Origin of the sequence: Pseudomonas edaphica (assembly GCF_965277385.1) — a bacterium.
In the GTDB taxonomy this organism is placed as follows: Bacteria; Pseudomonadota; Gammaproteobacteria; order Pseudomonadales; family Pseudomonadaceae; genus Aquipseudomonas; species Aquipseudomonas edaphica.
Genome location: NZ_OZ255725.1, coordinates 6,303,084 through 6,360,754, shown reverse-complemented (window position 1 = coordinate 6,360,754; position 57,671 = coordinate 6,303,084). Strand labels below are relative to the sequence as shown.

The 57,671-nt window shown below is 59.0% G+C and carries 51 protein-coding genes (2 of these 51 cut by a window edge); 25 read left to right on the top strand and 26 right to left on the bottom strand.

Annotated features, from left to right (window positions below; genetic code table 11):
- Positions 1–361, top strand: the 3' portion of a protein-coding gene (locus tag ACQY47_RS28930; protein ID WP_017135480.1) for a YoaK family protein. 344 nt of this gene lie to the left of the window's left edge; 361 of the gene's 705 nt are visible here — the last part of the coding sequence; the start codon falls outside the window, past its left edge; the stop codon is at positions 359–361.
- 145 nt (positions 362–506) lie between these two features.
- On the opposite strand, the gene ACQY47_RS28925 is transcribed toward ACQY47_RS28930, so the two are convergent.
- From ACQY47_RS28925 to ACQY47_RS28905, 5 genes are all read right to left on the bottom strand, one after another.
- Positions 507–860: a hypothetical protein gene (locus tag ACQY47_RS28925; protein WP_017135479.1), complete on the bottom strand. Its 354-nt coding sequence runs from the start codon at positions 858–860 to the stop codon at positions 507–509.
- Positions 861–1,174: 314 nt separating this feature from the next.
- Positions 1,175–4,696, bottom strand: coding sequence for a molybdopterin cofactor-binding domain-containing protein (locus ACQY47_RS28920; protein WP_428554128.1), 3,522 nt, complete (start codon positions 4,694–4,696; stop codon positions 1,175–1,177).
- Positions 4,693–5,184 carry a (2Fe-2S)-binding protein gene (locus ACQY47_RS28915; protein ID WP_017135477.1) on the bottom strand — a complete coding sequence of 164 codons (492 nt, stop codon included), beginning with the start codon at positions 5,182–5,184 and terminating at the stop codon, positions 4,693–4,695. The genes ACQY47_RS28920 and ACQY47_RS28915 overlap by 4 nt, the downstream gene beginning before the upstream one ends.
- Positions 5,185–5,327: 143 nt before the next feature.
- Positions 5,328–5,762 carry a MarR family winged helix-turn-helix transcriptional regulator gene (locus ACQY47_RS28910; RefSeq protein WP_026013564.1) on the bottom strand — a complete coding sequence of 145 codons (435 nt, stop codon included), beginning with the start codon at positions 5,760–5,762 and terminating at the stop codon, positions 5,328–5,330.
- Between the two features lie 189 nt (positions 5,763–5,951).
- Positions 5,952–7,004 carry a 2,5-dihydroxypyridine 5,6-dioxygenase gene (locus tag ACQY47_RS28905; RefSeq protein ID WP_428554123.1) on the bottom strand — a complete coding sequence of 351 codons (1,053 nt, stop codon included), beginning with the start codon at positions 7,002–7,004 and terminating at the stop codon, positions 5,952–5,954.
- Between the two features lie 307 nt (positions 7,005–7,311).
- Here ACQY47_RS28905 and ACQY47_RS28900 point away from each other — a divergent pair, with 307 nt between their 5' ends.
- From ACQY47_RS28900 to ACQY47_RS28875, 6 genes are all read left to right on the top strand, one after another.
- Positions 7,312–8,445 carry an FAD-dependent monooxygenase gene (locus ACQY47_RS28900; RefSeq protein WP_428554120.1) on the top strand — a complete coding sequence of 378 codons (1,134 nt, stop codon included), beginning with the start codon at positions 7,312–7,314 and terminating at the stop codon, positions 8,443–8,445.
- Positions 8,442–9,242 (top strand): alpha/beta fold hydrolase, encoded by an 801-nt coding sequence (locus tag ACQY47_RS28895; protein ID WP_428554117.1) that lies wholly within the window; start codon positions 8,442–8,444, stop codon positions 9,240–9,242. Before ACQY47_RS28900 ends, ACQY47_RS28895 begins: the two co-directional genes overlap by 4 nt.
- 10 nt (positions 9,243–9,252) lie before the next feature.
- Positions 9,253–10,005: a maleate cis-trans isomerase family protein gene (locus tag ACQY47_RS28890; protein ID WP_428554114.1), complete on the top strand. Its 753-nt coding sequence runs from the start codon at positions 9,253–9,255 to the stop codon at positions 10,003–10,005.
- 154 nt (positions 10,006–10,159) lie between these two features.
- Positions 10,160–10,792, top strand: a complete 633-nt coding sequence (locus ACQY47_RS28885) for an N-carbamoylsarcosine amidohydrolase (protein WP_138454287.1) — start codon at positions 10,160–10,162, stop codon at positions 10,790–10,792.
- Between the two features lie 278 nt (positions 10,793–11,070).
- On the top strand, positions 11,071–12,381 hold the full coding sequence (locus ACQY47_RS28880; RefSeq protein WP_177034646.1) for an MFS transporter: 1,311 nt from the start codon (positions 11,071–11,073) through the stop codon (positions 12,379–12,381).
- A 28-nt stretch (positions 12,382–12,409) separates the two neighbouring features.
- The gene (locus ACQY47_RS28875) at positions 12,410–13,498 is read left to right on the top strand and encodes a nucleoside hydrolase (protein WP_428554109.1); all 1,089 of its coding nucleotides are present in this window, start codon (positions 12,410–12,412) and stop codon (positions 13,496–13,498) included.
- Positions 13,499–13,648: 150 nt separating this feature from the next.
- Here the strand turns inward: ACQY47_RS28875 and ACQY47_RS28870 are convergent, their stop codons facing one another.
- A complete protein-coding gene (locus ACQY47_RS28870) occupies positions 13,649–15,025 on the bottom strand; it encodes a PLP-dependent aminotransferase family protein (protein WP_026013563.1) in 1,377 nt (458 codons plus the stop codon).
- A 133-nt stretch (positions 15,026–15,158) separates the two neighbouring features.
- On the opposite strand from ACQY47_RS28870, the gene ACQY47_RS28865 reads away from it, so the two are divergent.
- From ACQY47_RS28865 to ACQY47_RS28855, 3 genes are read left to right on the top strand one after another with little or no spacing between them, the layout of a single operon-like run.
- Complete coding sequence (locus ACQY47_RS28865) at positions 15,159–15,635, top strand: carboxymuconolactone decarboxylase family protein (RefSeq protein WP_428554106.1); 477 nt, start codon at positions 15,159–15,161, stop codon at positions 15,633–15,635.
- Positions 15,625–16,068, top strand: coding sequence for an N-acetyltransferase family protein (locus ACQY47_RS28860; protein ID WP_428554103.1), 444 nt, complete (start codon positions 15,625–15,627; stop codon positions 16,066–16,068). Before ACQY47_RS28865 ends, ACQY47_RS28860 begins: the two co-directional genes overlap by 11 nt.
- Positions 16,065–16,655 (top strand): FMN-dependent NADH-azoreductase, encoded by a 591-nt coding sequence (locus ACQY47_RS28855; protein ID WP_428554100.1) that lies wholly within the window; start codon positions 16,065–16,067, stop codon positions 16,653–16,655. The genes ACQY47_RS28860 and ACQY47_RS28855 overlap by 4 nt, the downstream gene beginning before the upstream one ends.
- Before the next feature lie 81 nt (positions 16,656–16,736).
- Here ACQY47_RS28855 and ACQY47_RS28850 read toward each other — a convergent pair whose 3' ends face one another.
- Positions 16,737–21,005, bottom strand: a complete 4,269-nt coding sequence (locus ACQY47_RS28850) for a hypothetical protein (protein WP_428554097.1) — start codon at positions 21,003–21,005, stop codon at positions 16,737–16,739.
- Positions 21,006–21,434: 429 nt separating this feature from the next.
- Between ACQY47_RS28850 and ACQY47_RS28845 the strand changes: the two genes are divergently transcribed.
- Together ACQY47_RS28845 and ACQY47_RS28840 are read left to right on the top strand one after the other, a co-directional pair.
- Entirely contained in the window at positions 21,435–22,580 is a 1,146-nt protein-coding gene (locus ACQY47_RS28845; RefSeq protein ID WP_428554094.1) for a MalY/PatB family protein, read from the top strand.
- Between the two features lie 94 nt (positions 22,581–22,674).
- Positions 22,675–23,520 carry a hypothetical protein gene (locus tag ACQY47_RS28840; protein WP_428554091.1) on the top strand — a complete coding sequence of 282 codons (846 nt, stop codon included), beginning with the start codon at positions 22,675–22,677 and terminating at the stop codon, positions 23,518–23,520.
- A 595-nt stretch (positions 23,521–24,115) separates the two neighbouring features.
- Here the strand turns inward: ACQY47_RS28840 and ACQY47_RS28835 are convergent.
- Positions 24,116–24,331, bottom strand: coding sequence for a TOBE domain-containing protein (locus tag ACQY47_RS28835; protein WP_003173733.1), 216 nt, complete (start codon positions 24,329–24,331; stop codon positions 24,116–24,118).
- Positions 24,332–24,647: 316 nt separating this feature from the next.
- Here ACQY47_RS28835 and ACQY47_RS28830 point away from each other — a divergent pair, with 316 nt between their 5' ends.
- Genes ACQY47_RS28830 through ACQY47_RS28820 form a run of 3 tightly spaced genes read left to right on the top strand, consistent with a single transcriptional unit; the run spans position 24,648 to position 27,164 of the window.
- Positions 24,648–25,613, top strand: a complete 966-nt coding sequence (locus ACQY47_RS28830; RefSeq protein WP_428554082.1) for an aliphatic sulfonate ABC transporter substrate-binding protein — start codon at positions 24,648–24,650, stop codon at positions 25,611–25,613.
- 10 nt (positions 25,614–25,623) lie between these two features.
- Entirely contained in the window at positions 25,624–26,451 is an 828-nt protein-coding gene (locus ACQY47_RS28825; protein ID WP_017135461.1) for an ABC transporter permease, read from the top strand.
- Complete coding sequence (locus tag ACQY47_RS28820) at positions 26,448–27,164, top strand: ABC transporter ATP-binding protein (protein WP_428554078.1); 717 nt, start codon at positions 26,448–26,450, stop codon at positions 27,162–27,164. The genes ACQY47_RS28825 and ACQY47_RS28820 overlap by 4 nt, the downstream gene beginning before the upstream one ends.
- A 143-nt stretch (positions 27,165–27,307) precedes the next feature.
- Here ACQY47_RS28820 and ACQY47_RS28815 read toward each other — a convergent pair whose 3' ends face one another.
- Positions 27,308–28,228 carry a FecR domain-containing protein gene (locus ACQY47_RS28815; protein ID WP_428554075.1) on the bottom strand — a complete coding sequence of 307 codons (921 nt, stop codon included), beginning with the start codon at positions 28,226–28,228 and terminating at the stop codon, positions 27,308–27,310.
- Positions 28,225–28,743, bottom strand: coding sequence for a sigma-70 family RNA polymerase sigma factor (locus ACQY47_RS28810; RefSeq protein WP_138453395.1), 519 nt, complete (start codon positions 28,741–28,743; stop codon positions 28,225–28,227). Before ACQY47_RS28810 ends, ACQY47_RS28815 begins: the two co-directional genes overlap by 4 nt.
- Positions 28,744–28,916: 173 nt before the next feature.
- Between ACQY47_RS28810 and ACQY47_RS28805 the strand changes: the two genes are divergently transcribed.
- Both ACQY47_RS28805 and ACQY47_RS28800 read left to right on the top strand, forming a co-directional pair.
- Positions 28,917–29,882: a threo-3-hydroxy-L-aspartate ammonia-lyase gene (locus ACQY47_RS28805; protein WP_428554071.1), complete on the top strand. Its 966-nt coding sequence runs from the start codon at positions 28,917–28,919 to the stop codon at positions 29,880–29,882.
- Positions 29,879–30,259, top strand: a complete 381-nt coding sequence (locus tag ACQY47_RS28800; RefSeq protein ID WP_428554068.1) for a RidA family protein — start codon at positions 29,879–29,881, stop codon at positions 30,257–30,259. The genes ACQY47_RS28805 and ACQY47_RS28800 overlap by 4 nt, the downstream gene beginning before the upstream one ends.
- Here ACQY47_RS28800 and ACQY47_RS28795 read toward each other — a convergent pair.
- Positions 30,247–30,873 (bottom strand): helix-turn-helix transcriptional regulator, encoded by a 627-nt coding sequence (locus tag ACQY47_RS28795; protein WP_017135455.1) that lies wholly within the window; start codon positions 30,871–30,873, stop codon positions 30,247–30,249. The two genes, ACQY47_RS28800 and ACQY47_RS28795, sit on opposite strands and share 13 nt — an antisense overlap.
- Before the next feature lie 70 nt (positions 30,874–30,943).
- Here ACQY47_RS28795 and ACQY47_RS28790 point away from each other — a divergent pair, with 70 nt between their 5' ends.
- On the top strand, positions 30,944–32,047 hold the full coding sequence (locus tag ACQY47_RS28790; RefSeq protein WP_428554064.1) for an alanine racemase: 1,104 nt from the start codon (positions 30,944–30,946) through the stop codon (positions 32,045–32,047).
- Between the two features lie 252 nt (positions 32,048–32,299).
- Here ACQY47_RS28790 and ACQY47_RS28785 read toward each other — a convergent pair whose 3' ends face one another.
- The 12 genes from ACQY47_RS28785 to ACQY47_RS28730 all read right to left on the bottom strand — a co-directional run bounded on the left by ACQY47_RS28785 (position 32,300) and on the right by ACQY47_RS28730 (position 46,750).
- Positions 32,300–33,910, bottom strand: a complete 1,611-nt coding sequence (locus tag ACQY47_RS28785) for a GMC family oxidoreductase (RefSeq protein ID WP_428554061.1) — start codon at positions 33,908–33,910, stop codon at positions 32,300–32,302.
- Between the two features lie 27 nt (positions 33,911–33,937).
- A complete protein-coding gene (locus ACQY47_RS28780; protein ID WP_017135452.1) occupies positions 33,938–35,155 on the bottom strand; it encodes a mandelate racemase/muconate lactonizing enzyme family protein in 1,218 nt (405 codons plus the stop codon).
- A 1-nt stretch (position 35,156) separates the two neighbouring features.
- Positions 35,157–36,464, bottom strand: a complete 1,308-nt coding sequence (locus tag ACQY47_RS28775; RefSeq protein ID WP_056860322.1) for an MFS transporter — start codon at positions 36,462–36,464, stop codon at positions 35,157–35,159.
- Between the two features lie 76 nt (positions 36,465–36,540).
- A complete protein-coding gene (gene aldA, locus ACQY47_RS28770; protein ID WP_428554056.1) occupies positions 36,541–37,965 on the bottom strand; it encodes an aldehyde dehydrogenase in 1,425 nt (474 codons plus the stop codon).
- A gap of 174 nt (positions 37,966–38,139) precedes the next feature.
- Entirely contained in the window at positions 38,140–39,555 is a 1,416-nt protein-coding gene (locus ACQY47_RS28765; protein ID WP_138452807.1) for a TolC family protein, read from the bottom strand.
- Positions 39,552–41,726: a peptidase domain-containing ABC transporter gene (locus ACQY47_RS28760; RefSeq protein ID WP_138452804.1), complete on the bottom strand. Its 2,175-nt coding sequence runs from the start codon at positions 41,724–41,726 to the stop codon at positions 39,552–39,554. The genes ACQY47_RS28765 and ACQY47_RS28760 overlap by 4 nt, the downstream gene beginning before the upstream one ends.
- 11 nt (positions 41,727–41,737) lie before the next feature.
- Complete coding sequence (locus ACQY47_RS28755; protein WP_428557401.1) at positions 41,738–42,994, bottom strand: HlyD family secretion protein; 1,257 nt, start codon at positions 42,992–42,994, stop codon at positions 41,738–41,740.
- 73 nt (positions 42,995–43,067) lie between these two features.
- Positions 43,068–44,054, bottom strand: coding sequence for a tetratricopeptide repeat protein (locus ACQY47_RS28750; protein WP_236460937.1), 987 nt, complete (start codon positions 44,052–44,054; stop codon positions 43,068–43,070).
- Positions 44,011–45,240 carry a retropepsin-like aspartic protease gene (locus ACQY47_RS28745; RefSeq protein ID WP_138453462.1) on the bottom strand — a complete coding sequence of 410 codons (1,230 nt, stop codon included), beginning with the start codon at positions 45,238–45,240 and terminating at the stop codon, positions 44,011–44,013. Before ACQY47_RS28745 ends, ACQY47_RS28750 begins: the two co-directional genes overlap by 44 nt.
- Positions 45,227–45,619 (bottom strand): hypothetical protein, encoded by a 393-nt coding sequence (locus ACQY47_RS28740; RefSeq protein WP_138453463.1) that lies wholly within the window; start codon positions 45,617–45,619, stop codon positions 45,227–45,229. The genes ACQY47_RS28745 and ACQY47_RS28740 overlap by 14 nt, the downstream gene beginning before the upstream one ends.
- A 47-nt stretch (positions 45,620–45,666) precedes the next feature.
- Positions 45,667–45,885 (bottom strand): bacteriocin, encoded by a 219-nt coding sequence (locus tag ACQY47_RS28735; RefSeq protein WP_138453464.1) that lies wholly within the window; start codon positions 45,883–45,885, stop codon positions 45,667–45,669.
- A gap of 94 nt (positions 45,886–45,979) precedes the next feature.
- Positions 45,980–46,750: a Fic family protein gene (locus tag ACQY47_RS28730; RefSeq protein WP_428554049.1), complete on the bottom strand. Its 771-nt coding sequence runs from the start codon at positions 46,748–46,750 to the stop codon at positions 45,980–45,982.
- Positions 46,751–47,045: 295 nt separating this feature from the next.
- Here ACQY47_RS28730 and ACQY47_RS28725 point away from each other — a divergent pair, with 295 nt between their 5' ends.
- A complete protein-coding gene (locus ACQY47_RS28725) occupies positions 47,046–47,558 on the top strand; it encodes a DUF6932 family protein (protein WP_138453466.1) in 513 nt (170 codons plus the stop codon).
- Positions 47,559–47,966: 408 nt separating this feature from the next.
- Here ACQY47_RS28725 and ACQY47_RS28720 read toward each other — a convergent pair whose 3' ends face one another.
- Both ACQY47_RS28720 and ACQY47_RS28715 read right to left on the bottom strand, forming a co-directional pair.
- Positions 47,967–48,317 (bottom strand): hypothetical protein, encoded by a 351-nt coding sequence (locus tag ACQY47_RS28720; protein WP_138453467.1) that lies wholly within the window; start codon positions 48,315–48,317, stop codon positions 47,967–47,969.
- Positions 48,318–48,386: 69 nt separating this feature from the next.
- The gene (locus ACQY47_RS28715) at positions 48,387–49,316 is read right to left on the bottom strand and encodes a LysR substrate-binding domain-containing protein (RefSeq protein ID WP_176992280.1); all 930 of its coding nucleotides are present in this window, start codon (positions 49,314–49,316) and stop codon (positions 48,387–48,389) included.
- 285 nt (positions 49,317–49,601) lie between these two features.
- On the opposite strand from ACQY47_RS28715, the gene ACQY47_RS28710 reads away from it, so the two are divergent.
- Entirely contained in the window at positions 49,602–50,834 is a 1,233-nt protein-coding gene (locus ACQY47_RS28710) for an MFS transporter (RefSeq protein ID WP_236460938.1), read from the top strand.
- On the opposite strand, the gene ACQY47_RS28705 is transcribed toward ACQY47_RS28710, so the two are convergent.
- Positions 50,772–51,686 (bottom strand): LysR family transcriptional regulator, encoded by a 915-nt coding sequence (locus tag ACQY47_RS28705; RefSeq protein WP_428554044.1) that lies wholly within the window; start codon positions 51,684–51,686, stop codon positions 50,772–50,774. The two genes, ACQY47_RS28710 and ACQY47_RS28705, sit on opposite strands and share 63 nt — an antisense overlap.
- 105 nt (positions 51,687–51,791) lie before the next feature.
- Between ACQY47_RS28705 and ACQY47_RS28700 the strand changes: the two genes are divergently transcribed.
- The 5 genes from ACQY47_RS28700 to ACQY47_RS28680 all read left to right on the top strand — a co-directional run.
- Positions 51,792–52,673 (top strand): HalD/BesD family halogenase, encoded by an 882-nt coding sequence (locus ACQY47_RS28700; protein WP_428554041.1) that lies wholly within the window; start codon positions 51,792–51,794, stop codon positions 52,671–52,673.
- Positions 52,674–52,724: 51 nt separating this feature from the next.
- Positions 52,725–53,951: a M24 family metallopeptidase gene (locus tag ACQY47_RS28695; RefSeq protein WP_017135444.1), complete on the top strand. Its 1,227-nt coding sequence runs from the start codon at positions 52,725–52,727 to the stop codon at positions 53,949–53,951.
- 294 nt (positions 53,952–54,245) lie between these two features.
- Positions 54,246–55,880, top strand: a complete 1,635-nt coding sequence (locus tag ACQY47_RS28690) for an ABC transporter substrate-binding protein (protein ID WP_428554037.1) — start codon at positions 54,246–54,248, stop codon at positions 55,878–55,880.
- Positions 55,881–55,943: 63 nt separating this feature from the next.
- Positions 55,944–56,897, top strand: a complete 954-nt coding sequence (locus ACQY47_RS28685; protein WP_017135442.1) for an ABC transporter permease — start codon at positions 55,944–55,946, stop codon at positions 56,895–56,897.
- Positions 56,894–57,671, top strand: partial view of an ABC transporter permease gene (locus tag ACQY47_RS28680; RefSeq protein ID WP_017135441.1) — the 5' portion only. The gene runs 59 nt beyond the window's last position; 778 of the gene's 837 nt are visible here — the first part of the coding sequence; the start codon lies at positions 56,894–56,896; its stop codon lies beyond the right edge, outside the window. Before ACQY47_RS28685 ends, ACQY47_RS28680 begins: the two co-directional genes overlap by 4 nt.

The window sequence follows — 57,671 nt, the reverse complement described above, 5'->3', positions numbered from 1 at the left end:
GGCGCTGTGGCCCTTCGACGATACGTTGCCGGCGCTGCTGGCGGCGATCCTGGCCATGGGCATGCTCAATGCGGCGGTGGAAGAGGTCAACGGTTTGCCGGTGGGCCTGACCTATGTGACCGGCGCGCTCTCACGTTTTGGTCGCGGGTTGGGGCGCTGGATAATGGGGGAGCGGCGTAACGGTTGGCGGGTGCAACTGGTGCCGTGGGTCGGCATGTTCGTGGGCGCCGTGATCGGCGCGGTGCTGGAGCACCAGCTCGGGCTCAAGGCGCTGCTGGTGAGTGGCGCATTGGCCGCCGTGCTGGGGCTGGTGTCACTGAAGATTCCCCGGCGCTGGCACTTGGGCTACATGCCGCGATAGGAAGGAAACGAGGCCCGCTCGACGATCAGGCCTCGACGTCCGTGTACTGGTAAAGAGCCATCGCGTCGAGCGAGCGGGAGGAATAATAAGCCAATGTCCGGCGGCTGTCCCGCCGGGCATTTCCGAAAAATGCTAAGGAGACAGCCTACAGACAGGTGGCCAGTGCGGCCAACCGCCGCTTGGCCGGCATCGTGTCCTGGGCGGCATAGTATTTGACGCTGGAGCCGCCACCGGCTACGCGCACATCGGCAAAGTAGTCACCGCCCGTGGTGTAGACGGTAAAACCGCCTGTTTCGAGCGGCTCTTTGAAGCCACCGGCATCCACGCCGAACACGGCCTCGTCCTGCCAGCCGAACTGGATGCATTGGGCAACCACCAATGTGGCCTTGTCCGACGCAAGGGTCTTGTAGGGCTGGCCGCTGCGCGCGTCCTTCATCTTCGAGCCCGCACAGCCAGACAGTGCGGCCACTGTCAATGCGCCAATTACCAGCTTTCGCATGCCATCGCTTCCTTGAAAAAAATGCGACTCTACCACTCTCCGGTGATTGTCTGATGCCTGCATGAATTTTGTTTCACTGTAAAAGGGGCGCCTGGCACCTATAGTCGGCAGGCTCATTTTTAAGAAGTATCCCTTCTGCCCGCTCTCCCGCGGGCTTTTTTTTGCCTGGTTATTTTTAGTGATTTGTGGGGGCGATTTCAGATCAAGATCAAAAACGCAGATCAAGAGACCGCTGACTTCGCCGGCGAAAAGGATGCAAGGGCCAGAGCAACAGCAACAGCAGAGCCAGCTCCCACAGTTTTAACCGCGTTCTGTCAGTGCGTGCCGGGGTTAGCGCGCAAGTGCGCTACCTTTTGTTCCAGGCCTTTCCACGCCGGCGCATTCGGCGCAAATTGCCCGCGCAGGTAGTCGACCAGATCCGCCACCTGGCCATTCGACAGGCTGTCCTTGAAGCCCGGCATATACCCCAAGTCCTGGGTCGCCGGGCTGCTGATCCCTTGCAAAATCACCTTGATCAAATTATCCGGCTGGTCGCTGAACACATTGGTATTGGTCGCCAATGACGGGCTCACCCCGAACAGCTTCGGCCCCAGGCCATCGGCATGACAGGCTTTGCATGAGCCTTCGAATACACGTCGGCCATTGGGGTTGGGCAGCGACACCGTCGCCACCGTTTGCGCCTCGGCAGTGGCCTCGCCATTAAGTGACGCCAGGTACACCGCCATCGCACGAATATCGGCCTTGGGCAGCTTTGACAACTCACTCACCACCGGCCCCATCGGGCCAGCCGCCACGCCATGGGCATCGGAATAGCCAGTGCTCAGGTAGTTGAACAACTGGTCCTCGGTCCACGGCGTCGGTGCCTTGGACAAGCCCGTCAACGCGGGCGCCTCCCAGCCATCGACCATGCCCCCGGCCAGAAAGGATTTGCCGCCCTTCTGCGCGCCCATCAGGTTGCGCGGCGAGTGGCACGCGGCGCAGTGCCCGAGGCCATTGACCAAGTAATTGCCGCGATTCCATTGCTCGCTGCGCTCAGGCTGCGGGGTGATTTCACCACGCCGCAGGTTCAGTGCATTCCAGCCGGCCATCAATGGTCGGATATTGAACGGAAAGCGCATGGCATTCGGCGTCGGCGCCTGGCTGACCGGCGCCTGGGACATCAGGTAGGCATACAACGCCTGCAGGTCGGCATCATTGATATTGCGAAACGCCGTGTAGGGAAACGCCGGGTACAGGTTGCGTCCATCGCGGCCAATGCCGTCACGCATCGCCCGCTCGAATGCCGGGTAGGACCAGGCGCCGATGCCGGTTTTCACGTCTGGGGTGATATTGCTGCTGTACAGCGTGCCGAACGGCGTTTGCATCGCCAGGCCGCCGGCATTGGTCGCACCACCGGGCGCGGTATGGCACACCGCGCAATCGCCGACAGCCGCCAGCAAGCGCCCGCGTTCCAGGGTGGCCTTGGACCAGGTGCCCGCGCCGGGCGGCGCAATCGGTGCGATTTCAGGGTGAAACGGCCAAGCGGTGGCCAGCACTGCGCCCAAGGTGGCAAACAGCGCACCGAACCACCACTTCCTGCGTTTTTCCGGCGACTTGGCAGGCTCGCCAAGGCTGCCTGCATTCAGCGCCGCCAATACCCGTTCGGGCGTTATCGGCAGCTCGCGAAAACGAATGCCGGTGGCGTCATAGATCGCATTGGCAATCGCCGCCGCACTCGGCACCGAAGCCGACTCGCCGGCGCCCATGGGCGGCTGGTCCTGGCGCGGCATCATCAGCACGTCGATCCTGGGCACTTCGGGGAAGGTCAGGATCGGGTAGCCGCCCCACTCCTTGCTCGCCACCGTCGACTCCTCAAAGGTCACCCGCTCCTTGAGCACACGGCTGGTGGACTGGATCACATTGCCGTGGATCTGATGCTGCACGCCCGCCGGGTTGATCATCATCCCCGAGTCATGGCCGATCACCACCCGCGTCACCGACACATCACCGGTGTGTTTGTCGATCGCCACGTCCGCCACCCACGCCGCCCACGCCGCGCCGAAACCGGGGAATTTGCTGTGGATATAGCGCGCATAGGCAAAACCGCGACCGCGTAACAGGTGGTCTTCGTTGGCGGTTTGCATCGGCGCCGTGCGCGGTGACCAGTTGGCACGTTCGGCGGTGGATTTGACCAGCTCGATGGCGCGCTCGTCCTTGAGGTAACGCAGGCGGTATTCCACCGGGTCGACGCCCGCGGCAAACGCGAGTTCGTCGATATAGGATTCATGCGCAAAGGTGTTGGGCAGCGCCGATACGCCGCGCATCCACGAGGCGCGCACGATGGGTGCCATGTCGTTGATAGTCACGCGCATATCGTCGATGGCATAGGGCGGGATCGAGGTGCGGTCGCCCATCTCGAACATCGCCGCCACCGGCTCCACCCGGCCGGTGAGCAACAGCGCCAGAGTCGGCGCGCCGTTGGACGGGTAGCTGGTTTCAAAGTCATAGGCGGCAATGCTGCCGTCGGCATTGAGCCCGCCGTCAACATCCATCAACTGCGCGGTGCCCTTGGGTTCCCACAGGTGTTCCTGTTCGCGGGTCAGTTGCACGCGCACCGGCTTGCCCACCGCGCGCGACAGCAGCAAGGCATCGGCGCACACATCGTCCGCACAGTTGCGCCCGTAACAGCCGGCGGCTTCCATGCGGATCACGTCGACCAGCGCTTCGTCGCATTCCAGCAACCACGCAAGGTCTGCGCGCAGCAGGTGCGGGTTCTGGCTGCCCGACCACACGCGGCTGCCGGTTGCTTGATAGTCCGCCACGCCGCACGAAGGCCCGATCGAACCATGCATCTGGTACGGCCACAAATAGCTGCGCGGCATGCGCTGGCTGGCGCCCGCCAAGGCTTCGTCGACGTTGCCCTGATCGAGCACCGTGCGGCGTACCCGTGGGTTGTTGCGGATGGCCTGCTCGACATCGCTCATGTCCGGCAAGGCGTTGTTCCACGGTTTCCAGTGCACCTGGAGTTCGTGGGCGGCCTTGATCGCCTGTTCTTCGCGCATCGCCACTACACCGACAAAATCGCGAATCACCACCACCGCGACAATGCCGGGGATATGCGCGATGGACGCCTCATCCACACTCAGCAGGCTGTTGCCGACAAACTCACCGCAGTCGAGCCCCGCATACGGCGGGCGTACCACGCGGCCATGGAGCATGTCCGGCACGCGCATGTCGTGCACATAGGTCAACTCGCCGGTGGCCTTGCCGGGAATATCCACGCGCGCGGCGCCCTTGCCGACCAGGCGGTAGTCCTCAACAGGTTTTAACGGCGCGTCACCGCTGATGCGCAACTGGTCATGCTGGCCGCTGACCAACTCTGCGTAGGTCGTGGTGCGCCCGTCGGCAGCGTGGACAACCCCGGCTTCAACCTTGAGGCTGCCCGTGCTCACGCCCCAGCGTCCCGCTGCGCGCGCGAGCAAAAAGCGCCGGGCTTCGGCGGCCGCGTTACGCAGCGGGATCGCCGAAATCTGCAAGGTCGCGCTGGCGATCGTTGCACCCTGGTTGGGCGCACGCTCGGTATCGCCCAGAACCATCTTGACCTGCTCCATGCTCAGGTCCAGCTCTTCGGCCACAATCTGCGCCAGCGACGTGCGAATGCCGGTGCCCAGGTCCACATGGCCGTTAAAGGCATACACCAGGCCGTCATCGTTTACCGCGATGAACAACCCCAGTTCCTTGGGTTTCACGGTCGGTGTGCCGCCCTTGGCCACCGGGCCTGAAGGTGGCAGTACATCATCGACAATCAATAAGACGCCCGACTTGGCCAGCCATTGGTCACGGGAAATATCAGTCATGGTCGGCCTTCCACGCTCAAGAGGTGCGCAGCACGCAGTACGGCGCGCAGGATTTCGATATGGGTGCCGCAGCGGCACAGGTTGCCCGACAACTCATTGCGCACCTGGGCTTCGCTGGGGTTGGGGTTGCGGTCGAGCAACGCCTTGGCAGTCATGATCATGCCGTTGAGGCAATAACCGCATTGTGCCGCCTGCTCCTCGATAAAGGCTTGCTGCACGGGGTGCGGCGCCTGGCGTGTGCCGAGCCCTTCAAGGGTGACAATCTCGCGCCCGGTTGCACCCGCCAGCGGAAACACGCACGAGCGCGCCGCCACACCATCGATGATCACGGTGCACGCACCGCACTCGCCCAGGCCGCAGCCGTACTTGGGGCCGTTAAGCTGCAAGTCATTGCGCAACACCAGCAGCAGCGGCGTATCCGCCATCGCACTGACTTCGCGGATGTGGCCGTTGACCTTGAGGGCAACAGTGATGGGTGGGCTGATCATTCGCTTCGCCTGTATCAGTTGATGAAGCAATCACTACACGAAACAGCCAAAAAAAAGCGCCGCGGAGTTGGGGCCTCGCGACACACTTGGCACGTGAAGTGACTACTACATGAACTCAGAGCAAAAACGATGCCAGCGCCGGTTTATTCCTGCGGGTCGTCGATCATCTTGCGCAGCAGAAACAGCACCGCCACGCGCTCGGCGGGGTTGAGGTTGCTCATGGTCAGCTCGCTGATCTGCGCGGCGCGCGGCGCGGTTTGCGCGACCAGTTCGGCGCCGGCTGGCGACAGGTCAACCACCACCTTGCGCTTGTCCTGGGGGTCTGGTTCCAGGGTAATCAGCGCCTTGGCCTTGAGCCGCTCGACGATACCGCGAATGGTCGCCTGGTCGACGGCCGTGGCCTTGACCAGTTCAGTGAGGGAACTTGCACCGTGATCGCGCAGCGCACACAGGGTGACGAACTGCACGGCGGTGAGCTGCGAGTCGCCGACATTCTGCTGAAAAATCGCCAGGTGGCGCTGGTAGGCCTTGCGCAGCAGGTGGCCAACTTGTTCAGAGAAAACGTAGGAATCAGGCACGGCGTGGCTCGGTGGGTGATTAGCGATGGTGGGCATGATGGCGGGGATAGTGAACGGACTCAAGCCTCAAACTAAAGGAGCACGCTCAAACTGTGGGAGCTGGCTTGCCTGCGATAGCGCCGGATCAGCTAGCCGTGATGTGCCTGCCAGACCGCTATCGCAGGCAAGCCAGCTCCCACAGTTGAACACTCAACGTGCCAGGGAGGCTGGTGGTGCGACTACATCCCCCGCGATCACCACCGCCTCATCATCCAGGTACACATCACAATTACGCAGCGGAATATCCATATGGCATGGCGTCTTGCGTGTGCCGCCCACTTCGGTATTCGGCCCGGTGGAGAACAGGAAGTTGCCGTAGAACGCCCGCGCATCCATGCACATGCCATCGTTTTTGTCGTGCAAGCCCATGGCCGTCCACTGCGCCTTTGGCTGCAAGCCCCAGCCGATATGGGAGATGCCGTACACCTCCGGATCATTGAAATACTTCATGTAATCGCGCAGGTACTCGGCCTCGAAACCACCGTGGATCTTGGTGATAAAGCCCTTCTCGATCTCCAGGGTGATCTTCTCGCGGGTGTAGGTCTTGAACGGCAGCAGGATGTCACCGATATCCAGCACCAGCACACCTTCGGCGGTTTCTTCGTTGGGCCAGGAGAACAGGAAACCACTCGGCCAGTGGTCCCAGCGCCCAGGCTCATCGGCAAAGCCGTACTCGGTGACCGACGGGTATTGGCCCAGCGCTGCACGGAAATCACTGCCCGCGCGGGACTTGACGTGGATCGAGCGCGCCTTCTTCAGCAACTGCTCGGCCGCCAGCACACGCACCTTGTCGGCTTCGGTGGGCAGCATGCGCGCCAGCACTTCCGGCGGTTCCACCGCCAGCAGGATACGCGTGCCGGTCTTGAGGATCTGCTCCTGCTCAGGCGAGTGCAGCAGCATCATGGTGTCGACGATCAGGTCGGCGGCCTCCAACGCGCGCTGGGCAGCGATATTGCCGGTGAGTGCGGTGTCGCCGCAGTAGGCGGTCATGTCGTTGCCCATGGCTTTGGGATGGTTGAACGACGGCAGTTCCACCGCATACACCTTGGCCCCCAGGCGCTGCGCCGCGTCCATCGCAGCACGCACAGTGCGCGGGTCCGAGTAATGGCTCTTGAGCACGGCGACGCTCTGGGTCGGGTCGACCTTCGACAGTTTCAACACGTGTTCAAACATCTGGGTCAGTTCGCAATCGCTTACCGGCATTTTCCTGTCTCCTGTGGGGCTGCACCAAGTTCAAGCATCGCGCTTCACTCCAGTGCATTTTTATAGCGTATACGCCAATCAATACCGATAAGACCCGAATTGAAGACGAACTGCAAGTAGCGCACCAAAACGTTACCAAACCACACAACCACTACATATAAAGGCCTAAACCCGTTACACAGGATAAATAAGGCCAAAAAATAAAATTGTGAACGTGGGCTTCCCATTTCAAAAAATGAGCGTATACACTTTAAAAACCTTGCGGACAGATGCCGCCAAATATCAAAAAGAGAGAGGTTCACGCCCCATGGGAAGCACACAAAAAATCGCCATCGTCGGTGCCGGCCTGGGCGGCGCGGCGGCGGCCACACTGCTGCAGCAAGCCGGTTTCGATGTCGATATCTATGAACAGGCGCCGGAGTTTTCCCGCTTGGGTGCAGGCATCCACATGGGGCCTAACATCATGAAAATCTTCCGCCGCATGGGCATCGAAAAACAGCTGGACCTGATGGGCTCGCACCCCGAGCACTGGTTCAGCCGTTGCGGCGAAAGCGGTGACTACCTCTCGCGTATTCCACTCACCGGCTACGGCGCTTCCTACATCACCGTGCACCGTGGCGACTTGCATGCATTGCAGATGTCGACTCTCAAACCTGGCACCCTGCACTTCAACAAGCGCCTGGAAAACCTCGAAGAAACCGATACCCAAGTGCGCCTGACCTTTGCCGACAGCGAAGTGACCTACGCCGATATCGTGATCGGCGCCGATGGCATCAACTCCAGGATCCGTGAAGAGCTGCTCGGCGTGGAAAAACCGCTGTACAGCGGCTGGGTCGCGCACCGTGCGCTGATCCGTGGCGACCAGTTGGCCAAGTACGACTTGAAGTTCGAAGACTGCATCAAGTGGTGGACCGAGGACCGCCACATGATGGTCTACTACACCACCGGCAAGCGTGACGAGTACTACTACGTGACCGGCGTGCCCCATGCCGAATGGGACTTCCAGGGCGCGTTTGTCGACAGCAGCCGCGAAGAGATGTTTGACGCCTTCAAAGGCTACCACCCCACCGTGCAGGCGCTGATCGAGTCCACCGAAAGCGTGACCAAATGGCCGCTGCGCAACCGTAACCCGTTGCCGCTGTGGAGCCGTGGCCGCCTGGTGTTGCTGGGTGACGCCTGCCACCCGATGAAACCGCATATGGCCCAGGGTGCCGGCATGGCCATCGAAGACGCGGCCATGCTCACCCGCTGCTTGCAGGAAACCGGTATCAGCGACTACCGCACCGCCTTCCAGCTCTACGAAGCCAACCGCAAGGAACGTGCGTCCCGCGTACAAGCGGTGTCCAACGCCAACACCTGGCTGCGCACCCAGGAAGACCCGGCCTGGGTCTACGGTTATGACCTGTACGCCCAGGAACTGAAATCGGGGGTGGCGGCGTGAGTACCTTCCTGTATGGCGCCAATGTGCAAGCCAATGGTATTCGCCAGCACTACCTGCGCTACGGCGGCAAAGGCCCGGCGCTGATTTTGATCCCGGGCATCACCAGCCCGGCGATTACCTGGGGTTTTGTGGCTGAGCGTCTTGGCACCCAGTTCGACACTTACGTGCTGGATGTGCGCGGGCGCGGCTTGTCGTCCACAGGGCCGCAATTGGACTACAGCGCAGACACCTGCGCCAAGGACATTGGCGCATTTGCCGATGCGCTTGAGCTGGAAAGCTACCACCTGGTCGGCCACTCCATGGGCGCGCGATTTGCCGTGCACAGTGCAGTCACGCATCCACAGGGCGTCAACCGCGTGGTGCTGATCGACCCGCCAGTGTCCGGGCCTGGCCGGCGTGAATACCCGAGCACGTTGCCATGGTACGTCGACTCGATCCGCCAATCGCTGGTCGGCATGGACGCTGACGCGATGCGCGCCTTCTGCGCCACCTGGACCGTCGAGCAACTGCAGCTGCGCGCCGAATGGCTGCACACCTGTTATGAGCCCGCCATGGTGCGTGCTTTCAATGACTTCCACACGGTCGACTTCCACCAGCACCTGCCCAAGCTCAAGGCCCCTGCCCTGTTGATGGTGGCCGGGCGCGGCGGCGTGATCCTGGATGAAGACATCGCCGAAATCCAGGACCTGCAGCCCGCTATCCAGGTCGCCCGTGTACCGAACGCCGGGCACATGATTCCGTGGGATGACCTTGAAGGTTTTTTTGCCGCCCTCGACGGCTTCCTCACACAACAATAAGGGGACCACCATGCTCAAGCCTTACCGTATCGGCCAGATCGTGCCGAGTTCGAACACCACCATGGAAACCGAGATCCCGGCGATGCTTAACGCGCGCCAGGCGATCCGCCCCGAACGCTTTACCTTTCACTCCAGCCGCATGCGCATGAAGCAGGTGCGCAAGGAAGAACTGGCGGCCATGGACGGTGAGTCCGACCGCTGCACCATCGAGCTGTCCGACGCCAAGGTCGACGTGTTGGGCTATGCGTGCCTGGTGGCGATCATGGCCATGGGCCTGGGTTATCACCGCAACTCCGAACAACGTTTGCGTAAAGCCACCGCCGATAACGATGCCAACGCCCCGGTGATCACCAGCGCTGGCGCCTTGATCGAAGGCTTGAAAGTGATGGGCGCCAAGCGCATTGCCATCGTCGCGCCGTACATGAAGCCGCTGACCGAACTGGTGGTGAACTACATCCGCGAAGAAGGCTTTGAGGTGGTGGACTGGCGCGCCCTGGAGATCCCCGACAACCTCGAAGTAGCGCGCCACGACCCGGCCAACCTGCCGGCCATCGTCGCCGGCATGAACCTGGAAGGGGTGGACGTGATCGTGCTCTCTGCCTGCGTGCAGATGCAGTCGCTGCCGGTGGTGGCCAAGGTTGAAGCGCAAACCGGCAAACCGGTGCTCACCGCCGCCATCGCCACCACCTACGCGATGCTCAAGGCGTTGGACCTGGAACCTATCGTGCCCGGTGCCGGTGCCTTGCTGTCCGGCGCTTACTGACACTTGTGGTGAATGAGCTTATGTGGCGAGCGAGCTTGCTCGCGCTGGAGTGCGCAGCGCTCCCGCTTTTTTGGGGCCGCTTCGCAGCCCAGCGCGAGCAAGCTCGCTCGCCACAACACGCTCGCTCGCCACACAAAAATGAGGGGTTGAGAAGATGAACAACCAATCCGCCGACGCCAACTACCAGGGCGTCTGGGGCAATCGCATCGGCTTCGGCAAAAAATCTGCGCTGCTGATGATTGACTTCATGCAGGGCTACACCACCGAAGGCGCGCCGCTGTATGCCCCCGAAGTGGTGGTGGCCGTAGCTGAAAGTGTCGAATTGCTGGCCACCGCTCGCCGGCACGCAATTACGGTGGTGCACACTAATATCCGCTACCATCCCGGCCATTTCGCCGACGGCGGTATCTGGGTCAAGAAGGCGCCGGTGATGAAGGACATGGTCGAGGGCAACCCGCTCGCAGCGTTCTGCCTCGAGGTATTGCCCCAGGCGGATGAAGTGGTGATCACCAAACAGTACGCCAGCGCCTTCTTCGGCAGCAGCCTGGCCCCGATGCTGCACGCCCAGGGCATCGACACTGTGGTGCTGGCCGGCTGTTCCACCAGCGGCTGCATCCGCGCCACGGCCGTGGATGCGGTGCAGCATGGGTTTCGCACCATAGTCGTGCGCGAATGCGTCGGCGACCGACACCCGGCGCCCCATGCAGCCAACCTGTTCGACATCGACAGCAAGTATGGCGATGTAGTGAGCAAGCAGGAGGCGATGAGCAAGTTCAGGGAGCAATAAAGGTTTCGAAGAACTGCGCCATAGAGCGCGGTCTTGCACAAAACTGTGAGCCGCCCCCGCCCAACGGTGGGAGCTGGCTTGCCTGCGATGACGGAGTGTCATGCAGCATAATTGTTGCTGATCCACCGCTATCGCAGGCAAGCCAGCTCCCACATTAAAAAGCCGGTGCAGCTTTCAGTCTTCTGACACTGCCTTTGGATGTCGCTTTTACAGCACTCCGAAGTGCTGGAAAAAAGCGGCTGTATAAAAACCATAAGTCACCGCCAGGAGACACCCCAATGCCCATTGCGAATGCAGCGCCCGCGACCACGGTCGCCGACCCCGTTACCACGCTCTACCACAAGATCACCTGGAAGCTGATTCCGTTCCTGTGTTTCTGCTACCTGGCCGCCTACCTGGACCGCATCAACATCGGCTTCGCCAAGTTGCAGATGCTCGACCAGTTACACTTCAGCGAAACCGCGTTCGGCCTCGGTGCCGGCTTGTTTTTCGTTGGCTACATCATCTTCGAAGTCCCCAGTAACCTGGTACTCGAACGAGTCGGCGCGAAGATCTGGATCGCGCGCATCATGATCACCTGGGGCCTGCTTTCGGCCTGCACTATGCTGGTCACCTCCACCACCCAGTTCTACATCCTGCGCTTTCTGCTGGGCGCCGCCGAAGCCGGTTTTTTGCCGGGGGTTTTGTATTACCTGACCACTTGGTTCCCGACGCACCGACGCGGGCGCATCATCGCGCTGTTCATGATCGGCCTGCCGCTGTCCAGCGTCATCGGCGGCCCGCTGTCGGGCTGGATCATGGGCCACTTCGACAACATGGGCGGCCTGCGTGGCTGGCAATGGTTGTTCCTGATCGAAGCGGTGCCCAGCGTATTGCTCGGCGTGCTGACTTTCTGGGCGCTGCCCAACACCTTCCAACAGGCCAAATGGCTGTCGGACGAAGAAAAGGCCCTGCTGGAAAGCGAACTGCGCAAGGACGAAGCCGACGCCACCGGCAGCAAGCACAGCTTCCGTGACGGCTTCTTCAACCTCAAAGTGTGGATGCTCGGCGGCATCGACTTCTCGATCCTGCTCAGCGCCTATGCCATGGGGTTCTGGATGCCGACCTTCATCCGCAATGCCGGGGTGACCGACACCTTCCATATCGGCGTGCTCACTGCATTGCCCAGCGTTGCGGCGCTGCTGGGCATGCTGCTGATCGGCGCCAGCTCCGACAAACACCGCGAACGCCGCTGGCACATCATCGTGCCGTTCTTCATCGGTGCGGCGGCCATGGCCACCAGCACGTTCTTTACCCACAGCGTGGTCGCCACCGTGTTGCTGTTCGCCATTGCCTCAGCCGCGATCATCGGCGCCGTGCCGGTGTTTTTCAGCCTGCCGGCAACCTTCCTCAAAGGCACCGCAGCGGCGACCGGCTTTGCCCTGGCCTGTTCGGTGGCGAATATCGCAGGCTTAGTCAGCAACTCGTTGATGGGGGTCGCGATCGACGTCACCGGCAGCAGTGCGGGTGCCTTGTGGTTTTTCGCCGGCTGCCTGATCCTCAGCAGCTTCCTGGTCATCGCCTTGCCGGCGAAACTGGTGAACCGTTAATAACAACAATTTTTGCGGATGAATCACCATGCAAGGTTTTCTTAAAAGCTGCGCGTTGCTTGTCGCCGTCGGCCTGTGTGCCGGCACGGCACAGGCAGCGCAAACCGCGCCTGAAAAAGTCATCTTCGACACCGACTTCAACGTGCTCAATGATGACGGCCAGGCCTTTATCATGCTCGCGCAGTTGCACGCGCAAAAACGCATCGAGCTGCTAGGCATGACCCTGGTCAGCGGCAATGCCTGGGTCGACCAGGAACAGGTCGACGCCCTCAAGGCCGTAGAGCGCATGGGCGTGGAAAAACAGGTCGGCGTCTACTCCGGCGCCGCCTACCCGTTGCTGCATGACTACGCCACCTACGAGGCAGAAAAAGCCCTGTTTGGTTCGGGCTGGCCGGGCGCGTTCAAAAACCCGCGCCCGACGTCGCCGTCTCAGCTGGTCGCGCCACCGGATGGCCTGGCCACCCACACCCAGCTGCGCAGTGAAACCGCCGCGCAGTTCATTGTGCAAAGCGTGCGGGCCAACCCGCACCAGGTGACCATTCTGGCCGTCGGCCCGCTGACCAACATCGCCCTGGCGATTCGCTCGGCGCCGGACATCGTGCCGCTGATCAAGCGCATCGTGTACATGGGCGGTGCCCTGGAGATTCCGGGCAACACCACGCCGGCGGCGGAATTCAACTGGTGGTTCGACCCGGAGGCCGCGAAGATTGTGTTGCGCTCACCCATCGAGCACGTGATCTTCCCCAACGATGTGTGTGAGAAAGTCACCTTCGACACGTCGGTGTACCAGCGCGTGATAGCCCACAAAGGTGCGATTGCCGATCTCTACAAGCACGAGTTCGGGCCGCTGTTCGACAAAGACCCGAGCTACCACAGCTTTACCTGGGACAGCTTGCCGGCGCTGTTTCTGGTGAGCCCGGAGATTGTCACTGAGTCTCGCGACCTGTGGGTGGATGTGGACGCCACGTTTGGCGCCGACTACGGCCGGGCGCTGGGCTACAAAAAAGGCGCGCCGGTGGGCACGCAAAAAGCCAAGGTGGTGTTTGGTGTCGACCAGCAAAAATTCTGGGATGGTTACGTCAACCTTGTAACCTTGCCAACCCCCGTAAAACCCTGACGACTTAAAGCTGAACACGATCTAAATGTGAGAGCGGGCTTGCTGTGGCGAGGGAGCTAACCGTCCCGCTCGACAGCGAAGCTGGAGCCGGCTTTTTGGGGGCGCTTCGCACCCCAACGCAAGCAAGCTTGCTCGCCACAGAAAGCCCCCTCACCTATTTGGTTTGTGACATGCCCGCAGTATCTGCAGCAGCCTCAATGCCAGTTCATTGGCCTGTGCGGCCGTCGCCACATTGGTAAAGCCCATCAACAACCCCTGCCCACCTCCCGGCTCAAGGGTCCACGCTGACAATGCGTTAACCGCCAACCCCGCCTCATTGGCTGCCATGGCAACTACCTGATCCGGAACAGGCACCCGCAACCGCGCCAACAGGTTAATCCCCCCGGCCTGTTCATCCACGCGTAAAAAATCCGCGCAATGGGCCTGTAACGCGGCGACCAAAAAACCCCTTCGCAGCGCATACAACTGACGCATCTTTTTCAAGTGCCGGGTGAAATGGCCCTGCTCGAGAAAATCCGCCGCGGTCAGTTGCAACAACTGCGCACCGCGCTGCTGCAAGGCCTCGGCGCTGCGCCCAAACACCTCCACCAAGGCTGCCGGCACCACCAGATAGCCCAGGCGCAAGCCCGGAAACAGCATTTTGCTGAAGCTCCCGGCATGGATCACTCGGTCGTGCACATCCTGGCTCTTGAGCGCCGCCAATGGCTGGCCCTGGTAGCGAAACTCACTGTCGTAATCATCCTCCAGCACCCAACTGCCCTGCTTCTGTGCCCAGGCCAGCAAGGCCTGGCGGCGCGTCAGGCTCAACGCCACACCCAGCGGGCTCTGATGGGCCGGCGTCACAATCGCCAGCCGTGCTTGCCGATCACGCTGGATGCCCTGCTCAACATCCAGCCCTTCACGGTCGACCGGTACCGGCACCAGCTCAACCCCTTGATGCCTCAATAACTGCCGCGCATGCACATAGCCCGGGTCTTCGTACCAGCAACGTTGCCCGGCCATTTGCAGTGCATCGCACAACAGCGTCAGGGAGCCGGCATACCCCGAACAGATAAATACCTGCTGGGGCGTACACTCCACGCCTCGGTACAACGCGAGATAGCTGGCAATCGCCACGCGCAACGCCTGGGCGCCGCGCACATCGCCCATGGCCAGGCTGTCGGCGTCGGTGCGGCGCACTTGCTGGGTGACCAGCCGCGCCCATAGCTTGCGCGGGAAGGCATCCAGCGCCGGCTGGCCCATTTGCAAGGCTGGCGGCGCCGATGTCGGCGGTGGTGCGACGGGCTGGGGCTTCATCGCCACCTGCGGCAATGTCCGCGCAATCACGGTGCCCGCCTGCCCACGCGCCTCAAAAAACCCCTCGCTGACCAGCAACTGGTAAGCCGCCTCCACGGTCCCGCGGGCGATCTTGAGTTCCAGCGCCAGGCTGCGCACCGACGGCACCCGATCACCGGGGCCGAGTTGGCCCTGGTCGATGGCCAACCGGAAGCGGCGGTAGATTTCCTGATATTTGGGCAATGACGACATCACAAGGGGGCTCGGCAGGACGACAAGGTGGAGTCTGATCATGTCCCAACCCACTTGTCCAATCATGCCCCTGTCGAGCAACCCGGCCACCACCGAAAATGGCGCATCTCTTAACGCAACCCAAGGATCACCCATGAAACACCGTCTCGATTACGGCAACGCCGCCCCTGCTGGTTACAAGGCCCTGGGCACCGTGCACAGCTATGTGCATGGCTGTGGCCTGGAGAAAGAACTGATGGAACTGGTGTACCTGCGGGTTTCGCAGCTCAACGGCTGCGCCTATTGCCTGGATTCCCATTCCCGCGGCCTGCTCAAGCAAGGCGCAAGCCTGGAAAAGATCATGCTGCTGGCCGCCTGGCGTGAAGCCTTGCCGTTGTTCACTGTGCGTGAACAAGCCGCCCTGGCCTGGGCCGAAGTGGTCACCCAGGTGGCGCAAACCCACGTGCCGGATGCCGACTACGCCGCCGTGGCGGCGGTGTTCAACGAGAAGGCAGTCGCCGACCTGACCCTGGCCATTTCCTTGATGAACGCCTTGAACCGCGTGGCCATCAGTTTTCGTAAAGTACCGGAGGCGATCAAGGCCCATCTGGAGAACCTTGATGAGCAATGAGCCCATTGAGTTCGCCCTGATGGAAACCGAGACCGACTGCCTCGCAAGCTTTGCCGTGATGCAGCAACTGCGCCCGCACCTGACCGACGCCGCCAGTTTCGCCGCGCAGGTTCAACGCCAGCGCCAGAACGGCTATCATCTGCTGGCCGCACGCGAACACGGCAAGGTCATTGGCCTGGCCGGCTACCGCCTGACGGAAAACACCCTGTATGGCAAGTTCATCTACGTCGATGACCTGGTGGTAGACGCCACCTTGCAGCGCCGACGCCTGGGCGAGCAGTTGCTCGGCCGCGTCCGCGCAGAAACCCGCGCACGCGGTTATCGTTACCTGGTGCTGGACACCGGCCTGCATATGGCCCTGGCCCAGCGCTTCTATTTTCGCCAAGGCCTGCTGCCACGGGGCATGCACTTTTCCCAGGACCTGAGCCAATGACCCGCGCCCTGCTCCTTAGCTTCAGCCCCCACGGCAAGGCCGCGCAGACCTTCAAGCTGGCCCGTGCCTTGCTCAACGACCTGGTGCCTGGCGCCGACGTCATCGAGCGCGACTACGGCAGCCAGGCGCTGGCGCCGCTGACCCGTGAATACGCGAATGCACTCACTACGCCTGGCGGCTTGAGTGGCAGCGCCACGGCGTTGTCGGAACAGCTGATCGTCGAACTGGAAGCCTGCGACCTGTTAATCGTCTGCACGCCGGTGCACAACTTCACCGTACCGGCGGCGCTCAAGGTCTGGATCGACCATGTGGTGCGCATCCATCGCAGCTTTACCATCAATGCGCAGTTCGAAAAAGTCGGCCTGCTCAAGGACCGCCGCACCTTCGTGCTGGTCAGCAGCGGCAATGCGCGCAAGGGGCATGAACCAGACTTTCTCACGCCTTACATGACCACCATCCTGTCTACGGTGGGCATCCACTCGGTGGATTTCGTCTACCTGGGCGCCATGGTGCGCGGTGAAGAAGCGGTCGCTCGGGCCGTGGAACAGGCACACCGGCAACTGTACGAGGCGATCAGCCGCAACTGAATACGGGCTGCGCACGTTCGCCTCGACAAGACGCTTGAGCGTTCAGATCGCCTGGCCCCTCCCTGGGCCAGTCAGATCTGGTCATACCCTGGGTGTTTCGACTTTCAAACTATTCACCTGCACGACCCGGTCGACAGAACCCGCCTTGCGTGGGGCACTGATCGTTATCATCACGCCATCGTTGGTGAGGAACGTTGGCTTGGCCGTGTCCTCCGCCCCGCCCTTGGGGTAGGCATTCTTGATAAACAACGTGCGTTTTTCGCCAGCCCTATCACCGTTCAGAGTGGCGACCAGGTCTCCCTCAGGCGTAACGCCCCAATCGAAAACCTGCGAGGCGCTGTAGTCCAGCTTGATAACACTTTCGACCGGATCATTGATGGTCACAGCCTGATTGCCCTTGTTAATTTCATAGGTATTAAACCCACCCTGGCCGACGATGTTGGCCCCGCCATTGACAACAATAACGTTTGCGCCTTTGCCCGTTAGCACCACGTCCTTTTTGCCATTCAACGTCAGGTGATTGTTTTGATCATCACCCTGAATAAAACTTTCTCCATTTTCAACCGTGACCGCATTGGAGAAAGCATGGAAATACGCAATTGGCGTTACACCATTGGTTTTAGAGTCAGGCGTGTTTACCGATACCGTACCGGTTTGAAAGTTAATGACGTGCCCTGAATAGGCAACTGCTTTAGTCTCGCCAACGACGCTGTAAGTGGTGCGCAGCTCACCCGAAAAGCTCAGCGTATTGGTGCCGTCGCCGCCCCAGATTTCTGAGGCTTTCGGGCTGAAACCGTTTTTCTCGGTGTCCTGAACTTGCCTCATCTGCTCGAGTGTCTGGCGCGCATCGGCATTGAAGTTAAAGGTATCGTCGGCGTCTCCCCCAGTGATCAGCTTTTTGCCTCCTTCAAAAGAAAAATAGTTGTGTTTTTTCATCACCCCCGCCACTACGTCATCACCGTCGCCCAACACCCAGAACGTGCCCCGGCCTCCTCCCTGTACACCTTCGACAGGCTTGATCGACATGCCATTCCAGGATTCTTCAGGTGCTCTAATGCGATCATTACCGCCGCGGACGTTGGCGGCTGGGACTCTGCCATCCACTTTGATCAGGTTCAGTAGCAAACTCGGAATGTTCCACCAGAGTGCGGGAGTCAGCGGAACTTTCCCTGGAACCTCTGAGACCTCGACCTTCGTATTGCCATACACAACACGTTCATAAAGATCCTTGCCTGGCCCTTCCAGGAACGCTTTGTAATGAGTGCGGGTTTTGTCCTCGTGTTCCTGGGAGTATTTCGCTTGCAAGTAGGGTTTCATCACATCAAAACCTGGTGCAAATCCCAGGAATGACTTCAGGCCAAGCGTAAACTTCTGGTTGCCCGTCAACGGTGTGTGTTTATCAATATCTTCCACAGTACGCACGGCGGAATAAATGGATTGTGCAACCATCAGCCCGCCTGCCACGATCAGACCCGCTGGCCCGGCAGCCGCGGCGACCGATGCCCCCGTCGCAGCCAGAGAACCGCCCGCAGCGGCAACACCGGTGCCCCATAAGAAGGCTGCACTTAACGTAATCGACGTAGCAGCATTGGCGATAGCGAATGTGCCGTTCACGTAGTGATCCTGAGCTTCCTTACCCGTGCTGCGGCCGGCTTTTTTGAACGAATCGATCGCATTGTAGGTATCAAAAGGCACACTGAAGGCCGCACCGGCACCGCCACTGGCTCTGCCGAGCAGCCTGCCGATACTGGAGGATTTGAAGCTGAGAATGATTGGCGCAGCGCTGCTGACGGCCTTCTGCGCCACTTTATTGAGCGCCACCTCCACGCCCATCCCGGCGTAGTCGGCACCTACAGCACCCAGCCCAATGGCGCCCGCCGTGGTATCGCCACGCTGGATGCTCTCAATGGAACTGCGCAACCCCTGAAAGGTACTGAAGGCTTGAAAACCCAGGCCTCCCGGGTGAGTCGTGCCTGTTTTTCCGGGTGTACCCGGAGAAAAAAAGTCTGCAGGGAGCGGTTTATTGCTGCGCTGCATATCGCGTATGGCGCCAGCATGTCGCGACATATCACTCATGGACTGTTGCAGAGCCTCTGGGATAGTGCCGCCGTCTCGCCTTCTCAACAGCGGTACGGTGGACTCACGCAGGGAGCCGATCTCAGCAAGCACATCACTTGCACGCTTGCTGACATTACTCGATCCGGATTTGAGAAAAGCCTCTAAGCGCAAATAGTCAATTTCCATCGCACCGACCATCTTTCTGCCATCTGGATCACCGGGAAACTGAGCCTCGATCGGATTGCCATTGAGGTTTACCCCCATCTTGTAAAGTTCAACACGGCTGACGTCCATTTCACCGAAGCGAATGGGCGGCTGGTTGGCATCAAGCTTTTTCAGGCGCCCTACGACCGTTGGGTCAATCGCTTGTACTGTCTTGGGCGGTGTTAGTTTGGGCAAAGCCTGCACAGGTGTTTTAGGCGGCGCCACTACGTTGCCGGGTGGCGTCGTGATCGGAGCGGTCGATGGGCCGGTTGCTGTAGGAAAAAGTTTGTCGAGCGCTGCCTTGGTTTGCGGGTTGAGCTTTCCTTCATAGAGACGCGATGTGTAAGTCTCTTGCATAAAATCTCGTGAACTTCTGCCGGCACGCGTACTGTCTTGAGGGCCTACCTCAGGAAACGCTACCGTGCTGCCGATCACTTCCAGGAAGCCTTTGGCATCGGCTTTGTAATAGCCAAGCATACCCAGCTTACCAGCGACCAACGCCGCTTGCTTCTTGGTGAGGGGATCAAGGCCTTTGACTTCATCTCGATGACCAACTCGATCGGCGACGGTATCGCCACTCTTAGAGGCAGCAGAAAAAAAATCATCACCGATAATCAAAGTAGGAGGGTTGCTGAACAGCAGTTTCGTTTCCGGGTGATCCCCAGGTTTGGCAATAATAACGTCGATATCGCCGACTACCGCCATCGCCGTTTTGGGTGTTTTTAACTGAATTCTTCGCAGCGCTGTATCCACTGCCGTGGCTACCTGTTCAGACCTGGCGGGATCACTGCTGGTCGGGCTGAGGATCTCAAAGGTTGTGCCTCGAACAGCCTCGTTACGCGCATTAAATGACGCGCCTATTTGTGCGGTGGCCAGAGAGGATCGCTGTTGCTCTATGCGCTCGAAGGCATAAGGGTATCCAACGGGCGTAGCGGCCCCATTGATAGCGTTGATCAAGCTGTGCTCGAGCTCCCTCATGGGCGACAACAGTGGGGAGCTTGGGTATTTTCCGATAAAGTCTTGGACGGACTTCAATGTCTCTTTCGTATGATTAAATTGTGACATCCCCTTAGCGTCATGCAGCTTGCCCAAGCCCTGTGTGATTTTTTCATAGTCCGCCGCCTGTGCGGCAGGGGCCGGCGCTTGATTACCGAACGCTTCCTTTGTTGGCACACTCGTGGCGTCGATCAACTTAAGCTGATCAAGGCCGTTCAAGGGCGCGTCGTACATAAAGCGTATAGCGTTGTTGTCGCCGGAAAGCTCAGGTAAATGGTCAGGGTTAAACACACTGATCAGGTATTGAGGATTGGAGTTGTCGTGATTGAACGGTTCAATAAACGTTTTCAATTCAGGGCTGGTAAATATCCTTTTCAAGCCTTTTTCAAAAGCTTCCTTGGAAAAAAACACTGAAAATCCAATATTCGGATCATTGTAATAGTAGGTTCGGGCGCCCGTATCGTCGACGATTACCCCTGCCGACAGGCGATGCCCCTCAGCGCTGATCAACAGCGTCGTGGTAGCAGCAGAATTGTAAAGTCTCGGTGCAATCTGGGTATAGGCTCCAAGTTTTCTGGTCGCTGGGTCATGCGCAACACCAGGGTCCTCGACCTTGTTTTGCACCCCGGCCAACGTGCGATAAAACGCTTGGGATTCGGGTTCGTCCGGGTGCGCAAGTGCCTGGTAAACATTACTAAAAAACGTATCTTGCTTGCCCTCTGCCACAGCCAACGACAAAAGATGGCAGAACCCTGCACATTCCCCTTCCGATAACTTATTAATCATCGCGAGGTAATAACCCTGCGGCAGCGCCGTGACCTTTACCCCTTTGTCCGTGATCACCTTGGTAAATATTCTCGCATCATCATGCGGGCCACTTATGAGGCGCTGCTCAACCAGATACCGTAGTGCCCCCATTTGCTGCGGGCTCAATTGCTGATCCAGTGCTAACCGCATGAGTGCCAAGTCGCTCATGTTTGCAGAATAACCCGGCAATGCTACAGCGGAGGGCGTGTCATGGCCTTGCTTGAATTCGTTGTGGCCGGACCCCGTGACGGCATCGCTCATCTTGCTGACAAAATGTTCAAGCACTTCGTGGTCCGGTACGGAGGCAGGCGGTGCTGCTCGGTCCCGACCCTCGACATTCGAAATATCCCTGCGGGTTCGGCTGTGCTCAGCAGGTTGTACAGGAGGCGATGTTTCAGTAAGCCGAGATTGAAGATAACCAGGGAATGGTTGAGTCGTAGCCGAGGATATGTGCGACATGAAGACTTCCAAATATAAATAAATTGAAGCGCTGCCCCTGTAGCAGGCATGCCGTAGAGGGCTAACCTACAAACACACACCGTATGTAACCATCAGATTTATCTGCGAACTTTCTGTTAGTAGCGTTGCACATCATTACCCCGCCTCACTGTGTTTTTCGTCCTCGCTCATACCCAAAACACTTGTTCCTTATCACTGGGGCTGGCGCTAGAATCAGCGCCATTCCTGCACCTGCCTCCCTGATACGAGCCACCCATGAGCTTTGATTTCGACACCATCCACCCCCGCCAAGGCACCGGCAGCACCAAGTGGAACCGTTACCCGCAAGACGTTCTGCCGATGTGGATCGCCGACATGGATATCGCCGCGCCACCCGCCGTCCTGCAAGCCCTGCACGCACGCCTCGACCAGCAGGTGCTCGGCTACAGCGTGGCTGGCGCGGATGTGCGCGAAGCCATCATCGCGGACCTGTGGGCCAAGTACGCCTGGCGCGTACAACCTGAAGAGTTGCTGTTCCTGCCCGGTGTCGAGCCTGGTTTCAATATGGCCCTGCATGCGTTCGTACAGCCGGGCCAGCCCGTGGTGCTGCAAACCCCCAACTACCGGCCGATTCGACTGGCACCGGGCCACTGGAACCTGCCGCGTATCGAAGTGCCGTTCGAGTTGATCAACGGCGAGTACATGACGCCCATGCCCGCCATGCGCCAGGCGCTGAAGGGCGCCGGTGCGCTGCTGCTGAGTAATCCGCACAACCCAGTGGGCAAGGTCTTTGCGCGTGAAGAACTGTTGGCCGTGGCCAACGCCTGCGTGGAGAACGGTGCACTGATCATCAGTGACGAAATCCACGCCGAGCTGTGCTTTGACGGCCGTCGCCATATTCCCACCGCCAGCCTCAGCCCCGAGATCGCCCAACGCACCATCACCCTGATGTCGGCGAGCAAGGCCTATAACGTCGCCGGCCTGAAGACTTGCTTTGCCGTGGTGCAAAATACCGAGGTGCGCGAGCGCTTCAACAATGCCCGCTGCGGCATGGTCGACAGCGTCAGCCCGTTGGGCCTGGAAGCCACCCGCGCCGCCTACAGCCAGTGCAGCGAATGGCTGGATGCGCTGGTGCAGTACCTGCAAGCCAACCGCGACTACCTGCTGCACGCCGTGCAAACCCGTTTGCCCGGCGTGGTGATGCACGCGCCACAAGGCACCTACCTGGCCTGGCTGGATTGCAGCGCCCTGGGCCTTGCCGACCCGCAGCAGTTCTTCCTGGAGCAGGCCAGGGTCGGCCTGAGCGCAGGCATCGAATTCGGCGATGACAGCCAGCAATTCGTGCGCCTGAACTTCGGTTGCCCACGATCGATGCTCGAAGAGGGTTTGCAGCGCATGGAACGTGCACTGCGTCACCGCTAAAACGCATTTCACAACGTTTCGCAACGAGTGCCGAACCCCTGCTGTTACTGTTTTTGCCGACCCGTCCCACCGGCAACAGCAGGAGTTCCATGGCATGTCGACCCAGCCGCTTGATCGCTCGTCCGAGCCCAAAAGCCTTCCGCGCACTCTATCAACATCGGGCGAAGCATTTGCTGTGCTGCTCAAGAACAGCGCCCATAAAAAAGTCGAAACCCATGACAAGTCGCCATCGGGGCTCGATGCGAGCAAAAAAGACGGTTATGAACTCGCGGCCAAAGACGCCACGCCGCCTGCTGCCCTGGCCGACTACAAGGCCATCGGCCCGCCCGATGAAACCGGCCCTGGGGTGATCCGCTACGAAAGCAACGGCGAAAAAGTCGTCGTCGCCCGTGAAGACAACCCCAAGTTGTTCGACTACCTGGCGGGCCTTAACACGGTGTACTCCGACCCCGGCAAAAAAGCCGTGATTGAAGGCGAACTGAACAACGGTGCAGCCCTGGCCGACGCCAACACGCCCGTGCCCGGCCTCAACGACTACAAGAACTTCAGCTGGAACAACGACCAGAAAGACAGCCTCCTCACCTACGAACTGCAGGATGGCACCAAGGTGGTGGTGTCTGCCGACGTCAGCCCCGAGCTGTTCAAAAGCGTGGCCACGGCGAACGATACCTGGGCCAAGATCCACACCAGTGAAGACGCCGGGTACAAACTGGCCGGGCCGAATGACTTCCTGAAAAATACCGACATCACCTTCGGCTCTCCCGATGAACTGGGCGACGGCCTGATCCGCTATGAAACCAGCGAAGGCAAGGTCATCGTCTCCCGGGAACTGAGCCCCCAGCTCTACGATGACGTCAAAGCCAAGTGGGATGCCTTCAGCGCCAGCTCCATCGACACTTGGCACCTCGCTCTGGCTCGGTGTGCCAGAACGAAGGCTTGAATCCGTGGGCCGCCGCGATTCAAGCCTGCGTTCGGCCATCGTGGTTAACGGGGCGCCTCAGATCAAAAGCAGATCAAGATCTACAGCACGGCGGCCTGAAAGCCGACCTGAGTGGTTGAAGCAAGAGCCAGATCAAGTGCAAATCAAAAATCTATCTACCTGATGCAACGCGGTTTAAGTGTGGGAGCTGGCTTGCCTGCGATGCAGACACCTCGGTGTGTCAGGTACACAGAGTTGATGGCATCGCAGGCAAGCCAGCTCCCACATTAGTCCGAGTATGGCTTTGCTGTTGCAGTGGCCCTTACATCCTTTTCGATGACGAAGTCAGCGGTCTTTTGATCTGTGCTTTTGATCTTGATCTGAAATCGCCCCCCCAAATCACTGGCGGATTGCGGGCATGCCGAGCCACAGCGAGGCACCGAGTGTTGGGGCGAGGACTTTTTGGTTACTTTTGACTGGGCCGGCATTCCGGTCCTTGCAAAAGTGACCCGCTGTATGAGCGAAACCATAAGCCGCCGTTACCGCAACAACGGATATGTACCCCGCCAAAAGCCCCCCATCACAGGCAACCCAGCTCTCACACTTGCGAACACATTTACAGCTTGGCAATCGACACTTCAGTCGACTTCACAAAGGCAATCACTTCACTGCCCACTTTCAATTCCAGGTCACGCACCGAGCGGGTGGTGATCACTGATGTGACGATGCCGGACGCGGTTTGCACATCAATTTCGGACACCACTTCCCCCAGCAGAATTTCCTTGATCACGCCCTTGAACTGGTTGCGCACGTTGATCGCTTTAATGGTCATGTCGGCTTTCCTTTTGGCTGTTGGGTCAATCCGCACGAATGCGCAGGCCCTCAAAATGCGTTATCGGCACCAACATTAAAAGGAATAAATAATTCTTTATTTATACGATACAGATATATAAGGTGTTCGCCTGCCAACAGCCATTCAACACTTTGCCCTCTCCCGCTACAGCCGCCCCCATAGAAACCCGCATAAAGACGCTGCGCACAAGGTGGCACAGAGACTGCATATTCCTTTAAAGCATGATGGAACATGCCGTTTCAATTTTCTGAATATAAGAAAAGCCTTCTCTCAACGCCTTGTCTGGAGCTGTTCCATGAAACCCTTTGCTTTATTGAGTGCCTGCGCCCTCGCCCTGTGCCTGCAACCCCAGGCCTTTGCCGCCGAAACCGACCCCGCCCAGGTCAACCTCGATTACGCCTACTATTCGCCCGTGAGCCTGGTGCTCAAGCATTTCGGCTGGCTCGAACAGGCGCTTCCCAACACCAAGGTCGGCTGGGTGCTGAGCCAGGGCAGCAACCGCTCGCTGGAATACCTCAACAGTGGCGGCGTCGACTTTGCCTCGTCTGCCAGCTTGTCGGCGGTGTTGAGCCGCGCCAATGGCAGCCCGATCAAATCGGTGTACGTCTACAGTCGTGCTGAATGGACCGCACTGGTGGTGCGCAAAGACTCGCCGCTCAAAACCGTCACAGACCTCAAAGGCAAAAAAATCGCCGCCACCAAAGGCACCGACCCGTACCTGTTCACCCTGCGCAGCCTGCAACTGGCCGGGCTGAAAAAAGATGATGTGGAGTTGGTGCATTTGCAGCATCCGGACGGCCGCACCGCCCTGGAGAAAGGCGACGTAGACGCCTGGGCCGGCCTTGATCCACACATGGCCGCGAGTGAAATCCAGGCCGGTTCGCGCTTGCTGTATCGCAATAAAGACTTCAACAGCTACGGCGTAATCAGCGTCACCGAGCAATACGCCAAACAGCACCCACAGACCATCACCAAGGTCCTCGGGGCCTATGAGAAGGCGCGTGATTGGGCCGTGAAGCACCCGGATGAATTCGCCAAATTGCTCGCAGACGAAGCCGGCTTGCCGCTGGAAGTGGCCAAGCTGCAATTGTCGCGCACCGACTTGAGCAACCCGCTGCTGAGCGCCAGGGACGTGGCGTCATCCAAGGCCGCCGCGCCGATCCTGGTGTCTGAGGAATTAGTCCGTCGTGGCGTGGATGTCGACCCCGTGATCGATCAGTTGATCGACACTTCGTTTGGCCAAACCCTGCCCAAGCCTTAAGGGAGGCGTGATGACCGATAAAAGCCAAGCACTGCCGCTGCCGGCACCCGTGGTGATCAACCGAAGCGCCTGGCCAAAACGGCTCAAAGGCCTGGTGCTGCCGGTACTGATCCTGCTGGTTCTGGAGGGCGTGGTACGCATCGGCTGGCTGCCGTCCTACCAGATGCCGGCCCCCAGCGACATCGCAGTGACCCTCACCGACCTGGCCGAAGGCGCGTTGTGGAAACACATCAGCGCCAGCCTGCTGCGGGTACTCGCGGGGTTTGCCATCGGTGCCAGCCTGGCGCTGGTGTTTGCCGCCTGGGTGGGGTTGAGCCGTGAAGCCGAAGCGTATCTTGAGCCGACCTTCGCCGGGCTGCGCTCGATTCCGAGCCTGGCCTGGGTGCCGCTGTTGCTGCTGTGGCTGGGTATCGATGAAACCTCCAAAGTCGTGCTGATCGCGATTGGCGCGTTCTTTCCGGTGTACCTCAACGGTGTCGCGGCGATTCGCGATATTGATCGCAAGCTGGTGGAAGTCGGGCAAATGTACGGTTTCAGCCGAGCACGCCTGGTGCGCCGGATTCTGCTGCCCGCCGCCCTGCCCGGCCTGTTCACGGGGCTGCGCAGCGGCTTGAGCCTGGCGTGGATGTTCCTGGTGGCGGCCGAACTGATCGCGGCCACCAAGGGTCTCGGTTACTTGCTCAGCGATGGTCGGGAAACCTCACGGCCAGACATCGTGCTGGCCGCCATTACCGTGTTGGCACTGCTGGGCAAGCTCAGCGATGGCCTGCTCGCAGCCTTGGAGAAACGCTGCCTGGCCTGGCGCGACACCTTCACAGGCGAAGGCGCGGAGCAATGAGTATGCAAGCGTTATTGGAGCTTCGCGTGGCGCGCAAAAGCTTTGCCGGCATTACGGTGCTGAACAACGTGCAGTTGGCGCTGCAACCGCGCGAAACCGTCAGCCTGCTCGGGCCCAGCGGTTGTGGCAAAAGCACGTTGTTGCGCATCGTCGCCGGCCTGGAGACCGACTTCCAGGGCGAACTGCGCAGCCCCGAAGGCGAAGTTGCCTTTGTGTTCCAGGAACCACGGCTGATGCCCTGGCTGACGGTGGAACAGAACATCGGTTTGCGCGATGACAACCACTATGACAAGGCCTGGGTTACCCAGTTGATCGCAGAAGTCGGCCTCACCGGCTTCGCCCAGGCGCTGCCCAAAGCCTTGTCCGGCGGCATGGCGCAACGCGTGGCCATTGCACGCGGGCTGTATTCACGCCCGCAGGTGTTATTGCTTGATGAGCCGTTCAGCGCAGTGGATGCCTTTACCCGCATGAAACTGCAGGACTTGCTGCTGCAACTGGCCGAGCACCATGGGATTGCCTTGCTGCTGGTGACCCACGATGTCGACGAGGCGCTGTACTTGAGTGACCGGGTGCTGGTGATGGACAACCGGCCGAGCAGTATTCGCCGGGAACTGGCAGTCGACCTGCCACACCCAAGGGACCGGCGTGACCCGGCGCTGGCGCAACTCAAGGCACAGTCTTTGACCCAATTGCAGCGCGCGCATGTGATTTAGGTCCCTGGAAATGGATTAACTTCCTGTGGCAAGCAGGACTGTTATGCCAAGCCCACCTGTTGTGGCGAGCAGGCTTGCCACAACAAGCCTGCTCGCCACAAACAAGCCTCTGCCACTAGGAGCTTGATGGCCAGCGTGAAGCGTCAAACCAGGGTTCGGCTGAGTGTCACCCAATACCGCGTGCGCGCTCGCACCTCAAACCCCAGGGTCTGGGCCAGCAGTGTGAGGATGCGGTCGGTGTCATCCAGGCGAAAGCTGCCGGTGACCCGCAGCGTTTCCAGGCTCGGGTCCCAGCGCAACACGCCAGGGCGGTAACGTTCCAGCTCACGCAGGAAATCCCCAAAGGGTTGGTTCTGTGCGGTCAATACACCGTCACGCCAGCCCAGTTGCTGCACATCAAACGCCGCCCTGGCACTCAGCCCGCGAGGCTTTAACGAGGCTTGCTGACCGCTGTTCAACGTCGTCAATTGCCCGGCCAGATCACGCACCTGCACCGCGCCCTTGAACACCGACACGCGGCAGCCGGACGCCAATTGCCGTACGCACACTTCAGCCTGGCTCACCTCTACCTGGCCGTAGCGCGTGTGCACACTGATCGCTGCCGCGCCCGGCACCGTCAGCGCCAACTCGCCGTCCACCAGCGTGATGCGCCGCTGCGCCAGGTCAACATCCACCGCCGTCGCCGTGTTGAGTTGCAAGCTGCTGCCATCGGCCAACGGCAGGCGTTTGCGCTCGCCGGTGGCGGTGTGCAAATCAGCCCGCCATGCCTCGATGGGCAACTGACGGCTGATCAGCCAGGCGGTCGGCACCAGCGCCGCTACGCCCAAGGCCCGCTTGAGCAACGCACGTCGCCCCGCTTGCGGGCGGTCGAGGCTGGCCATCGCCACGGCCTGGGGCAAGTCACGCAAGCGCTGGCGCAGCGATTGGGCTTTCTGCCAGGTCTGTTCGTGCTGAGGGTGGCTGTCGCGCCAAGCCTGCAAATTGGCGTGGTCACGCTCGGTGGCCGCTCCGGACTCCAACAACGCCAACCACTGCGCCGCAGCACGCGCAACCTCGTGACTCATAGGGCCACCAACAGGCAATGTTCATAGGCCTGGGCCATGTAGCGCTTGACCGTGCGCTCAGAGACGTCGAGCCGCTCGGCAATTTCGCGATAACCCAGGCCTTCCAACTGGCTCCACAGAAACGCGCGCCGCACCACCCGCGGCAAACCGTCGAGCAACTCATCCAGAGCGTGCAAGGTCTCCAGCACCAGCCAGCGTTGCTCGGGCGACGGCACGCAGGTTTCGGGCAAATTCGCCAGCGCCTTCAGATAGGCTTGCTCAAGGCTGCGGCGCTGATGAAAGTTGGCCAGCAAACGCTTGCCGACCGTCACCAGATACGCCCGTGGCTCCTGCATCTGCGCAATCGGCTGGGCACTGGCCAGCACCCGCACAAAGGTGTCCTGGCTCAGGTCCGCCGCATCCCAGGCATTGCCCAGGCGCCGCCGCAACCAGCTTTCGAGCCAGCTGCGATGGTCGCGGTACAAACGCGACAGGGTCATTTCGCCAGTGTGGGTCGGGGCAACAGCATCAGTCATGAAAAGCAACCTGCGCAGCGCGAGTGAGTCTCAAATGAGATTCATTCTATTTAATATCGCTGCTGATCACCACGCTCTTTTCAACATTGCGTTTATGCACTGGGTGACAAGCCGACCTTTACTATTTGTCTTTATATAGATATTTTATCCAAATCCGCCCACGAGGTCCGCCCATGCAATTGCCTGACTATTCAGATGTCGTCGCCGCCGCCCAACGCCTGCAAGGCTTTGCCCATCAAACGCCGGTGTTTACCTCACGCACCCTCGACGCTGAAACCGGTGCCCAGGTATTCATCAAGTGTGAAAACCTGCAACGCGCTGGCTCGTTCAAGTTTCGCGGCGCGTTTAATGCCCTGTCGCAGTTTGACGCACACCAGCGCAAGGCCGGGGTGGTGGCGTTCTCTTCCGGCAACCATGCCCAGGGTATTGCGTTGGCCGCCCAATTGCTCGGCATGCCGGCGACCATCGTGATGCCCACCGACGCGCCGGCCGCCAAAGTGGCCGCGACCCGGGAATATGGCGCCAGCGTGGTGCTGTATGACCGCTTCACCGAAGACCGTGAGCAGATAGGCCGCACCCTGGCAGTTGAGCACGGCATGACATTGATCCCACCGTATGACCATCCACACATCCTTGCCGGCCAAGGCACGGCCGCCAAGGAACTGCTGGAATTCACCGGCCCTCTGGACGCCCTGTTCGTCGGCCTGGGCGGCGGCGGCATGCTCTCGGGCACCGCGTTGTCGACCCGTGCGCTGGCACCCGATTGCCAGCTGTTTGGCGTTGAACCCGAAGCAGGCAATGACGGCCAGCGTTCATTCCAGACCGGCAGCATCGTGCACATCGACACCCCGGCGACCATCGCCGACGGTGCGCAAACCCAACACCTGGGCAACTACACCTTCCCGATCATCCGCGACAAGGTGACCGACATCCTCACCGTCTCCGACGCGCAATTGGTGGCCTCGATGAAGTTCTTTATGCAACGCATGAAAATGGTGGTCGAACCCACCGGCTGCCTGGGCCTGGCGGCGTTGCGCCAGCTGGGCGAGCGGTTCAAGGACCAGCGCGTGGGCATTATCGTCACTGGTGGCAATGTCGACATCGCGCGCTACGCCGCGTTGCTCAGCGAGGCGTCATGAACATCATCCACACCGAGGCCGCCTCGGCGCCCGCCGGGCATTACTCCCAGGCCGTCAGCCACGGCGACACGCTGTATATCTCCGGGCAATTACCGGTAAGCCCGCAGGGGCGCCACAACCTTGAAGCATCGTTTGCCGAACAGGCCCAGTTGGCGCTGGCTAACCTGCTGGCCATCTTGAAAGCCGCCGGCGGCTCGCCCCAGGATCTGGTGAAGGTCACGGTGTATGTGGCCGGGGTTCAGCATTGGCCGCAATTCGACTGCATTTACGCCGCCGCGCTGGGCGAGCACCGCCCTGCCCGCGCGGTGGTGCCGGTGCCCGAGTTGCACCACGGTTATCTGGTGGAGATTGAAGCTGTGGCGCGCTACTTGGCGTAGGTGTAGACCGCCGCCCGTGAAACGCCCAGGTGCGCGGCCACGGTCTCCATGGCCCGGCGAATGTCCATGCAGCCCGAGTCCTTGAGCTCTTGCAGCAACAGCCGTCGATCCGCCGCCTTGAGCGCGCGCGGGGTGGTGGCCAGGCGTGCGGCGAACTGGTCGATGCGGGTGCGAATCACATCGGCGCCGGACGGCTCCAGGGATTCGATAAGGGTGTCGCCAGTGACCGAGCCAAATTGCTCAAGCATGCCCTGCAGGCCACGAAACAATGAGAGATCGACGTTCATGCACAAGGCCGCGACGTACTTGCCACTGGTGTCCTTGATGCCGATCGAGGTGCTTTTGACCTGGCGCCCATCGCTGAATTGGTTGCGGTAGTTGGCAATGATCTGCGGGTAGTCGGGGTCGGCAATCCGCGCCAGGCCCAACTCGGTGGTCGGGTCGCCCGGCGAGCGCCCGGAGAGGTTGTTATGGATCGCCAGGATCGCCTGCTGCGGGTCGCGCAAATCGTGCAGCACCACCTCACAGAACGGGCTGAAGGTTTTGCTCAAGCCTTCGGCAATCTGTTCGAGCTGGCTGATCAGGGTGGTTTCTTCGGGAGAGGTCTTTTTCATGCAAGACAACATATCCAGTCCTGGACAGGCCGTCAATTTGGCCGCTGTCCGCCCTTGTGGAGCGTTAACCATGGACACCCCGGCAGCATTGCTAGACAGCGTGAAAATGCAGCGCAACATCCAGCGCATGCAACAGCGTGCCGACAGCCTGGGTGTGCATTTGCGCCCCCATGTCAAAACCCACAAGTGCGCCGAAGTGGTGGCCGCGCAGATAGCGGCCGGTGCCCGTGGCATCACCGTATCGACGCTCAAGGAAGCCGAATACTTCTTTGAGCTGGGCATCCAGGACATCCTCTACGCCGTCGCCATGGCCCCGCACAAACTGCCCCAGGCCCTGGCGCTGCGCCGCCGGGGTTGCGCGCTGACGCTGATCACCGACAGCCTCGCCGGCGCCCGGGCCATCGTCGATTTCGGCGGCGAGCAGGGTGAAACCTTTGCCGTGATGATCGAGATTGATTGCGACGGCCACCGTTCCGGGGTCAAGCCGCAGGACGCGTTATTGCTCGACATCGCCCAACTGCTCGGTGACAGCCTCGTCGGCGTATTGACCCACGCAGGGGAAAGCTACGGCCTGGATACGCCTGAAGCGTTGCAGGCCATCGCCGAACAGGAACGCGCACGCTGCGTTGAAGCGGCGCAACGTATCCGTGCCGCCGGGATGGCCTGCGATCAGGTCAGTGTCGGCTCCACGCCTACCGCATTGTCAGCCGTGAGCCTTGAAGGCGTGACCGAACTGCGCGCGGGTGTGTATGCGTTTTTTGACCTGGTGATGCACAACATCGGCGTATGCGGCAGCGAGGAACTGGCCTTGAGCGTGCTGACCACAGTGATCGGCCATCAAGCGGAAAAAGGCTGGATCATCACCGATGCCGGCTGGATGGCCATGAGCCGGGATCGCGGCACGCAAGCGCAAAAACGCGACTTTGGTTATGGCCAGGTGTGCAATGAGCACGGGGAGTTGATCGCCGGGTTACTGTTGAGCAGTGCCAACCAGGAACATGGCGTGGCGCGGTTCGAAGCGGGCGGCGTGGATGTGGTGACGCAATTTCCGCTCGGTACGCGCCTGCGTATTCTGCCCAATCATGCCTGCGCCACGGGGGCGCAGTTTGGCAGTTACAACGCAGTGTTGCACAACGGTGACGTGCAACGCTGGGAACGCTTGCGCGGCTGGTAGCCGACCTTCAAGGGCTGCCACAGACCCTGTGGGAGCTGGCTTGCCTGCGATGGCGGTCTCCCAGTAACAAATGGGCCAGCTGACCCGACGCTATCGCAGGCAAGCCAGCTCCCACAATTCTGGCTGTATTTCAAATCAAGCTCGACGCGGCTGCCACAGACCTTGTGGGAGCTGGCTTGCCTGCGATGGCGGTCTTCCAGTAACAAATGGGCCAGCTGACCTTCGCTATCGCAGGCAAGCCAGCGCCCACATTCAGGCATCCTCAAGAATGAGGTCGGCGCCCTTCTCCGCCACCATCAATACCGCTGCATGGGTGTTACCCGAGGTCACATTCGGGAAGATCGACGCGTCCACAATGCGCAGGCCTTGCAACCCGTGCACCTTCAAGCGCTTGTCCACCACCGACACCTGCGGGTCCGAGCCCATCGCACAGGAGCCGCACAGGTGGTAGATCGAGCCGCTGTTTTCGCGGAAGTATTGCAGCATCTGCTCGTCGCTCTGCACGGCCGCGCCGGGCAACACCTCGGCCACCGTGATGCCTTTGAGCGCAGGTGCCTGCATGATCTTGCGCATCAAGCGGCTGCCCTGGATGACTTCGTCAATGTCCTTTTGCGTACTCAGATAGTTCGGATCGATCAACGCCGCATCCCGCGGGTTGTTCGAGGCGATGCGGATGGTGCCACGACTGGTCGGCCGGCACGGGTTGAAGCACAGCAGGAAACCAGAATACGGCTCGGGCTTGAGGCTGGCCTTGTTGTTTTTCGGAATCTGGTACGACAGCGGGTTAAAGTACAACTGCAGGTTCGGGTCCGCCTGCTGGTCGTTGCCGCGAAAGAAACCACCGGCCTGGTTGACGCTCATCGCCAACGCGCCCTTGCGAGTGAACAGGTATTTCAGGCCCAGTTTCAGCTGGCCGAACAAAGAGCTGAGTTCGTCATTGAGGGTGGGAATATTGGCCTTGTAGTAGTAGCTGGCGCACAAGTGGTCCTGCAGGTTTTCACCTACGGCCGGCAGGTGCTTGACCAGTGGGATGCCGTGTTCAGCCAGCAGTTGCTGATCGGCCACGCCGGACAGTTGCAGGATCTTCGGCGTGTCGACGGCACCCGCGCAAAGGATCACTTCCTTGCGTGCCTTAAAGGTGCGCACCACGCCCTTTTGGGTCACGCGAATCCCGCTGGCGCGTTGCTGGTCATCAAATAGCACACGATCAACCAGTGCATGCAACTCCACGGTCAGGTTCGTGCGACTGAGCGCCGGATGCAAATGCGCAAAGCTGCTTGAGCAGCGCTCGCCATTGCGGGTGTTGACGTCATACAGGCCCGCGCCTTCGAAATGGGGGCCATTGAAGTCATCACTGAGGCCGTAGCCGAGCTGTTCGCAGCCCTTGAGGAACACGTCACAAATCGGGTGTGTCTGGCCCTTCATCGGTGTGATGCTGATGGGGCCGCTGCCGCCGTGGTACTCGGTGTCGCCCAGCGGGTGATTTTCCAGTTTGCGGAAGTACGGCAGTACATCCTTGAAACCCCAACCGTCGTTACCGTTGGCCGCCCAGTCATTGAAGTCATGGGCCTGACCGCGCACGTAGATCATGGCGTTGATCGAACCCGAACCGCCCTGCACCTTGCCGCGCGGCGCATAGATTTCCCGGCCAGCCAAGTGTTTTTGCGGCTGGCTGTAGTACATCCAGTTAAAGGTCGGGTTGTAATACATCTTGGCGAATCCGACCGGGATCTTGAACCACCAGGAACTGTCTTTGCCACCGGCTTCCAGCAGCAACACCGAGTATTCGCCCGAAGCGGAAAGCCGGTTGGCCAGAACGCAGCCGGCAGCACCCGCGCCGGCGATGATGTAGTCATATGTCATTCACGGTTACCGCGTAAGTCGTTTTTATCAGCCCTTGGCGGGCGAAGTGTCTTTGACGTCAGCTGGCGTCGGCGCCATCTGCAGGTGCAAACGCTCGCCGGTGTACGGCGTGTGTTTGCGCACCACGTCCATGTTCAGCTCCACGCCCAGGCCCGGTTCGGTGGACGGGATGATGTAGCCGTCCTCCCATTGCAGCGGCTTGGTCAGCACTTCGGCGTGGAAACCGCCCCAGGTCATGATGCTTTCCTGGATCAGGAAGTTCGGCGTGCACGTGGCCAGCTGGAAACTCGCCGCCGCGCCGATCGGCCCGTTGTACAAGTGCGGCGCGATTTGCGCGTAATAGGCTTCTGCCATGCTCGCGATCTTCTTCGCCTCCAGCAGCCCGCCGCAACGCGCCACGTTCATTTGCAGGATCGACGCGCCGCCGGCCTGCAGCAGTTTGAAAAACTCGTACTTGGTGGTCAGGCGCTCGCCGGTGGCAATCGGGATGCTGGTCTTGGCCGCGACCTGGGCCATCGCGTCTTCCTGGCCAGGCGGCACCGGTTCTTCGAACCACAACGGGTCGTATTTCTCCAGGCGCTTGGCCAGGCGGATCGCCGATGACGGCACCATCTGCCCATGGGTGCCGAACAACAGGTCGCACTTGTCGCCCACCGCCTCGCGGATCTTGCGGCAGAAAGTCTCGCAACGCTCCAGCACTTCCAGCGAAATCTGGTGGCCGGAGTACGCGGTGTACGGGCCGGCCGGGTCGAACTTCACGGCGGTGAAGCCTTTGTTCATATTCTCGATGGCGCACTCGGCGGCCAGGTCCGGGTCGTCGTAGTCGTACTCGCCCTTGCTGTTGACCGGGTACAGGTAGGTGTAGGAACGCAGGCGCTCGTTGACCTTGCCACCCAGCAGCTCATAGACCGGCTTGTTGGCGGCTTTGCCGATGATGTCCCAGCACGCCATTTCCAGGCCGCTGACCACGCCCATCATGGTCAGGTCCGGGCGCTGGGTGAAACCGCTCGAATAAGCCTGGCGGAAAAACCGCTCGATGTGGTGCGGGTCGTGGTTGAGCAGGTAGCGCTCGAACACATCCTCGATGATCGGCAGCATGGCCTTGGGACCAAAGGTGGCGGCGTAAATCTCACCGACACCTTCAATGCCGCAGTCGGTCTTGAGTTTGACGAACAGCCAATACATGCCACCGATATGCGGTGGTGGGACGGCAACGATATGGGTTTCAAGGGCGACGATTTTCATCTCAGGCACCTGTCTGGTTGAATTTTTTACGGTTGATTCGAGCGCGCAGCGTCAGGGCCGCAAGCGTCCCGAGCACGCCGATAAAGGCGATGTAGCCGAAATACAGGTTGTAACCGGCCTTGCCTGGGTAGGTATCGGTCAGGTAGCCATTGATCAGCGGGATAAAGGTGTCGGGCAGGTAACCCACCACCGAGACGATGCCGATGGCCAAGCCGGTGATGCGCAGCGGAATGTCGCAACTGTCGAGAATCGCCCAGTACAGACCGCGAATCGCATAGGTCATCAGGCCGATAAAGATCACCGTGCCGATCAGCAGGCCGAGGCTGTTGAGCGCCGGGAACACGATCAGCCCGACCATCGCCAAGGTCACCAGCACCAGCGCGACGATCAGCACCGAGATGTTCGAGAACTTGTCGCCCAGCCAGCCGCCGCCGATGCCGCCGATGGGGCGCATCCACAGTTTGATGGTGGTGATGGTGCCGGCCATCACCGCAGTCATGCCGCTGCCTTGCAAGTAGTCGGAGAAGCTGTAGGTAGCCCAGAACATGTGATAACCGCAGAACACGATGGCGGTCACCAGCCACAGCTCGGGGATTTTCACCAGGGTGGTCAGGTCGGCGATCAGGTTGAACTTGCCCTTCTCTACCGCTGGCGTCTCGGCCAGAGACTTGGGATCTTTGAGCAGTACCAGCCCGCAGCCAATGGCTATACAGATAAACGAGTACAGGTACACCACGTGCTTGAAGCCTTGGGCCGCCGACTGGCTTTGAGTTTCGGTGGCATAGGCAAACAGGCCCAGGGCCACGGTCGCCAGCAAGGCTTCCACCAGCCCGCGACCGCCATCGAGAATGCCGAAGAACCGCCCCTGCTCACTCTGATGAGCAATCATCTTCACGCGCTTGAGCACCGAGGCCCAGAACGTCAGGCCAGTGGTCAGGCCCCAGCAACCGAAAATGATCATCAGGCCGGTCATTGACGGCACGCTGGCGTACCACAGGCCCAGTGCGCCGGTGGCGACCAGCGAGAAGAAGATCAAAAAGCGTGGCGGCAAACGGTCGGCCAGCCATCCGCTGGGCAGGTAGCTAAGCAAAAAGATCGTGCCGAGCATGGAGTACAGGTAGCCCAGTTGACTGTGGTTGATCTGGAACACGTCGAGCATGGTGGTCTGGTAGACCTGGCGCAGGTAGAGGATCGGGTAGATCGCGCCGGCGGCGAGTACCAGCAACAGCAATTGGAAATAACGGCTGGCAGTGTCGTTTGCCGCGGGCACGGCAACGGAAACCTGGGCAACGGGTGCAGGCTTGGACATCATGTGGACCTCAGGCACCCGCTGCGCGGGCGCCCTGATAATTGTTTTTATTAAAGGTGCAACAGGTGCGCGTGGATCAGTACTTCATGACCACCAGGCGGGTCTGGGTAAACTCAAGCATCCCGTGCTTACCGTCATCGCCGCCCAGCCCTGAGCGTTTCCAGCCGGCGTGGAAGCCCTGATACGGGTCTGCCGGCGTGCGATTGACGTACAACTCTCCGGCTTCGATGGCATTCGCCACTTTCATCGCCGTGCGGTAGTTCTCGGTGTAGAGCACCGATGACAGGCCGAACTGATGGTCGTTGGCCATGGCCAACGCTTCGTCGATGTCGCGGTACTTGAGCACCGGCAACACCGGACCGAAGATTTCTTCCTGAATGATTTCCATGTCCTGGCGGCAACCGCTGAGCAAAGTCGGCGGATAGAAATGGCCCGGCCCGGCTGGCAGCACACCACCTGTTTCCAGTACAGCACCGGCAGCGACGGCGCGCTCGACCATGGCGTGGATATTCTTTTGCGAGCTGGCGTTGACCAACGGGCCCATCAGGCTTTCGTCCGTGGAACGGTCACCGAACTTCACCGCGCTGATCTTGGCTTTCAGCAAAGCGAGGAATGGCTCATAAATACTTTCGTGCACATACACGCGTTCCACCGCCGTACACAGCTGACCGCAGTGGGTGATCTTGGACGCAACGATAGCGCTGGCGGCTGTTTCCAGGTCGGCATCCGGTTCGATGATTGCCGGGGTCTTGCCGCCCAATTCCAGGGATGGTTTGGCGATATTGGCCTTGCAGTAATCCAGCACGATACGCCCGGCGTTCACGCTGCCGGTGAGGGTGATCAGGCCGACGGCCTTGTGCGTGCAGACGCTGGCGGCGGTGGCGTGGTCCATGGTCAGGATGTTGATCACACCGGCTGGAATACCGGCTGTCACCACTGCCTTGGCAATTTCAAACGCCGACAGTGGCGTGTTGTTGCTGGGCCGCACCACTACGGTATTACCCGCGATCAGCGCCGGGGCGATCTTGCGCAACAGCGTGTAGACCGGGTAGTTGAACGGGATCAGACAGGCCACCACACCAATCGGCTCGCGGTGCAGGAACAGGTTTTCGTCCGAGGTATCGCTGGGGATGATCTCGCCTTCGATGCGGCGGGCCCATTCGGCGTGGTAACGGGTAATTTGCGCGGCGTAGCGGGCTTCGTTGCTGGCGTCAGTGACGCTCTTGCCGGACTCGCTGGCCAAAGCCGTACCGATGGCTTCGGCGTGGCTGTCCAGGGCATCAGCGAAGGCACGCAGGTGCTCGGCGCGTTCGATGCTGGTGAGCGTGCCCCAGATTTTCTGGGCGCAGGCGGCGGCGTCGACGGCGGCGATGGCTTCATCGGCGGTGGCGGCGCTGACATGGCCGACCAGGGATTCATTGGCAGGGTTGTAGACCGCGATCAGGGCGTCGCTGGCGGGTTCGACGAACTGACCGTTATAGAAATTGCGCTCGAATTGCATGTGGTTTGCCCAACGTTGTTGTTTTGCGAGTGACATGCAGTTTTGTATTTGCTTGGGGGGCGTGCAAACGACTTATTGGGTGGGGTAACGTGAGGAAAATGCAGGTTAGCAGTGATGAGTGTGGATTTGAGCGGCGTGCAGATGACTACTGTTCAAGTCAACACTCAACACGGGTTACAAAGCCCAAAACCCCAGACGACCAAGACTGGCCGCCAACCTCAGGCGTGACGTCTGCCAGCGGCTGAGGGTTTGAATATGCTCTTGCTCGGCACCGGAATACGCGGTCAGGGCATTGAGCAACTCAATCATGCTGCCCACCCCGGCGTGATAACGGCCCTGGATGACCTCCAGCGACTGGCGTGATTGATCGACCAACTCGCTGGTGCGCTGCAGACTTTGGGTCTCAATATTCAACGTCTGATAACTGGCCCATAGGTCTAGCGCGACCTCTTGCTCAACCTCAGCCAGTTCTGCTCGGCCCGCGTCGACACGAGCTTGTGCTTGGCGGATCTGGTAGGTCCGGCCAAAACCGTCAAAGATCGGGATGCTCAACTGCAAACCGATACTGCGGTCCCGCTCACGCTCATCGCCATTGAATATCTTCGATTGCTGGCTACGTGCGTACGTCAGGTCGGCGGTCAGTGCCAGGCTCGGAAGGTTGGCAGCGCGTCGCTCATCAACGGCCGCCTGAGCGGCCCTGAGCCTAGCATGTGCGGCGAGTACTGCCGGGTGATCCTGACGCGCCTGGGTCAACAACTCATCGACCGCCTGCAGGAACTGAGTGTCCGGCAGTGGAGTGAGGTCGCCCGCCAACTGCAGAGGCGTTTGGGGTGATAGCCCCATGCGCAAGGCAATCACACCCAAAGCGTTATGCAATGCTCCACGGTCGCGGATCTGGCGCAAATTAGCCTGGGAAAACGCTGTTTGCGCCTGCAAGCGATCAGAAAGTGCGGCCGCACCGGCTTTGTATTTGGCATCCGCCGCTTCCAGGTTGCGAGCCGCCAATTCGGTGATCTGCACCGAGGCGGCCAAGCTGCGCTGAGATGACAAGGCATCGTAATAAGCCTGCGCTGCCTCAACAAAAGTACGCTGCAACATGGCGTCCTGGGTAGCGTTGGCAGCCACCAGCAACTGGCGGGCATTGCGCAAGGCGGCCCCGCGTCGACCGAAGTCCACCAACACCCAACTGAGCTCAAGACTGGCGCTGTCGCGCCGCCGGTGCCCTTCACCAGAACGTAAGGCCGGTTCATCGTAGTCAACCCGACCATTGCCGCGATTACTGCCAACGCGCCCATCCAGGCGCGGCAGATACGCCGACTGGCTGAGCCCAACCTGGGCAGCCTGAGCCTTGGCATTGGCCCAACTGATACGCGTCTGTGGGTCGTGGCACAAAATCCGTTCGACCACCTGCTCTAACGGCAAACGTTCAGGTAACCGGCCAAAACTACACGACAGCTCGCCACGTGCATCGTCATACACCGCTTGCCGGGAAACGTTGCGTGCAGTGTCAAAAACGTCTGGCTCAAAGGCCCATGCAGAACGTGAACAACACAACAAGGCCATCATCAAGATCGAGGATAATTGCTTCATACCTGGCCCTGTTTCATCTCTGGCGAAGTGTTCGCGGTATGTGCGCTATTCGTTGGTCCGTCAGCATCGCCATGTACCACCCTACCGGCCAGAATCCGGATGACACGGTCCGCAGAGGCGATGGTTTCAGGGCGGTGGGCAACCATGATGCGCGTAATTCGCAACCCCTGAATGGCCTGATTCACACGCTGTTCACACGCGACATCCAAGTGACTGGTGGCCTCGTCCAGAAAGAGTATTCGCGGTTTCTTATACAGGGCCCTGGCCAGCAGCACGCGCTGCTTTTGCCCACCGGAGAGCACCGTGCCCATGTCTCCCACCAAAGTGTTGTAACCCATCGGCATGGCTTGGATATCACTGTGAATCGACGCGATCCGGGCACATTCGATCAACCAGGACTGATCCACGTTGAGGTCGAAGAAACTGATGTTATCGCGCAAAGATCCCGCAAACAGCACATCGTCCTGCGTCACAGTACCTACCAGTTGCCGCAAACCATCCAGGCCCAGTTGCGCCAATTCAATACCGGCGATACGAATCTGCCCCCGAGTGGCCGGCAGGATACCGAGCATGACGTTCATCAGCGTGCTTTTGCCGCAACCCGACGGACCAACGATAGCCACCGATTCACCCGCAGCAATGTGCAGGTCGAGGTTGTCCAGCACCCAGGGCTCCTGCTCGGCATAACGGTAGTGCAATCCCTGGATTTCAATGCTCGCATCACAATCCATGAGTGTCTGCAGGTCGACACTGGAAGCGGTTGCTTCCGGTGGGTGCAGAACAATATCTGCCAGCCGTTCGCCCTGCAGTTGCAACATACGCAGCTCGAAAAACTTGTCTATCAAGTTACCTACTCGGGTATCAAACTGCGTTTTATAGGCGATAAACGCGATCAACAGCCCGACGCTGAACTGGCCATCCATCACCATGCTTGCGCCAAACCAAATCACCAACAAGTTCTCAATGCCAAACAGCAACCCATTCAATTGTTGATAGAGCAACCGCAGCTTTTGCGTGCGCAATCCAGCGTTGATCTGCTCCACCAACAAACCAAGCCAGGCTGAACGACGCTCTTCCTGGCGCTGAAACAGTTTCAAGGGGCGAATGCCACGCACCGTTTCCAGAAAATGGCTTTGCTGACGTGCGGCATGGATGATTTGCTCTTCGGTCGCATTGCGCAGCGGTCGATACCAAAGGCAGCGTCCAACGGCATACAGCAGCATAGTGGCGATCGCAATAGCGGCCAGGGCCGGACTGTAGAGCAGCATCATTGCAAGGGTCGCGACGGACATAAGACCGTCGAGAATCGCCGATAGGAACGCCGCCGTCAGCGTCTGCTGAATAGTGTCTACGGCGCCGAAACGCGACACCACATCTCCCAAGTAGCGCTTCTCAAAGTATTGGCTGGGCAACCGTAACAAGTGGCTGAAGACATTCGCACGCCACTGCACGGAAAGCAGCGTACTCAAATGCATCATGACCCAGGCACGCACGCCGCTGACCGCTTGTTGCATCAACAATAACAAGGTAAAGCCCAGTACCAGTGTACTGAGCAGATCGTGGTCGGCGCTGATAATGACGTTGTCGATCGTCCACTGAAGCAAGAACGGGGTGATCAGGGAAAAGACCTCGAGCGTCAGTGCCAGCAGCAGTACTTGCACCAACGAGCGATACAGCCCGCTAATACGCCCCATCATGTTCAGGAGTTTGATTCTTGGTTTGTCTTCTTGCAGCTCGAAACCGCTGTCCGGCCACAATTCCAGTGCTACGCCGGTGAAGCTTTGAGATAAACCTTCATGATTGATCCGGCGCAACCCTCGCGCAGGATCATGTACAACCACGCCTTGCCGATCGACGGACTTGAGTACGACAAAGTGGTTGAAGTTCCAGTGCAGAATACAAGGCAGCTTGAGCTGGCCGAGGCCGTCCACATCCAACGTGACAGCACGAGCACCCAGTTGCAGTTGCTGAGCACTGTTGATCAGTTGTTTGAGGGCAATACCTTTGAGGGAGACGCTGCAACGGCGGCGCAAATCCAGCATATCGACCCGATGCCCGTGGTATCCAGCAATCATCGCCAGGCAAGCCAGGCCGCATTCAGTCGCTTCGGTCTGCAATACCACGGGCAGACGACGCCCGGGACGCAAGGCTATGGCGTCAAGAAAAGTCATGGGAGGGGTTCCTAGAATTTGCCGGTGAGGCTGTAGAGAGGCTCCAGCACCCATTCATAAAGGCGGCGGCTTTCCTGCAGGATGTCGGCATCCAACAGCATTCCGCTTTGCAGCAACTGAGGCTTGCCATAGGCCATAACGGTCTGCTCGTCGAGTTGTACACGCAAGCGGTAGAGCTGTTCGCCGTTGCGCGAAAGCCCCGGTACCTCACCCGTCATAATGGCAAGATCCGCAGAGGGCACGGCAGTGCGCGAAATAGACACCACTTGAGCGTGATATTGGCCAAACTTCTGATAGGGATAGGCCTGATAGCGGATCAGCACGGCGTCCCCCGGCCTGATAAACCCCACCGCTTTGCTCGGGGCGTAGAGCTCAGCCTGCAGTTGGGCGTCACGGGGCATGATGCTCAACAACGTACGCGACGGGTCCACTGTCTGGCCGACTTCCGTCAGAACTGCCGTTGCCACACCGTTTCCTGGAGCGGTGATCAATACCGTACGCTTGGCTTCACTCTCTGCCAGCTCTTGTTCGATACCCGACAGTTGTCGATGTATCGGCGCCAGTGCATTGGCTTGGCGTGTTTCAAGCCCCGCCAACTCGTTGTTGCGCTCGGTGAATTGTTGGGTGATTGAACTGCGCTCGCGATCCAGGCCCTGTAGGGCTTGACGCTGTCCCAAAAGCTCGGCTTGCCGCTGCTGGAACTGGTCCATAGAGATATAGCCCTTTTGCATCAATCCCTGATAGCGATTTGACGCATCCCCCGCCAGCGCCACGCGCTCGCGCTGGCTGACCAATTGCGCAGCCAGGTTGGCTTGCTCATCACGCAGTGTGCTCACCTTACTGGTCAAACTGTCGCGCTCGGCCTGTTGCAGTTGCCGGGTTTTAACGAGTTCCTGCTCCAGTGACTCCCTCCGTTGCTTGAGCTGATAACTCACGCGTGCCTGCACCGGGTCGGCGCCGGCATCATAACGTTCACTGGAAATAGTCAGCAGAGGATCACCCATGACAACGGACTGCCCTTCGACGACAAACTTTTGCAGCACCACTCCGGTTTGCGGCGTCCGGACCTTAATCTGGCCGTTGGCTGGAACCAGTTGACCACTCACCGTGCTGCGCTTGGTGTAAGAGCCCCAGATAAAAAAGCTGCTTACCAAGACCAGCATTCCCAAGGCGAACATAATGAGAAAAGTGAAGGATGTCGGCCGGATCAGCACAATCTCCCCCAGCCATTTGACGCGCTGCGCTTCAGACGCGGCCCTGCGAAATATCCTGTCGCCCACAAATCACTCCTGACACCCCTGCACGCCCGATGCTTTACTCAGCATCCGTTCATGGTTGCTTTCACTTATTGATCATTAGCCCGCGCCGGTTATTGTTATCGTTGATGAACATTTGTATTTGCTTTCGCCATGCAGCTTTGGTCTGCTCGTCGGCAGCATCACTGAGAGTGGGCATTTGTTTCTCGATAACTTCCAGGCGCTTGCCGGCTTCGGGAACCCGTGCACTGGCTAGCCAATACCACTTGTAGGCTTCGGGTAAATTGACTGCCTGACCAAGCCCTTTCTCGAAGATATAGCCAAGATTCGCTTGCGCCTGAGGCACGTCAAGCATCGCTGCCTCTGTGTACCATTGGGTGGCCATGGGCAGGTTTTTGGGCATGCCAACACCCGTGGCGAAACATTTACCAGTTAGAAAAGCGCCTTCACCAAGACCGGCTTTCGCTGCCTTTTCATAGTATTGACAAGCCGACTCAGGGCTAGCGTCCGCGATCAGGTGGTTAGCACTCAAGGAGCCCAAGCGAAATAATGCTTTTGAATAATTTAGTTGTGCCGATTTTTTATAGTACTCAATGGCTTGGGGCATGGACTTGCTTACCCCCAGACCGGACTCATACATAAAACCTAAATTGTAGATAGAGGTCGGGTCTTCATGTGCTGCCGAAAGTTCCAGATAATGCTTGGCCTTAACATAGTCAGTTGCGCCAATCGCCTGTCCGTCCAGATACAAGGCGCCCAAAGTCGCTTGTGCAGCGGCATAGTTTTGCTGGGCCAAGTCAGTCCATAAGTTTAGGGCGGCGTTGACATCGCGGTTGTGCCCCTTTCCCGTGAACAGCAATCCGGCGAGCATATTTCTAGCATCAGGATCGTTAGCTTGCTTGGCTAGCGTAGAAGCCAGAGAATAGGCACTTGCATAGTCATCACGGTTATAGGCCGCCCGCGCGTCATCTATATTTGCCGCGTGCGCGACTGAAAGAAACAGGGCACAGCAGGCAGCCATCAGCCGCTTATTGAACTGGGATTTTTTGTTTGTAGCAAGCTCTTGATTCATGTGTATTCCATATCAATTCGTAGTCTTGAAACGCTGGCCATCCCAAGACATAGGGCGTCAGGTACTTTTGCTCGGCCAGTGTCGTATAGGAAACATCTTTCGCCCCCCCTCCAATGTTCAGATTGATTGTGGCCTGGGTGATGGTTCGGGGAGAGGTACCACTCACATCGGTCATTATTTTGCTTTGCTGATCATTCCCCGCTGAACCGACCTTGGCTTCGCCACCACTTAAGTAGTAAAGATTACCGGTATCAAGGGAAGCAGCGGTTTGTTGACCGTCCACATTAGCGAGCACATATAAAAACTGAGTTTGTCGTGAATAAGAGCTGCCTAGAAATACGCTGCCCACGCACTGTTTTTCAAGTGCCTCTATTTCCGCCGGGGTTACGTTCAGTGTGATATGCTCACTTCCAACAATGACATTGTCGAAGCCAGACATCAGGTCCAAACCAAACAAACTGAGCGACCCGCCCACTACAACCAGAACGTTCCTGAGTTCAATGCCCGAAAGGTTAATCTCCCTGATCAAGCCGTACTGGGCATTCACCGATTGCCGGCTGTAATAACTATTGATTTCCACCGGCAACTTAATCAATTCAACGCCATATCGGAGGGCATCAGACTCGCTGATAACTGTCACGCTCGCGCCCGTATCAAACAAGACCTTTGCCGCGTGGCCATTGACTTCAACTTCAAGCAAAGGGTCGGTAGCGCTTTTGAGATAATCATTTTCTTCACTACTTAATACTATTTGAGTGCGCTTCAATAAGCCGGCTTGCCGATCGCCCACACGTTTGAGCGTATCGACATCCAACTGAGCAATAAACTGTTCGGCTCGGCGACGCTGTTCAGCAGTCATGGACGCCAGGACCTGCGCATAAGCCGCGAAGTGCCCATCATTCAAGTGATTACCGAGCAGTATGAGTTTGCAGGCGGTCGCCGTATTTTCCACATTGAGGACTGCGCAATCAGCAAGGCTGACTTGCGTCGCGGGCTTCTTGGACTGGGCCCTGGCCAGAACGGCGGAAAGCAGCGTATTAGCGTCTATTCTTGATGCTTCCAGACCGCGTAATGGAATAGAACTCGGGGCATACAGTTTGGCTTGTATGTCCTGCAACTCGACAGCACTCACTGGGTTCGACAGCAAGAGTGCGACCACGCATAGAGTGAGGCTATTGCGGCACATTCTTTAGTCCAAATGATCGCTCGAGCCTTTTAATTTCGTCTTCCGACAGCAGCGGCTTCGGTGGCACGGTGAACGCCTTTTCCGGCGACGGCAGCGGGTTGACCAGAGTGGTCTTTTTTACTTTTGATGCAATTTCTCCGCTGCTCACGGGGTACAAGGCCTCATCCAAACACTTATCCCGCATAGTCTGGCTGGACAAGCCATAGCAACCCTTTCCATTTGACAGTGCCCTGGCTTCACAGGTACTGCGGCCATCAGGATCCTCCTGCTCCACACAGCTCAAAGAACCGAATGCGTGGCCTAGCACACTGGCCGGGTCAGCAGCATGAGCGACGGTGTAAAACAGCAACGGCGCCAAGGCGAATAAGGTATTTTTCATATTCGGTCACTCATAGAAAGTGTGCCAATCAAGGCACACTTTTTAACTTAGAACTTAACAGTTACACCTACTCCCCCCGACAGCTCGCCTCCCGAAGCAGAGCCGCCTACGGTGACGCTGGTATTACCCGAAGTCCAGGTCGGTCCTGTGTAACCGCCATTTGATCCCAACCACTCAAACTCTCCTGGGTCCCAATCAGTAACAGGCTCAACCGTCGTCTGGCCGCCCGATACAAGCGCCAATTCTTTTTCCGTCAGTACACGCATTTGATAACTCCCTGGTGACGGAAAGAGCCTTCCATGACCCGCCCGTTGGTTATTTGCCCTGATGGGCGCCTCAACTCCCTCTGAGGAAATAAACCTAGTGCCCGGCCATAAAGCCAATGATGTCGCAATGGAAGCGCACCCAATCATCCCACTCACCAAATAGCTCAGCCTGCCGGATACGCAATACATGAGCGCCGGGCGAACAGTTATAAAAGTCATATAAGGGAATGTAGTTTTGCGATGTACTCCCCATCAGGGCATTGAACAACACGCGTGCCAACCGCCCATTACCATCCAAGAATGGATGACAATTCATCAACCCTACGGTAGCAACGGATGCACCCAATAAGTCTTGGCGACTGCTCGGTAAATCGGCCATATACTTCCAAAGCGCCATAAGTGCCGCTGGTATATCAGATGGCTGAACAAACTCTACTGTGCAGCCACGCTTATCAGGCCTGACACCCACTCGCGTCGCTCTGATTGTCACAATGGTGCCTGTGAGTGCGCAGGCAGCGGCTTCCAACATTTTACAAATCGTCGAGTACTTCAGAGTGACCAGAGACTGTTCAAGTGCTGATGAAAACACCTCAACATACTGTTGTTCAGTAGGCGTTCTATTGCTCAAGGGCTCCAACGCATTATTCGTTGCATAATGCTCGAACAGCGGATGTTGGAAGCACCGCGATTTACTTTCGCGCGCCAACACAACCGATACCGATCCGGGCGAAACAGGCCATGGCTTATGCTTATACATCTCAAGCCTAGCCTGAGCGTTAAACACCGATTTAACCGTTTCCTCAGTCAGCACCGCTCCAACTGGATAAATCAGGGACTTTCTAAAATGTGCTTTTACTTTTGCCATGACAAAATCCATTTCATTTCCGCCCCTGTGCCTCATGCACAAATAACGCTTGCGACAACGCCACTTGGAAATAGCTATTTCCTCAGGAACGATCACGCTACCAACGAAATGTGACATTTTGCCAAAATCCGTGTGAAGCTTTTATTGATCCGTTACTTTGTTAGCCTCCCCGGTTTAACACGTTGCGCCCTTCAGCAGACACGTAATACATTGTCCACTCCCGCAGCCCCACCCAATTAAAACAAAAACAGTCTTCACCTCACACAGCGTCTGTTATTAAATGGGAAAATTCAGAATGACCCACACCGACTTAGACTCGATTTTTTCACAGCATTACGCCAACGCCAAGACCCTGGAGTTCCCAGCGTTCATAGGCAATAAGTCCACCTGCAACCCAATCAATTCAACACCTTATATAACGTCCCTTTCACGCTTTTTTGCAGAGCCTAAAGATCCTAAAAGGCGCTTGCTCTGCGCACGGCTTAAGGCTGCTATAGCAGAGTTGGCGATGGCTGATATCAGCGTTGAAATCATACTGATAGGTGGAAGTTTTCTGGACTCAACAGTCATCCCAGGCGATTTGGATTGCGTACTGTTCTACTCGATGAACGCCGAAACAAGCGTGCTTGACCTTCAACAATGGCAACGGCAGATGAAAGCGCAGGACCTGGATGCCAGATTGATCCCCATGGATACTCACCCACTCATCATGTGGAAATCCGCGTTGTTTTTTTCGGTGCTGTATACCCAGAGGAAAAATGGCGACGGCGTACCGACCGGTTTGATTCTACTCGACTGTAAGCACTGAGAACGCACCCGAGCTATTTTAAATAAACTGTAACTCCCATCGCACATTTCAGAAATATAAATGTATTTAAATCTCAATAGCCCGCCCTCAAAAGCAGGTTTAGTCGCTCGTACCGTGCATACTTAATCTTAAACGTTCAACTTGACTGCACATAAAATACCTGCGATCAGACACCATGAAAATCTATAAAACGGAGTGAACAATGCGAGAATTGACAGCGAAAGAACTTTTGCTCGTTTCAGGCGGTTCCAACACCGACCCGATATCACATGACCCAGGCCCTCATCCTGATGACGGTTCGGCCCATGACCCCGACGATGTGCATTCTCCAGAGTCATGGACGATGTAATTAACACTGCCCGGCTCACCGCGTGAGCCGGGTGACAACGTTCTCTACAGTTATCCAATTCAAAACTCTTTTGCGGAGGGCATCGGCGTGGGTGCCCGTTTAAAATTCGCCATCACATCCCACGCCGCCAAGTGTGCTGATTTAGTGCGCAAGGAATATAAACATAGCTCTGCCCCCAATTGATTTTTCATCGAAGGTGGCGGCTTCATACCCTGAATCAGAAAGGCGACAACTTCGTCAGGCGCAGGAAAATAAGCGGATGATTTCAGTATTGAAGGACTCACCAGGCTTGTGACCAGCCGGCATGCCGTTATAGCCTCCTCGTCCACCTGTTCTCTACTCGCGGAGCCTGCGTTCACCAGGCTGCTGGAAATACTCAAAACCACAAACGCCAACCCTAACGATTTCAATAGCAGGCTCCTTATCCTTAGCAGCGATCAACAGTACTCTAATACACTATTGTGACTGTTCTTCAGGCGCTAAACCGCCGCCGTAGAAGGCTCCAACTGCCGCTGCGCTAACCAGATCTCCTCCTGCAACCACCGCCCGAAGACCTGCAACTGCGGCATATCCGTCTGCTCCGGCCGGGTCACCAGCCAATAGGACTGATGCCCTTCCACATGCACATTCAGCACCTGCGTCAACTGCCCACTGGCCAGTTCCGCTGCGACCATGTGCCAGTCGGCAATGGTAATCCCCAACCCATCCGTTGCCGCCCGAATCGCCAGGTCCAGCAAGTCGAATTCATAGCCGCCCTGGGTATCCACCCCATGAATCCGCGCCGCGTCCAGCCAATGCTTCCACGTCAAGTAACGCTGATCTTCACTGGCCAACACATGCAACAAGGTCATGCGATTCAGATCCACGCCATCGCTGCATTCCCGGGCATACAGCGACGGCGCGCACACCGCGATGTGCCGCTCCTGAATCAGCAACGAACTGTCCAGGCCATCCCACTCGCCATTGCCGAACCGAATGGCGCAATCGAGCGTGCTGGTCTGCGCCAGGCTGTCTTGCAGGCACGTGGTGATGCTCAGCTCCAACTCCGGATGCGCCTCGCGCAAACGCCCCAAACGCGGCATCAACCAGCGGCTGGTAAACGTCGGCGGCGCGTTGATGTGCAACCGGTTGGAATGGGTTTTCTGCTGGATGCTGCGCACTGTCAGCTCGATCTTGTCGAACGACTGGTGCAACGCCCGCAACAACACGCGCCCGGCGCTGGTGAGCTCGAGGTGATGGTGGCGCCGTTCCAGCAGGCTCTCCCCCAATTGTTCTTCCAACTGGCGTACCTGGCGACTGACCGCGCTCTGAGTCACGTTCAACAGCTCGGCAGCCCGGGTAAAGCTGCCGGTGCTGCCGGCGACTTCGAAGGCTTTGAGGGCATTGAGACCAGGCATTTTGCGTTTCATGGAGAGCACTCGACAACGATCAACAAGGAAGATTGAGCAGAGAAATACCCGTACAACATACCTTTTTGTATTGGGCCAGCGGTAGCACTCCCCCCACAGAGAAAAATACTCGACCGAAATCAATCATGTCGTTTTTGGACTAAACACGTCGCTGACGAATAAATAGCACGCGTATAACGCATGCACACTAAGACAATTAAGCATTGGCTGCCCGCGCACTACAAAAGTTAGTCTTCCCTCCAACTAAGTCTATTGGCTCTTCGCCAACTAAATCGAGGCCGCGCCATGTCTAGCACCCCTATTTCAACGCGACGAAGTATCGGTTTACTGGCATTGGTATTTACCGCCTGTAACGCGACCACCCACGGTTTCAGTATTTTTCTGTACTCCGCCTTATTGCCGCAGATCCGTGGGGTATTTGAACTGAACTACAGCCAGGCCGCCTTGATTGCAGCCGTGCTACAGCTGTTCTACATGGGTGCCTCGATTGCCAGCGGCATCGCCGCGGCCTGGGTGAGCCCACGCAATATGGTGCGCCTGACCATCGTGTTAAGCCCGGTGTTGCTGGCACTGGCCGTCGCCACGCCTTGGGTAGTGCCGTTTGCGCTATGCCTGGCGCTGGTGTCGGCCTGCGCGGTGTCGAACTGGAACGCGATTGCCGCATTGGCCCGAGAAGTGATCCCGGCGACTCATCGCAGCCGCGTGCTGGGGTTGGCGTCGTCGGGGGCCGCTTTTGCCATTTGCTTGAATGGGCTATTGATCGCACTGTTGCAAGGTCTGTCATTGCGCCAGTTTTGGTTGATCTGTGCAGGCCTGACGCTGCTGGTCACGCTGCTGACCTTGTGGACCTTGGCTGCGCACGTCGAACAAGCGCCCCGCTCTGTCCAGCCGCCCGCATTCACCCAAGTGCTCAAACAATGGCTGCAACTGTGCGTGGACCAGCCAGTGGCCTTGCACATTGTGTTACTCAGCGGATTTATCGGCGCAATCAGTGGACCGTTCCTCAACTTTTTATCGGCCTTTGTCAGTGACCGCCTGCACGCCGGTGCGGCGGTTACGGGCTCGATGTGGACGTTGATCGGCATTGGCGGCGCCATCGGCGGGCTGCTATTGGGCTCGCTGGCGGATCGCTGGGGCGCACTGCGGGTGCTGGCGCTGAGCATTAGCGCATTCGGCCTCGCCATGCTCGGCCTGCTGGGGCATCCCAGCCTATTACTGAGCTGGTGCGCTGCAGGATTGTTCGCGCTGTTCTATTTCCCTTCATGGGGTTTGATGGCCGCCTACCTCAGTGCACGCCTCGATCCGGTGCAAAGCCTGCAAGTGGTGAGCCTGAGCATGGTCAGCTACGGGCTGGCCAGTGCTTCGGCCAATGGGCTGTGCGGTTGGCTGTTGCAGGTCAGTGGCGAATTTACCGTGGTACATGCCTGGATTGCCGGCTGGGTACTGGCAAGTTTGCTACTGCTCAAGCGCATGGCCCATCGGCAGTCCGTGGACGCGTTGGCCGTGCAAATACCCTGAACGTCCCAACTGGCGCTGCAAAATTTCCACCAGCGCCTCCACCTCCGGAACCTGGCAACCCACCGAGCGCCAAAACATCAGGCGCGCCGGGGCAATGGCTGGGAAGCCTTGCTGCTCATCCAGAATCTGCCAGCCCTCCGGCACCAGCCGCCGTGCCATCACGCCCACTGACAAGCCTTGCTCAATGGCAATCGCAATACCGCGCGGGCTCTGACTCGTATAAACCACCTGCCACGAACGCCCGGCCTGGGCCAGCGCCTGCACGGCATTGGCACGGAACGCACACCCTTCGGCGTACACCGCCAGCGGCACCGACTGGCGCCCTACGCCACTCCAACTCGGCGCCGCCACCCACACCAACGGCTCATCACACAGGTATTCCCCCGGCTGCAGGCCCGCATGCTCAACACCCAGCACCAAGTCCAGCTCGCCGCGATGCAAGCGGCTGACCAGCGCGGTAGACATCTCACAGCAAATATCCGGGCGCACCTGGGCAAACTGCGCCTGAAAATCCTTAAGCATCCCGCCCAGGCAGTATTGAGCGTAGTCCTCGGGCATACCCAGATGGATACACACCTGCTCATTGGGTAATTGAGCCGCGCTGACCGCCTCAAGGTGCAGCTTGAGGATCTGCCGCGCATAGATCAGAAAGGTTTCGCCGCTCGGCGTGAGGCCGATGGAGCGGCTGGTGCGGTGAATAAGCGGCGTTCCCACGATCTCCTCCAGGCGCTGCAAGCTCTGGCTGACGGTGGACTGGGTTTTATGCAAACGCTCAGCAGCCGCCGAAAACCCCTGGCATTCGATAATTGACACAAACACTTTAAGTAAGCCCCCATCCAGTTCGCCTGACATAACTATCGCCCCTGCCGATGGATTCGATCACAACTTGTAATTTCCACTTCAAACCGGTTTACGCAACTATCGACTCAACACAACAGCCTACTTCAGGAGCCGTGTATGAGTCTTAAACTTGCCGATGCCGAAACCGGTGATATCAGCGATATCATTAATACAACGCTGTATCCCATACATGATTCGGGCCATGTTCAACTGTGCGCATTAATTGAACATGCGCGTGCCGAACTGGCCGAAGACGGTTGCTGCCTGCTGAAGAACTTCCTGCGCCCCGAAGTGCTGGAACAGGCGCGCCTGGAAGGCCAGGCGCTGTCGGGCAAGACGTTCTATTCAGTACGCAAGGTCAACGCCTACTTCACCGAAGACGACCCCAGCCTGCCCCAGGATGACCCGCGTCGCACGTTCATGGAGCGCACCAGTGGATTCGTGACCCGCGACATGATCGCCCCCGACGCGATCATCCATCGCCTGTACGTGTCGCCAATGATGAAGCGCTTTATCGGCGCCTGCCTCGACGAACCGGAGATTTTCGAATACGCCGACCCTTTCGCCGGCCTGGTGATCAACGTGATGCCCGAGGGCACCGAGCAGCCTTGGCACTTCGACACCAACGAATTCATCGTCAGCATGATGACCCAGAAGCCCGAGGCCGGTGGCCTGTTCGAGTACGCGCCGATGATCCGCTCGCGCAGCCAGGAGAACCTCGGCGCAGTCGGCAAAGTGGTGCGTGGCGAAGACCGCTCACGGGTGCAGAATCTGGAACTCAACCCCGGTGATTTGCAGATCTTCAAGGGCCGGTTCTCAGTGCACCGCGTCACCCGCGTGGAAGGCTCAACCGAGCGCAACACCGCGATCTTCGCCTACTCCGAGAAACCCGGAATCATTGGCCGCGCCCAACGCACCAAACAGCTTTACGGACGCCTGTCCGAAGCCCACCTGCAAGCCGAACGCAACCTGGTGCGCAGCGACCAGTTGCTCGACTGATTCACGCCCATAAAAAACCAAAAAACCGTCTTTGCCCTGCGAGGAACACCCATGAGTCTGTCAGGCCCCAACCGCAACCCCGCCGACTGCGAGCCCACTTATGACGAAATCCAGCAAATCCAGCTGGACCGCCTGCAACGGGTACGCAACGAACTGAAAAAACGTGACTACGCCGCTTGTGTGCTGTTTGACCCCACCCATATGCGCTACGCCACCGGCTCACGCAACATGCAGGTGTACTCGGCACGCAATCCGGCGCGTTATGCCTTTATACCGGCAGAAGGCCCGGTGGTGATCTTCGAGTTCGGCGGCTGTCTGCACCTGGCCGAAAGCCTGAATACCGTGGATGAAGTGCGCCCGGCCAAAGCCATTTCCTACTACTTCTGCGACAGCTTCTTGAACAACGTCACCGCCGACTGGGCCGCCGAGATTGATGAACTGGTGCGCCAGTGCGGCGGCGGTAAACGCATTGCCATCGAAAGCGCCACCTCGGCCGCCGCGTTCGAACTGCAACGGCTGGGTTACCAAGTGTTTGACGCCCAGGAACCGCTGGAGCGTGCGCGCTGCATCAAGGTGCCCAACGAACTGAAAATGATCCGCGCCAGCCTGCGCGCCACTGAAACGGGTGTGCGCCTGATGGAAAGTAAACTGGTGCCGGGCATCAGCGAGAACGAACTGTGGTCGCATCTGCACCAGCATGTGATCGCCACCGATGGTGATTACGTCGAGACTCGCCTGCTGTCCTCCGGCCCACGCACTAACCCGTGGTTCCAAGAGTGCAGCACGCGGCCCATCGAAGCCGGTGATCTGGTGGCGCTGGACACCGACGTGGTCGGGCGCTTCGGCTACTACGCCGACTTTTCGCGCACCTTCCTCTGTGGCGACCAGGCCGCCACCGCCAAGCAACAGGAACTGTACAAACTCGCCTACGAGCAAGTGCAGACCAACGTAGAAATGCTCAAGGCCGGGCGCAGCTTCAAGGAGTACGCCGAGATGGCCTGGAAAATTCCCGAACATTACAAAAACAACCGCTACTTCGCCCTGGCGCACGGGGTTGGCATGACCGGTGAATACCCTTACGTGGTACACCGCGAAGACATCGACGCGCTGGGCTATGACGGCGTGTTCGAAGCCGGCATGACCATCTGCGTGGAAAGCTACATCGGCCACGATGACGGCGGCGAAGGCGTGAAGCTCGAAGAACAGATCTATATCCACGAACACGGTATCGAGTTGCTCTCTGATTACCCGTTCGACCCGCGCCTGTTGCCACGCTGAACACGTCTAGCTCGAGAGGTGGCCTTGGGAAGGATCGGTAACATGCATTTATAGAAGGTTACTGCGCAGAATTTGTCGTTTGTCCATCTTTGCGCAAATGACAAAACTGCGGGCATCTCTAATAAAAACAACATGAGAGCTGCCCCTATGTCCTATCCCATTGCCCGCCTTCTGACTTCGTTGCGCCTTGTTCTTCTGCCGGTTTCACAGCGGTTCGTGCTGCGCCGTTGCTGCGCTTGCCACTGACCCTTGCGGTTCAACAAAAACGCATATTCGCAAGTACCGGAGAGGCTTATGAAAGACTTGACTACCCTGGACGGCGCCCCGCCGCATCCAGCCATCAATGACCTGTGTGTGCAAGTTAAAAGCGCTGAAATCAACCGCCGCCAGTTCCTGCGCACCGCCGCGCTATTGGGCGTCACCGTCGCCAGCGCCAGCACCTTTCTGGGCTCTGTTTTACTGGGCAGCGACGCCCAGGCCGCCGACGCCACACCGGCCCGCCAGGGCGGCAGCCTGCGCTTTGCCTGCGCGATCCAGGAAATCCAGGACCCGATGCTGATCACCTGGATCGAAGCCTCGAACCTGTTGCGCAATTCACTGGAATACCTGACCTGGGTCGACGCCGACAACATCACCCACCCGTACCTGGCAGAAAGCTGGAGCCCGTCCGACGACCTCACCACCTGGACCTTCAACCTGCGCCAGGACGTGAAATGGAGCAACGGTGACAGCTTCAACGTCGACGACGTGCAGCACAACATCGAACGCTGGATCGCTGCCGACTCCAAGTCGGTCAACCGCACCGCGTTCCAGGACATCAAGGCCTTCGAAAAAGTCAGCGACTACCAGTTCCGCCTGCAACTGAAACGGCCGATCCTGGCGATTCCGGAAATGCTCAACGCCTTCACGTGCGCCATCGTGCACCGCAGCTTCAAGGCCGGCGACGACTGGTCCAAGAACCCGCTGGCCACCGGGCCGTTCAAGCTGGTGGCGTTCGCAGTGAACAAGCAGGCGACCTTCGCCAAGCGCGCCGATTATTGGGGCAAACCCGCCAACCTCGACGAGCTGCGTTACATCGACATGGGCACCGACGTGTCTACCCACCTTGCCGCACTGCAAGCCGGGCAAGTCGACGTGCTGTACCGGGTGACGGTGGCCGAGCTGGACCTGGCCAAGCGCCTGCCGGGCGCGCAGTTGCTGACCTGCAAATCCGCGCAAACCGTGGTGATGCGCATGGCCTGCGACCAGAAGCCCTTCACCGACCTGCGCATCCGCAAAGCCGTGGTGCTGTGCGCCGATAACGCGCAGATGTTGAAGATCGCCTATCGCGGCATGGGCACGCTGGGCGAAGACCACCATGTGGCCCCCTCTCACCCCGAATATTTCCCGTTGCCCAAACGCGAGCGTGACGTGGCGGCGGCAAAAAAGCTGCTGGCCGACGCCGGTTTCCCCAACGGTCTGGACATCGACTTGATCGTCGGCAACACCCAGGGCCGTTATGAGCAGGACTGCGCGCAGATCCTGCAACAGAACTGCCTGGAAGCCGGGATTCGCCTCAACCTCAAGGTGATACCTGCCGCTCAATACTGGCCAATCTGGGACAAAGCCGCGTTCAGTCTCACCTACTGGGCCCATCGCCCACTGGGCGTGATGTCCCTGGAGCTGGCCTATCGTGGCGGCGGCGCCTGGAACGAAAGCCACTACAGCGACCCGGCGTTCGACGCCGCGCTGGACAAGGCCATGGGCATCATCGACCCCAAGCAACGCGCGGTGGCGATGCAAAGCGTCGAGCAGATTTTGCAGGACGCCTGCGTGATCGTGCAGCCGTTCTGGGGCGACAAGTTCACCGCCGTGAGCAAAAAAGTGCAGGGCTTTGAGGTGCATCCTTCCGACTTTTACCCCATGGGGAACGTGTGGCTGAGCGCCTGAGTCAAGGCGCGCGTTTCCTGCCCACATGGGCAGGCATTCCAACCTTCGTCGGAGCATGCACCCATGGCTCATTTTCTATTGCGCAAACTACTGGCGCTGCTGGCGACCTTGCTGTCAGTGTCCTTGATCGTGTTCCTGGCCCTGGAACTTAACATCGAGGACGTCGCCATCAACGTCCTCGGCCCCTACTCCGCCGCAGACCAGCGTGCGGCGTGGCTGGTGGAACATGGCTACACCCAACCCTTTGTGTGGCGTTATCTGTTGTGGCTCAAGGACTTTGTCAGCGGCGACTGGGGCACCTCGGTGTATTTTCGCGAATCGGTGATCAAACTGCTGCTGCCCAACCTGGCGCAAACCCTCACCCTGGCCGGCCTGGCCCTGCTGGTGATGGTGCCCGTGGCGTTGACCTTAGGCATTCTCGCCGGCATTCGCCAGGGTTCGTTGCTGGACCGGCTGGTGTCGTTCCTGTCGATCGTCACCACCTCGATCCCCGACTTTGCCAGTGCAGTGTTCGTCTCGGCGATCTTTGTGTTCTGGCTCAACTGGCTGCCAGGCGTGAGCAGCATGAGCGATGGGTTCAGCGCCGTGCAATTGGTGTTGCCGTTGATGGTGCTGTGCCTGTTCGGCATCGGCTACCTGGCGCGGATCACCCGGGCGTCGATGGTCGAAGTGATGCAGTCGCCCTACATCCGCACCGCGCGGCTAAAAGGCGCCTCCACCGCGCGCATCGTGGTACGCCATGCCCTGCGTAACGTACTGATCGCGCCGATCACGGTGATCATGCTCTACATCCCGTGGCTGCTGTCCAACGTGATCGTGGTCGAGGTGTTCTTCGCCTACAAGGGCTTCGGCTCGCTGCTCTACACCGCATCGCTGAACCATGACGTGTACCTGATCGAAGCCTGCGCGATGGTCAGCGCCGTGGTGGTGGGGGTTACCAAGATCTTCTCGGATCTGGCCTACACCTGGCTCAACCCGCGCATCACCCTGCGCAGCCTTGGCGGAGGTGCTCAATGAATCGCCTGCAAGCCTTCAAACATCCCCTGGCGTTACTCGGTTTGTTGCTGGTCGGCGGCTGGGTGCTCATCGCAGTGTTCGCGCCTTGGCTCGCGCCCCATGACCCACTGGAAAGCTTCACCCCATTGCTCACGCCAATGACCACCAGCGACAACGGCCAGAGCTTCCTGCTGGGCACTGACATGATCGGTCGCGACATCCTCTCGCGGCTGATCTGGGGCACCCGCACGGTGCTGTTCTGGTCGATCCTGGCCACGCTCACGGCGTTCGCCGTCGGTATCGCCATGGGCCTGTGTGCCGGTTACTTCAACGGCTGGGTCGACGCGCTGCTGTCGTATGTGGCCGACACCGTGCTGTCGTTCCCGGTGCTGGTGTTGTACATCGTGATCATCATTGCCCTCGGCGCCTCGGCGCTGAACATCCTGATTGCGGTGACGTTTACCAGTGCGCCAGCGATCTTTCGCATCATGCGTGCGCTGACCATCGATATTCGCTCGCGCGACTACGTGCTCAGTGCAATCACCCAGGGCGAAGGCTCGCTGCGCATCATGCTGGTGGAGATTTTGCCCAACTGCGGTGGCCCGTTGATCGTGGATTTTTGCCTGCGCATCGGTTACACCGCGATCATGATTGGCGCCCTGGGTTTTCTCGGCCTCGGCCTGCCGCCGCCCACACCCGACTGGGGCGGCATGATCAACGACGGCCGCGCCATGGCCATCGCCTTCCCGCACCTGGTGATCTTCCCGTGCATTGCCATCTCCACCCTGATGCTGG

Coding starts and splice junctions, on each gene's coding strand:
- ACQY47_RS28705 (WP_428554044.1), bottom strand. CDS start 51,686: ATGTCAGGCGAACTGGATGGGGGCTTACTTAAAGTGTTTGTGTCAATT.
- ACQY47_RS28845 (WP_428554094.1), top strand. CDS start 21,435: ATGAGCTTTGATTTCGACACCATCCACCCCCGCCAAGGCACCGGCAGC.
- ACQY47_RS28885 (WP_138454287.1), top strand. CDS start 10,160: ATGAACAACCAATCCGCCGACGCCAACTACCAGGGCGTCTGGGGCAAT.
- ACQY47_RS28875 (WP_428554109.1), top strand. CDS start 12,410: ATGCAAGGTTTTCTTAAAAGCTGCGCGTTGCTTGTCGCCGTCGGCCTG.
- ACQY47_RS28840 (WP_428554091.1), top strand. CDS start 22,675: ATGTCGACCCAGCCGCTTGATCGCTCGTCCGAGCCCAAAAGCCTTCCG.
- ACQY47_RS28795 (WP_017135455.1), bottom strand. CDS start 30,873: ATGAAAAAGACCTCTCCCGAAGAAACCACCCTGATCAGCCAGCTCGAA.
- ACQY47_RS28700 (WP_428554041.1), top strand. CDS start 51,792: ATGAGTCTTAAACTTGCCGATGCCGAAACCGGTGATATCAGCGATATC.
- ACQY47_RS28710 (WP_236460938.1), top strand. CDS start 49,602: ATGTCTAGCACCCCTATTTCAACGCGACGAAGTATCGGTTTACTGGCA.
- ACQY47_RS28685 (WP_017135442.1), top strand. CDS start 55,944: ATGGCTCATTTTCTATTGCGCAAACTACTGGCGCTGCTGGCGACCTTG.
- ACQY47_RS28815 (WP_428554075.1), bottom strand. CDS start 28,228: ATGAGTCACGAGGTTGCGCGTGCTGCGGCGCAGTGGTTGGCGTTGTTG.
- ACQY47_RS28880 (WP_177034646.1), top strand. CDS start 11,071: ATGCCCATTGCGAATGCAGCGCCCGCGACCACGGTCGCCGACCCCGTT.
- ACQY47_RS28780 (WP_017135452.1), bottom strand. CDS start 35,155: ATGAAAATCGTCGCCCTTGAAACCCATATCGTTGCCGTCCCACCACCG.
- ACQY47_RS28870 (WP_026013563.1), bottom strand. CDS start 15,025: ATGTCGTCATTGCCCAAATATCAGGAAATCTACCGCCGCTTCCGGTTG.
- ACQY47_RS28725 (WP_138453466.1), top strand. CDS start 47,046: ATGACCCACACCGACTTAGACTCGATTTTTTCACAGCATTACGCCAAC.
- ACQY47_RS28690 (WP_428554037.1), top strand. CDS start 54,246: ATGAAAGACTTGACTACCCTGGACGGCGCCCCGCCGCATCCAGCCATC.
- ACQY47_RS28785 (WP_428554061.1), bottom strand. CDS start 33,910: ATGACATATGACTACATCATCGCCGGCGCGGGTGCTGCCGGCTGCGTT.
- ACQY47_RS28900 (WP_428554120.1), top strand. CDS start 7,312: ATGGGAAGCACACAAAAAATCGCCATCGTCGGTGCCGGCCTGGGCGGC.
- ACQY47_RS28890 (WP_428554114.1), top strand. CDS start 9,253: ATGCTCAAGCCTTACCGTATCGGCCAGATCGTGCCGAGTTCGAACACC.
- ACQY47_RS28805 (WP_428554071.1), top strand. CDS start 28,917: ATGCAATTGCCTGACTATTCAGATGTCGTCGCCGCCGCCCAACGCCTG.
- ACQY47_RS28745 (WP_138453462.1), bottom strand. CDS start 45,240: ATGTGCCGCAATAGCCTCACTCTATGCGTGGTCGCACTCTTGCTGTCG.
- ACQY47_RS28925 (WP_017135479.1), bottom strand. CDS start 860: ATGCGAAAGCTGGTAATTGGCGCATTGACAGTGGCCGCACTGTCTGGC.
- ACQY47_RS28830 (WP_428554082.1), top strand. CDS start 24,648: ATGAAACCCTTTGCTTTATTGAGTGCCTGCGCCCTCGCCCTGTGCCTG.
- ACQY47_RS28905 (WP_428554123.1), bottom strand. CDS start 7,004: ATGCCGGTAAGCGATTGCGAACTGACCCAGATGTTTGAACACGTGTTG.
- ACQY47_RS28800 (WP_428554068.1), top strand. CDS start 29,879: ATGAACATCATCCACACCGAGGCCGCCTCGGCGCCCGCCGGGCATTAC.
- ACQY47_RS28730 (WP_428554049.1), bottom strand. CDS start 46,750: ATGGCAAAAGTAAAAGCACATTTTAGAAAGTCCCTGATTTATCCAGTT.
- ACQY47_RS28835 (WP_003173733.1), bottom strand. CDS start 24,331: ATGACCATTAAAGCGATCAACGTGCGCAACCAGTTCAAGGGCGTGATC.
- ACQY47_RS28920 (WP_428554128.1), bottom strand. CDS start 4,696: ATGACTGATATTTCCCGTGACCAATGGCTGGCCAAGTCGGGCGTCTTA.
- ACQY47_RS28820 (WP_428554078.1), top strand. CDS start 26,448: ATGAGTATGCAAGCGTTATTGGAGCTTCGCGTGGCGCGCAAAAGCTTT.
- ACQY47_RS28775 (WP_056860322.1), bottom strand. CDS start 36,464: ATGTCCAAGCCTGCACCCGTTGCCCAGGTTTCCGTTGCCGTGCCCGCG.
- ACQY47_RS28715 (WP_176992280.1), bottom strand. CDS start 49,316: ATGAAACGCAAAATGCCTGGTCTCAATGCCCTCAAAGCCTTCGAAGTC.
- ACQY47_RS28825 (WP_017135461.1), top strand. CDS start 25,624: ATGACCGATAAAAGCCAAGCACTGCCGCTGCCGGCACCCGTGGTGATC.
- aldA (WP_428554056.1), bottom strand. CDS start 37,965: ATGCAATTCGAGCGCAATTTCTATAACGGTCAGTTCGTCGAACCCGCC.
- ACQY47_RS28865 (WP_428554106.1), top strand. CDS start 15,159: ATGAAACACCGTCTCGATTACGGCAACGCCGCCCCTGCTGGTTACAAG.
- ACQY47_RS28790 (WP_428554064.1), top strand. CDS start 30,944: ATGGACACCCCGGCAGCATTGCTAGACAGCGTGAAAATGCAGCGCAAC.
- ACQY47_RS28860 (WP_428554103.1), top strand. CDS start 15,625: ATGAGCAATGAGCCCATTGAGTTCGCCCTGATGGAAACCGAGACCGAC.
- ACQY47_RS28765 (WP_138452807.1), bottom strand. CDS start 39,555: ATGAAGCAATTATCCTCGATCTTGATGATGGCCTTGTTGTGTTGTTCA.
- ACQY47_RS28735 (WP_138453464.1), bottom strand. CDS start 45,885: ATGCGTGTACTGACGGAAAAAGAATTGGCGCTTGTATCGGGCGGCCAG.
- ACQY47_RS28760 (WP_138452804.1), bottom strand. CDS start 41,726: ATGACTTTTCTTGACGCCATAGCCTTGCGTCCCGGGCGTCGTCTGCCC.
- ACQY47_RS28855 (WP_428554100.1), top strand. CDS start 16,065: ATGACCCGCGCCCTGCTCCTTAGCTTCAGCCCCCACGGCAAGGCCGCG.
- ACQY47_RS28750 (WP_236460937.1), bottom strand. CDS start 44,054: ATGAATCAAGAGCTTGCTACAAACAAAAAATCCCAGTTCAATAAGCGG.
- ACQY47_RS28695 (WP_017135444.1), top strand. CDS start 52,725: ATGAGTCTGTCAGGCCCCAACCGCAACCCCGCCGACTGCGAGCCCACT.
- ACQY47_RS28915 (WP_017135477.1), bottom strand. CDS start 5,184: ATGATCAGCCCACCCATCACTGTTGCCCTCAAGGTCAACGGCCACATC.
- ACQY47_RS28810 (WP_138453395.1), bottom strand. CDS start 28,743: ATGACTGATGCTGTTGCCCCGACCCACACTGGCGAAATGACCCTGTCG.
- ACQY47_RS28740 (WP_138453463.1), bottom strand. CDS start 45,619: ATGAAAAATACCTTATTCGCCTTGGCGCCGTTGCTGTTTTACACCGTC.